Origin of the sequence: Embleya sp. NPDC059237 (assembly GCF_042754105.1) — a bacterium.
Lineage (GTDB): Bacteria > Actinomycetota > Actinomycetes > Streptomycetales > Streptomycetaceae > Embleya.
Genome location: NZ_JBHZAE010000002.1, coordinates 492,969 through 550,639 on the forward strand (window position 1 = coordinate 492,969; position 57,671 = coordinate 550,639).

Sequence of the window (57,671 nt, forward strand, 5' to 3'; positions counted from 1 at the left end):
CTGCGCTCCGCGCGCGAGTTGTTCGACCTGCATCGGGTGCTCGCCCGGGACGCCTCGGCGGCGGTGGCCCGGCGCGCGGCGGAGGTCGGCTCGGCGCCGGCGCGCGAGGGCGCCTGGGTGCGTACGCCGACCCCGGTGGCCGGGCCGGATGCCTGGCTGGAGCGGTACACCCGGCTGCACCTGGTGATCGCCGACCTGGCGGGCAACCGGCATCTGCGGCGCGCGCTGGCCGGCACGCTGTACGCCCACCACCGGCTGCTGCGGTTGTGCGTCACCGCCGACGGGCCGCACCTGCGGGTGATCGCGGGGGACGACGGTCCGCTCCTGGACGCGCTTGCGGACGGCGACGCGGAGGCGGCCGGGCGGGCCGCGCACACCCGGCTGACCGGCTGTCGGGAGCGGGTGCTCGACACGTTGCTGGCCAATGACGCGCTGCTCGACGTGAACATCACCGGGCCGTCGCCTCGGCGGTGATCACCCGGCCCGGCCGCACGGCGACGGCGTTGGCACCGTCGCCGTCGCCGTCGCCGTCGCCGTCGCGGAGCAGCGTGCCCAGGTTCAGGTCGAGCACCGCGTCGGGCGGCAGGCCCCCGGGCCCACCGTCCGCGGGCCGGTTCAGGTACGCGGCCACCACCGGCACCAGCGTCGCGAACAGCGCCGCGCCCAGGGCCCGGATCCCGTCCTCGACCACGGCCGCCGCGCCGTCCGGGTCGCCCGCGGCCAGTGCGACCGGCAGCGCGGAGCGGTCGGGCACGGGCCAGTGCGGGTCGCCGAGCGCGGTGGCCAGGTACAGGTGCCGCAGTTGGTGGCGCAGTACGTACCCCTCGACCCCGGCCGCCCGCGCGTTGCCGGCCCGTTCGGCCAGCGCGGCGGCGTAGGCAAGGCCCTGGACCGGCGTCGGCACCGCGTCCGTCCGCTCCCCGCTGGTCGCCTGCCACCACGCGAGCGCCGCCGCGTCCAGGCCGGCCGTGCCCTCGCCCCGCGCGGCCACCAGGCGGGCCGGCAACGTCTCGACCGTCACCCGCAGTTCGAGCAGTTCCCGGACGTCGCGCAGGGTGACCGGCATGACCAGATAGCCCGAGTGCGGCGCGACCGCCACCAGGCTCTCGTGGGTGAGCAGGTTCAGCGCCTCGCGCACCGGCGTCTTGCCCAGGTCCAGGGCGGCGGCCAGGTCGCCCTCGCTGAAGACCGTCCCGGGCGGCATCTCCAGGCGCAGGATGCGCCGCCGGATCACCTCGCGGGCAACGGCGGTCCGGCTCTTCGGGCGCGCCGGCGAGCTCGATGTCATGCCCGGATTCTCTCCGGATCCCGGCCCCGGTCGGCTCCGCACACACGAATCGGCGAAGACCGGCAAAGCCCGATCGCTGCCCGGATCGGCGCGGCCGGGCGCCGCCGGCTCGCGATCCCGAGGCGGCCGGCACCTTCCCGGACCGGTGCGCCTAATATCTCAGGCAGCAGGATCGGCGACATGGACGCGGGGGCGCGTCGCCCCCGGACATGGCCCGTCGTGGTGCCCGGCAGGTGGGGCCTTCGCCCTCCCCGGGGGCGGCTCCTGCGATGATCCTCGCGACGAGGAAGGTGGTTTCGGATGCTCGCCGGCGTGACCTGTGCGGCCCGTACGCCGCTCGGCGTCCGGCCGGGGGTACCTCCGCCCGCCGATCCCCCTCGTCCACGGCGCGACCGGGCCTACCATCGAAACCGTGTCGAAGGCTCCACCGACCGCATCCGCGAGCCGCAGCCGCACGCCACCCCCTCGGGACGAACGACCTTGGACATCGACATATGACCGCGTCGCAGCACACCCGATCCGCATCCCCCGTCACGCTCTTGCGCGAATGGCGCGAGCGCGCCGACGGGGCCGCCCTGCACGAGGCGCTGTTCCTCGGCCTCGGCGTCGACCTGCCCTTTTTGGAGCGGGTCGCCGTACCCCTCGCCCGGGACCTGTCCGCCCGCGTCGCCATCCTCGGCGACGCCGCCCAGGAGGCGTACGACCCGAGCCGGGTGCGCGGCGCCGGTCGGGACTACCTCTACGCACCCACCGTGTGTCCCGGCTCGCTGCGCGCCAAGCTGGTCGTACTGATCGGCGAGCACGCCTGCCGGATCGCGATCGGCGGCGGCATCCCCGCACTGCCCGGCTGGGCCGGCGACGACGGCCTGTGGACGGTGGTCGAGACCGAGGACGACGCCTCCAACGCGCTGCTCGCCGACGTCGCGGACTGGCTGGACAAGCTGCCGGACCTGGACGCGGTGGCGATGGCGCCGTGGGCCGCCGAGCACCTGCGGGAGATCGCCGGACTGCTGACCGAGCGGCACATCCTGGCGGACGAGACCCCGGGTCCCGAGGCCCGGCTCCTGGACAACCTCGACCGCCCGCTGCTCGACCGGCTCCCGAACGGTCCGGTGGACGAGCTGCACCTGTACGCCCCCGCCGTGGACCCGGCCGGTGAGACGCTGCGCGAGCTGATCGCGCGACTGGCTCCCGCGCGGGTGGTGCTGGGCGTACACGAGAACTGGTCGGGCTACTCCGGCGCGGTGCTGCGCTCGGCTCTCGCGGGGCGGCCCGCCGAGGTGCGGGTGCTGCCCGAACAGCGGCTGACGCACGGCCGGTTCGCGCAGTGGCGGATCGGCGAGCAGTGGTCCGCGCTGACCGGCAACGCGGACCTGAGCCGGGCCGGCCTCGGCACCACCGCGGCGGCCGGCGGCGGTCTCGACCTCGCGGTACACACCGTCGGCGACCCGGTCCTGCCGCTCGGCGAGGGCCGCACCGTCGCGCCCGCCGACCTGGACGCGCTGCGCGGCGTGGCGGCCACGCCCGAACTGGTCCTGCTCGGCGCCCGGGCGGACGGCGCGGGGCTGCACGTGGTACTCGCCGGGCCGGCCCGCGAGCCGGTCACGATCGCCACGTCCGTCGACGGATCGGCGGGCTCCTGGCGGGAGTTGGGCGTCGTCCCGGCCGGCGCGACGAGCGCGACCTTCCCGCCGGCGGCCGGTCAGGGCCCGGCGGTGCGGGGCAGTCTTCCGGGTGCCGACGGCGGCGTGACACACTCCGGCGTGGTCTTCGCGTACAGCCCGGCCACGGCCGCACGGCCGAGCGAGCAGCGGGTGACACCGCGAGCCGAGCCGACGCCAACGCCGGCCGCGCCGGCCCCGGCTCCCGTTCCCGCCGCGCCCAGGGCCCCCGAGCCGCCCCGGGCGCCGGCGACACCCGTGAGCCCGCCGCCGCGTCCGGTCGAGGTCGCCGCGCCCGCTCCGACGCCCCCTCCGCCGCTCTACGTCGCCTCCGGGACCGAGTTCGAGTCGGCCGGCACCACCACCTTCGCCCCCGCGCCGGAGGACAGCCCGTACGCCGAGGCCATCGAGGAATTCGCCGCGCACGGCTGGGTGGCCGGCATCGAGGACGGGATCTGGCGGATCACCGGCTCGTTCGGCAACCCGGTCCCGATCGCGGCGGTGGCCGCGACCCGGCTCGCGCAGTACGGCGAGCCGGTGCTGATCCAGGCCGGCAACGAGCGCCGCTGGGCGTTCATGGCCTGGGAGGCGCCCGACCTGACGCTGCTGAACTGGCCCGCCCGGAACTGGCGCAGCTACCAGATACGCCCGCCGGCCGACCCCGAGTCGCGCTTCCGTGGCGGCGACCTGGCTAGCGTCCCGGGCCGGGTCGGCCCGCTCAACCGGCAGATCGGCGACCCGCCGCCGGCGCTGCTCCGGGTGCTGGACGAGGTGGGCATCGGCTTCGCCGAACTGGTCAAGACCCTGCAGGAGATCGGCGGCTGACCCCGGCGCGACCCGGACCGCGGCCCGGGTCGCGCGGCCGGCGCACGGGTACGGGTACCGAGCGAGCGATCGTTAGAATGCCCGGCAACCAAGACGATGCGTCCCGGAACGGCCGGAGCAAGTCCGCGGAATCAGGAGGCGGACCCATGGCGGAGCCTTTGGCGGCGGATCTGCGCGCCGACGGTCACACCGACTGGCGCGGGTACCGACCGCTGCTGCTGCCGCCGATCCTGGCCGCGTCGCTCGCCGCGTTCGACGAGCACGGCTATCACGGCACGACGGTGCGCGACATCGCCCGCCGGGTGGGCGTGACGGTGCCGGCGCTGTACTACCACTACCGGAACAAGCAGGCCCTGCTGGTCGAGTTGCTGATCGGCTCGATGAATGCCGCCCTGGGCCGCTGCCGGGCCGCGCTCGAAGCGGCCGACGACGCGCCGGCCGCACGATTCGCCGCGCTGGTCGAGTGCATCGTCCTGTACATGGCCAACCGCGCGCCGCTGGCGTTCCTGGACACCGAGATGCGCAGCCTGGAACCGGCCAACCGGGCCCGCTACGTGGCGATGCGCGACGAACTCGAATCCCTGATGCACGCCGCCGTCCGCGACGGCGTGGCCCTGGGCGAGTTCACCACCCCATACCCGATCGACGCCGGCCGAGCAGTCATCACGTGCTGCCAGGCAGTAGCCAACTGGTACCGCCCCACGGGCCCCCTGACCCCCCAACAAATCGCCGACCGCTACGTACAAATCTCCCTGTCCACAGTCGGCTACACAGGCACCTTCAACCCGACAACACCCACCCCCACCAACACTTGAGGCCACCCAAGCAACCAACGCAAAACGCCGGCCGAACCCCCAGCCGAGTAACATCCAGCCCGGCAACCCCCAGCCCGGCCGGCGCTTGAGGCCACCTCACAAAACCAATGCAAAACGCCGGCCGAACCTCCCAGCCCAACAACATCCAGCCCGGCCGGCGTTTGAGGCCAAAAACCTAGGCCGAAGGCCAGGTCCCCTGCGGCCCAGCGCCGAGTGTCACCGAGGGGCCATTCGGATCGCCCCATCCAGCCGGATGACCTCCCCGTTCAGCATCTGGTTCTCCACGATGTGCGCGACCAGCGCCGCATACTCCGCCGGCCGCCCCAACCGACTCGGGTGCGGCACCTGCGCACCCAGCGACTCCCGCGCGGCCTCCGGCAACGACCCGAGCAGCGGCGTCTCGAACAACCCCGGCGCGATCGTCATCACCCGCACCGCCAACCCCGACAGATCCCGCGCGACCGGCAGCGTCATCGCCGCGATCCCGCCCTTGGACGCGCTGTAGGCGGCCTGCCCGATCTGCCCGTCGAACGCGGCGACCGACGCCGTGTTGACCACCACGCCGCGCTCGCCGTCCACCGGCTCGTGGGTGCTCATCCGCTCCGCGGCCAACCGCAGCACGTTGAACGTGCCGATCAGGTTGACGTTGACCACGCGCGCGAACACGTCCAGCGGGAAGGCGCCCTTCTTGCCCACCGTGCGAGCCGCGTTCGCGATGCCCGCGCAGTTGACCGTGATCGCCAGCGTGCCGTCCGCGTCGGCCGCCTCCACCGCGGCCCGTACCTCGTCCTCGCGGGTGACGTCGCCGGGTACGAACAGAGCCCGCTCGCCCAGCCGTTCGGCCACCTCCTTGCCCTGCGAGGAGGGCAGGTCGACGAGCACGACCGACGCGCCCTTCGCGACGAGCAGTTCGGCGGTGGCCAGGCCGAGCCCCGAGGCGCCGCCGGTGATCAGGGCGGTGGTGCCTTCGATGCGCATACGTGTGTCTCCGTAACTCGCTGTTCACTGACAAAAACGCGGCCGACGAACCCGACCGAAAAACCCGACCGACCAACCAACCAAACGACCGAACGACCGAACGACCGAACGACCTCAGAGCCGTTCGATGATCATCGCGTTGGCCATCCCGCCGCCCTCGCACATCGTCTGCAACCCGTACCGCCCGCCCGTGGCCTCCAGCACCCCGAGCAGCGTGCTCAGCAGCCGCCCGCCGGAGGCACCGAGGGGGTGCCCGATCGCGATCGCGCCGCCGCGCCGGTTCACCTTCTCCAGGTCGGCGCCCACCTCCGCCGCCCACGCCAACGGCACCGGCGCGAACGCCTCGTTGACCTCGAACGCGTCGATGTCGTCGATCCCCAGGCCGGCCCGCTCCAGCACCTTGCGGGTGGCCGGGACGACGCCCATCAGCATCAGCAGCGGATCGTCGCCGGTGACCGCGAACGCGTGGAAGCGGGCGCGCGGGGTCAGGCCGAGCGCGTTCGCCCGTTCCTCGCTCATGATCAGCGCGGCGGACGCGCCGTCCGTCAGCGGCGAGGAGTTGCCCGGGGTGATCCGCCAGTCGATCTCCGGGAAGCGCGCGGCCATACCTTCGTCCACGAACGCGGGCTTGAGACCGGCCAGTCCCTCCTCCGAGGTGCTCGGACGTACCGTCTCGTCCACCCGGTGTGCGCCGCCGGCCACGGTGATCGGCACGATCTCGCGGTCGAACGCGCCCTCGGCCGCGGCCTGCGCGGCGAAGCGGTGCGAGCGGGCGGAGAACCGGTCCAGCGTCTCCCGGTCCAGGTTCCACCGGGCCGAGATCAGTTCGGCCGAGTAGCCCTGCGGGATCAGGCCCTCGGGGTAGCGCGCGGCGAGCAGTTCGCCGCCGAACGGGTTGCCGCCGTGCGAAGCCAGGCCCATCGCCACCCGGCTCATCGACTCGACACCGGCCGCGATCACGATGTCGTACGCGCCGGCGATCACGCCCTGCGCGGCGAAGTGCGCGGCCTGCTGGCTGGATCCGCACTGCCGATCCACCGTGGTGGCGGGCACGCCCTCGGGGAATCCGGCGGCGAGCACCGCGTTGCGGGCGATGTTCAGCGACTGGTCGCCGCCCTGGGTGACGCAGCCCGCGATCACGTCCTCGACCAGGGCCGGGTCCAGACCGTTGCGCTCGACCAGGGCCCGCAGCGTGTGCGCGAGCAGGTCGACGGGGTGGGTACCGGACAGGGCGCCGCCGGGCTTGCCCTTGCCGGAGGCGGTGCGTACGGCGTCGACGACGACGGCTGTGGTCATGGCGTTGCGTCTCCTTCACGACGGTGGAACCGGCGCACCGCGACGGCCGGACCCGGTCGTGGCATCCGGTGCGCGGTCCGCGCGATCGTGCCGCGATCCCGCTGTGGGCCGGCCGCTCCCGGATTCCCGCAGGGTCCTGCCGGCAAGGTTACTGAACGTTCGCTAAGACATTCGACCCGCCGGCGCAAATGCTGTCAAGCATCGACCCGGGCGGCGACATCCTCGTGCGCGCGTCGGCGATCCCGTGCACGTCAACCGACAAAACCGGCATCGAGCCCCGTTTCGGGGGTTAGGCTGACCTACGTGACCAGCGCACCAGTACGCGAACCACGTCAACACCGCAGTCGTGTCACCCGCGCCCGACTCCTGGACACCGCCGTCGACGTGCTGGCCGAGCTGGGCTGGCTCGGCGGCACCGTGACCGTGGTCGCCGAGCGCGCGGGCGTCTCACGAGGCGCCGTGCAGCACCACTTCCCCACCCGCGAGGACCTGTTCACCGCCGCGATCGACCACATCGCCGGTGACCTGGTCGCCCGTACCCGCCTGGACGGCGCCCGGATCCCGCCCGGCCCCGCGCACACCGAGGCGGTGGTCGAGGCACTGGCGTCGATGTTCCGGGGCAGGCTGTACCGGGCCGCGCTCAGCCTGTGGACGGCCGCGGTCAACGATCCCGTGCTGCGCGCGCGGGTGATCCCGCTGGATCTGCGACTGACCGCGGCGATATACGACATGGCCGTCGAGCTGCTCGACGCCGACGTCTCCCTGCCCGGGGTGTCCGCCGCCGTGGAGGCCACCCTCGACGTGGCCCGCGGTCTGGGCATCAGCGCCCTGGTCATCGATTACGACGAGCGTCGGCGGGCGGTCGTACGGCAGTGGGCGGCAAGTCTGGACCATGTTCTCGCCGGGAACGGGGCGCCCTGATCCGGAGCGTACGACCTCATTTCACGCTTCGATGACCAATCCTTGGTACGAACCCGGTCGAATCGTGAACGTGGCCGGTCCGGAAGACCGTAACTTCACCGCGTGGACTGGAATCGACGGGCCTGCGCACGGCGCGGCCATGAGACGTACGCTCCCGACGAACCCGCGCTGCGCGACCGGCTGCACGCGACCACGCCGGTCGGCGAGGCGTGGCGTTGCCTGCGCTGCGGCGACTACGTGCTCGGCGAGGTCAAGGGCCGCGGGCCCGCCGGCGACGCGCCGGTGGTGATGCGCGGTCGGGCGCTGCGCGACGTGTTGATCCTGCGCTTCCTGTCCATCGAGCGGGCCGCGCGCGGCGTACTGATCCTGCTCGCGGCCTACGCGGTCTGGCGGTTCAGCAACTCGCAGGACTCGGTACGCCGGTTGTTCGAGGACGACCTGACCGCGTTCCGGCCGGTGGCCGAGCACTTCCACTACGACCTGGACCACTCGCCGATCGTCGACTCGATCCGCAAGACGTTCGACTACAAACGCTCGACCCTGATCTGGGTGGCGATCGGGATGGTCGTCTACGCGGTCATCGAGATCGTCGAGGCGGTCGGGTTGTGGTACCTCAAGCGCTGGGCGGAATACCTCACGGTGGTCGCCACCGCGGCGTTCCTGCCGCTGGAGGGCTACGAGATGCGCGAGCACGTGAGCTGGTTCAAGGTCTGCACGCTGGTGCTGAACATCCTCGCGGTGGTCTACATCATCGTCGCCAAACGGCTGTTCGGGGTGCGCGGCGGGGCCGAGGCGTTCGAGCGCGAGCGGCACAGCGAGTCGCTCCTGGAGATCGACGAGGCGATCCACCCCGGGCCGCCCCGACAGCCGTGGGAGGAGCACGTACACGCGACCAAGCCGCCGCCGGCCCGCACCTCGTAAACCCGCGGGCCCCGACCCGCGCCCCGGGCGCCCCGACCGAAAGCCGCTCGGGGCGCCCGCTTCCTTCCACCCGGCACCCCGCCTCACCCCACCCGGACCCACCACCTCGCCGAAAGCCGACGCCCCCACCGAGGCCGGCGCCTCACCGAACCCCGCACCTCACCCGAGACCGGCGCCCGCCCGAAGCCCGGCACCTCGCCCGAAGCCCGGCACCTCGCCCGAGGCCCGGCACCTCGCCCGGGGCCGGTGTCTGCCTTGGGGCGCATCACGCGGGTTCGGCGTCTTGGCCGGGCGCGGTCCGGCGTTGCTTCCGGGGTGAGCTCGGTGGTCGGGCCTCGCGCCGCCTCGGTCTACGGCACCAGGACCACCCGGCCTCGGAGGCCGCCCTCTGCCACCGCGGCGAAGGCGCGGGGGGCGTCTGTGAAGGGGAAGGTTCGGGCCACGCGTAGTGTCAACTCGCCCTTGCCGGCCGCCGTCGCGAGTTCGGCCAACCGGGTGGCGTCGGCGCGGACCCACACCTGGTGCACCCGGATCCCGCGCAGCCCGGGCGGCGCCGCGCCCGCGTTGACCGCCACGAACGCCCCGCCGCCGCGCACCGCGTCCAGCGCGTCCGGGCCGAGCATGGCCGCATCCAGCGCGGCGTCCACCCCGCCGGGTACCAGCGCCCGGATCCGGTCCGCCAGGTCGACGCCGCGCGGGACGAACCACCGCGCGCCGAGGTCGCGCACCGACGCCTCGTCGGCGGCTCCCGCGACCGCGACCACTCGTACCCCGCGCGCCGCCGCCAGTTCGACCGCGAACGCGCCGACCCCGCCCGCCGCCCCGGTGACCAGCAGGGTGTCCCCCACCGCCGCGCCGAGCAGGTCGAGCCCCTGCCACGCCGTCGAGCCGTTCAGCGGGATCGTCGCCGCCGCCACCGGATCCAGCTCGACCGGCCGCGGCGCCACCGCGTCGGCGTCCAGCACCACGAACTCGGCCAGCGCACCGGTCCGTACGTCCAACCGGTCGCGCAACCCGAGCACCGCGTCGCCGACCGCGAACCCGGTCACGCCCGCCCCGACCGCGTCCACCTCGCCCGCGACATCCCACCCGAGCCCGAACACCGCACGCTCGCGCACCAGTCCGTACCGCACCGGCGCGCCCTCCACCACCATCAGGTCCACCGGATTCACCGTCGCCGCCGCGACCCGGATCCGCACTCGACCGGGCCCCGGCTCGCACACGGGTCCGTCCACGACCTCGACCACCGACGCACCGGACCGAGCGATCACCGCACGCATGACCCACCACTCCCACACTCTCCGCAGCCACGGGCCGAACTCCCGACCCCCTCGACCGCCAACCTAGGAAGAGTTACTCTCCGAGAGGAAGTACCCACCCGGAAGTGCGTATCCCACCCGAAGGAGAGCCATGGCCACCCGCACCGCCGCCGAACGCCGCGCCCAGGCCCGTACGGAGTTCGACGCGTACATGGCGAGTTGCCCGGCCCGCCGGCTCCTGGACGGGATCAGCGACAAGTGGGTCAGCCTGCTCGTCAACGCGCTCGCCGACGGCCCGCGGCGCTACAGCGACCTGTCCCGACGAGTGGCCGGGGTCAGCCAGAAGATGCTCACCCAGACCCTGCGCAACCTGGAGCGCGACGGACTGGTCGAACGCACCGTCACCCCGTCCGTCCCGGTCCGCGTCGACTACGCGCTGACTCCGCTCGGCGCGAGCCTGCTGCCGCTCATGCAGGCGGTCAAGACCTGGGCGGAGGAGCACATCCCCGAGGTGGACCGGGCCCGCGAGCGCTACGACGCCGCGCACATGGACCCGAACCGCCCGTGATTCGGGTAGCACCGACCCGGGACACCGAGGGGCCGCCAGAAGATCGCCCGCTGTTCATTTTCCGGTCCGCCTGGGGTGTTTCCCGCTCCATATCGTGATCTTGACCGGCGGAACGGACGCCGGCCGAGCCTCCGAGGAGCCCAGTTTCGTGTCGCCTGGCCGGGAGACCTACGAGCGCGAGCGGCGGATCGACCTGCTGATGGCGGAGAGCACGCCGTTGCGCAGATATGTGAGCGGGATCCTGGGGGCGGATCTGCACACGGTCGAAGACGTGGTCCAGGAAACGCTGTTACGGGCCTGGGAGGCCGCGGACCGCCTGGACTGGGACGGTCGCCCGATCCGCATGTGGCTGTTCCGGGTGGCCCGCAACCTGGCCGTCGACGCCCGACGGCGCAATCGTTCGTTGCCGGTGGGCATCGACCCGAGCGAGTTCACCGGGCTGCCCACGGTGCCCGATCCGGCGGCTTCGGTGGTCGATCGGTGCGTGCTGGTGGGGGCGTTGCGCCAACTGGCGCCGTCGCACCGCGAGGCCGTCGCGCACGTGCACCTGCTCGACCGCAGCGGCGCCGATGTCGCGCGCGCCCTGGGGATACCGCACGGGACGGTCAAGTCCCGTACCTACCACGGGATCGCGGCGATCCGGCGCGAGCCGGCCGCGATCGAGGAGAGCGGATGACCGGCTCCGAGGACCTCGCCATGCGGGTCGCCGGACACGATGTGATGACCCTGCTCGGCTGGACCGGGATCCTGGTCCTCGTGTTCGCCCTGGCCCACTGGGCCGCGATGCGGCGCGGCGGCTGGCGCTTCGTCCGGCGTCGGCTGCGCCGCGAAATCGCGCTCACCGTGGCCGCGTTCGCCGAACCGATCGCCGCCCTCGTGCGGTTCCGCCGGCGCCGCCGACTCCTGGTCCGCACGCTGCGCGCGCCCGGCACCTGGAGGGACGCGGAGCACGCGGCGATGCTGGCGGCCGAGGTGAGCGCGAGCGCGCGCCCGTACGCCGTGCTGGTCGAGCGCGACGTGGTGGGGGTGTTGGTGGGCTGCGGCCCGGACCTGCCCGTGCCCGCCGAGCCGTGGGCGGTGGACGAACTCGACCCCCGTCTGTGGTGGATCGCCCGCGCCGACCTGGAGCCCGGATCCGGTCCCGCGCCGCTGCTGGTCGCGATCGGCACCCGGCACGAGGCGGTGGTCTTCCTGGACCTGCTGACCGGACCGCGCGTGCTGGCGGTCTCCGGCGAGCGGCGCGGCGCGCGGGCCACCGTACAGTCGCTGGCCGCCCAACTCGACGCCAGGTTGCCGGCCGGCGCGGTCACCGTCGCCGCCGGGGTGCATCCGCGCTACGCGGGCCCGAGCGCCGCCGACGCGTTCGCGCATGCCACGACGGTCGCCGCGACCCGCCGCTACCCGCAGGTGGTGGCCTGCGCCGACACCCCCGAACTGCCCGCCGCCTCGCCCGTGTCGGTGCTGACCACGGGTCAGCCCCGCGGCCATGCCCGGCTGTTGGCGATCGCGCCGAACGGCGCGCTGCTCGTACACGGCACGCCGCTGCGGGTGGACGCGCGCCCGCTGCCGCGCGCGGTGGCCGCGACGGTGTGGCGCCTGCCGCCCTGGTCCACGGAGGACGCGGTACACCCGGCCCCGGCCGGGATCGACCCGGACCTGGACCTCGACCCCGAGCCGACTCCGGCCGCGCCGCCCCCCACGACGCGGGCGCGGGTCCCGGCGCAGGTCCCGCCCGCCGCGCACGACGACCTCACCGAGCCCGCCGACACCGACAAGCCGAGCGGCGTCTCGATCGACGTGTGACCCGCGTCCCCGCACGCCGGACGGGCGGCCCAAGGGCGTGTCCTCGATCCCCGCCGAACATCACCACGCGGGACCCGGGACACGTCGGCGGGCACCCGTCCGGCGTGCGCCGACATCCCGGCACGTCCCCCCCGGCCCCGCCCCGGCCGCCCCAAGCCGACCCCTCCCCGCCGACACCCCCGGTCGGCCGGACCCGACCCCGTCCCCCATCCCCCATCCCCCAGGAGCACGACGAACGTGAGACTCACCGTCACCACCGTGGACGCCGCGGACGGCCTGCGCCGCGACCATCTCCTGGACCTCCCGCCCGGGAGCATCGTGGCGGATCTCGCAACCGCCGTGCACCGCCCGGCCGCACCCGCCGACGACGCCCCCGAGTCCGGCGCCGCCGACCTGGGCGCGTTCCTGGACGGCGAGGCGCCGGCGACCGGACAGTCGCTCTACCTCGGCGACACCGTGCTCGACCCGCAGGCCCCGCTGACCGTCTCCGGGATCCGCGAGGCCACGGTCCTGGGTCTGGGCGCCCCGCCCGCCGAGCCCGACCGGGTGCATGCCCCCCGGCATCCCTTCGATCCGCAGACCCTGGTCCAGGTGCACGCGGTGTCCGGCCCGTACACCGGCCGGGTCTGGCCGCTGGGCCCGGGCAGCCACGAGATCGGCGCCGACGAGGGCTGCGCGATCCGGCTGCCGGTGTCCGGCGTACCGGCCCGGGGCCTGTGGGTGACCGTGTGCCCGGACGGTTCGGCGTACTGGCATCGCACCGGGCCCGACGACGGCGCGGTGCACGGCCGCGAGGTGGCGCCGCCGCCCACCGACGCGATCACCGCCGCCGCGGCGCTGCCCCGCAAGCACGAGGAACGCATCCTGGAGGACGAGCGCGAGGCGGACCGCAAGGTCGAGCGGGAGAGCGCCCGGATCGCCCCGCCGAAGGAGCCGGTGCTCCGCCCCGAGGCGCCGCCCGGCACCCCCTGGCCGCACGCGTCCGACCTGGTCGTCGGCCCGTCGCTGCTGCGCCTGCGCGGACCGGTCGAGGCGGACGCCGACGTGACGCCCTCCGACGACGGCATCGGCCTGGACTACAACCGGCCGCCCCGGATCGCCCCGCACCTGGACGCGGAGAAGATCCGGCTGCCTTCGCCGCCGCTGGAGCCGAACCGGGTGCCGTTCCCGCTGCTCGTGATGATCGCCCCGCTGGTGATGGGCCTGGCGATGGTCGGGTTCTTCCACTCGTACTTCTATCTGATCTTCTGCATCATGAGCCCGTTCATGGCGATCGCGAACTGGGTCTCCGGCCGCCGCAGCAATCGGGTCAAGCACCAGCTCGACGGGGTGCAGTACCGGCGCCGGTTGCGCGTGTTGCACGACGACATCCGCACGGCCGTGCGCCGCGAGCGCATCGTCCGCGCCGAGGTCGGCCCCGACCCGGCCGCCGTCGCGCTGATCGCGACCGGACCGGGCAGCCGGTTGTGGGAGCGGCGGCGCCGTGACGCCGACCACCTGGTGCTGCGGATCGGTACGGTCGACCAGCCGTCGGTCAAGGAGGTCGAGGACCCGGCCCGGGACGAGCATCACCGCACCGCGAGTTGGACGTTGCCCGACACGCCCATCGGCGTCGAGATCCCCGACCACGGGGTGCTCGGCGTGGCCGGCCCGACCGAGCCGATCCAGGCGCTGGCCCGCTGGCTGGTGATCCAGTCCGCCGTCCTGCACAGCCCGCGCGACCTGCGCGTGGTGGTGCTGACCGATCCCGAGCGGGCCGGCGACTGGGCCTGGGTACGGTGGTTGCCGCACCTGCGCCCGCAGTCCCGCTCCGCCGCGCCGGTCGCCCTGCTCGGCACCGACCCGGAGTCCACCGCCAACCGCATCTCCGAACTGGTCGCGCAGATCCAGAGCCGACAGCGCAGCATGGGCTCGTCGATGGGCCAGGCCATGTTCAGCGGCCCCGACATCCTGGTGATCGCCGACGGCGCCCGGCAGTTGCGCGAGGTGCCCGGCATGGTCCAGGTGCTCACCGAGGGCCCGGCGGCCCGGGTGTTCAGCGTCTGTCTGGACGAACGCGAGCGGCTGCTGCCGGAGGAGTGCACCGCCGTCGTGCTGGCCGCCGGCCGACACCTCACCGTGCGCCAGACCGGACTGCCCGATGTGACGGACGTGCGCGCCGACCATGTGGACGCGGCGTGGTGCGAGCAACTGGCCCGCGCTTTGGCGCCGTTGCGCGATGTCAGTCCCGAACACGACAGCGGCCTGCCGCAGACCGTCAAGCTGCTCGACCTGGTCGACGCCGAACCGCCGAAGGCGGCCGACTTCGTGGCCCGTTGGGCCCGCCGCCCGGCCTCGACCACCTTCACCCTGGGCGCCGGCTACGACGGGCCGCTGCGCATCGACCTGGTGCGCGACGGTCCGCACGGTCTGATCGCCGGCACCACCGGCTCCGGCAAGTCCGAGTTGTTGCAGAGCTTCGTCTCCGCGCTCGCGGTGGCCAACCGCCCGGACGAGCTGACCTTCGTACTCGTCGACTACAAGGGCGGCAGCGCGTTCAGCGAGTGCGCCGAACTCCCGCACACCCTCGGCATGGTCACCGACCTCGACGAGCACCTGGCCACCCGGGCACTGGAGTCGCTGGCGGCGGAACTGCGGCGCCGCGAGCAGCTGTTGGCCGACGTCGGCGCCAAGGACCACCCCGAATACCGGGGCAAGCGCGCCGGCGACCCCACCCTGGCGCCGCTGCCCCGACTGATCCTGGTGATCGACGAGTTCGCCACCCTCGTCCGCGAGGTGCCCGACTTCGTCGCCGGGCTGATCAACATCGCCCAGCGCGGCCGTTCACTCGGGATCCACCTGGTGCTGGCCACCCAGCGCCCCGCCGGCGTGGTCACCGGCGACATCCGCGCCAACACCAACCTGCGGATCGCCCTGCGGGTGACCGACGCGGGCGAGAGCCAGGACATCATCGACACCATGGAGGCCGTGCACATCTCGGCCGGCACGCCCGGCCGGGCGCTGATCCGCACCGGGCCGGGCGCCGCCGTGCCGTTCCAGGCCGCGTGGGTGGGCGCCGAGCGGCCCCTCCCCGGCGGCGCCGCCGAGAAGACCGGCCCGACCCGCGCGGTGCGCGCCACCGAACTGACCCTGGCCGGCCTGGGCCGGCCCGCATCGCTGCCGACGGTCGACGAGGGCCCGGACACCGCGGACACGCCCAACCCGACCGACCTCAACGCCCTGGTCCTGGCGCTGCGCGAGGCGGCCGAGACGCTGCCCGACTACCGTCCGCTGCCCAGCCCGTGGTTGCCGCCCCTGGCGGAGCGGGTGCTGGTGGACGACCTGCCGCCGGTGGAGCGGGCCGACATCGACCCGTCCGACCCCTGCCCGCCACCGATCCCCTACGCCCTGGAGGACGTTCCGCAACTCCAGGAGCAGCGGGTGACCACGATGGACCTGGCCACGTTCGGCCACCTGTACGTGATCGGCTCGCCGCGCTCGGGCCGCACCCAGGTGTTGCGCACCCTCGCGGGTTCGGCGGCGGCCACGGCGAGTTGCGCCGACGTACATCTGTACGGGATCGACGCGGGCGGCGGCGGTCTGGCCGCGCTGGAGACCCTGCCGCACTGCGGCGCGGTGGTCTCGCGGCACGACATGGAGCGCATGGGGCGGCTGTTGGGCTACCTGGTCCGCGAGTTGACCGAGCGTCAGGAACGGTGCAGTGCGCACAACGCCGCCGGATTGGTGGAGTTGCGCCGGATCCTGCCGGCGGCCGAGCGGCCCGCGCACATCGTGATCCTGCTCGACGGCTGGGACTCCCTGGTCGCGCTGCTCGACGACCACGACGGCGGCCGGCTCGTGGACGACACGATGCGGCTGCTGCGCGAGGGCGCGGCGGCCGGCATCCACATCGTGGCGACGTCCGAACGGGCGCTGCTGAGCGGGCGGTTGTCCGCGCACAACGACCACAAGTTGTTGCTGCGCCAGGCGGATCGCAGCGACTACCAGATGGCCGGCATGCCGATCCGCAAGGTGCCGGCGGTGATCTCGCCCGGTCGCGGCTGGCACGTGTTGTCCCAGACGGAGAGTCAGGTCGCGCTGCTCGCGCCCGATCCGAGCGGACAGGAACAGGCCGAGGCGCTGCGCCGGATCGGCACGGCGGCGGCGCTGCGCGACACCTCGGTGCCGCGCGAGCGGATGCCGGTGCTGATCCCGACGCTGCCGCGTGTGGTCGAGTTCGCCGCCGCGTACGAGCGGGTGCCGGCCGAGGTGCGCCGCCCGATGTGGGGGCTGCTCGGCATCGGCGGCGACAGCGCGGAGCCGATCGGGGCGGACTTCGCCGCCAGGTCGGTGTTCTGCGTGATCGGCCCCGCCGGGACCGGGCGCAGCACCACGCTCGCATCGTTGTCGGTGTCGTTGCTCGCCGGCGGCACGTCGCTGGTGGTGCTCACTCCGCGCGAGTCGCCGCTGCGCGGGCTGGCGCAACATCCCCAGGTGCGGTTGCTGACCGAGGAGGATCCCGCCGCCGAGGCGGTCGAGCGGGCCCTGGAGGAGTTGTCCGGTCCGCGCGTGGTGGTCGTGGACGACGCCGAACTGCTCGGGATGCCCGCCGCCGACCGGGTCCTGCGCGACCTGGCGGTCGCGGGCCGCGACCGGGGGCAGGGGCTGTTGTACGCGGGGTCCTACGACGCTCTCCAGGTGGCGATGGGCAGTTGGCTCACCGCGGCCCGACGCGGCAGCCGCAGCGGCGTCCTGCTCGCGCCGAAGAACATGCAGGAGGGCGACATGATCGGCGTACGGCTGCCGACGAACGTGGTGCGCTCGGCGCCGCCCGTGCCCGGGCGGGCGTGGACCGCGGGGCCGGGCGGCGCGCCGATGGCGGTGCAGGTGCCGCTGACGGTGTTGCGGTCGGCCGAATAACCGGGCGAACCTCCGCATCGGGTATACGAGTTCGGGCCGCTTCCCCGCGAGGGAAGCGGCCCGAATCGGTGTGGCGAGGGTTCAGCTCTTCTTCAGGTTCTTCGCCATCTCCACGTCCATTTCGTGCATCTGGGTGCGGATCTTGGCGAACATCTCGGAGAAGATCAGGATGCCGTCGACGGCGGCGGTCAGGCTGGTGTTGAACTTCGAGTAGGCCTCACGCATGGCCGGGCTCGACTCCTTGAAGACCATGCCGTTGTCCAGCAGCCCGTTCACGTCGGAGAGCAGCGTGTTGATCATCGGCGTGATGGTCTCCTTCGCCTTGGTCAGCTTGCCGGCGACCTCGTCGATGCGGCCGAAGTCGAGTGCGATATCGGGCATGGTTCCTCCAGGGAAGATCGGCTCGTCGTGGGGGTACGACGAACGGGGACTACGGGGAGCTACAGGGGACTGTCGGGCGATGGGGTGTACGGCGGCGGCTCAGTCGCGGCGCGGGATGTGCCCACCACCGCCGCCACCGCCCGGCGGGACGGGCTTCTCCGGCGGCTTGGGTGTGGTGTCCACCCATTCGTGCTTGCCGTCGGCGCGCGCGTAGGTGTGCGTCTTTCCTTCGGAGTCGACCACCTTCTGCGTGCCGCCCCCGTTGGCGTTCAGGTGCGTCTCGGTGGTGGTCACGCCGCCGTCCGGCGCGGTGGACACGGTGGTGTAGTTCAGCCGGCTCGAGTCGTAGGTGGTGACCGAGGTGTATGTCTGGCCGTTGCTGACGACCTTGGTCTCCTCCTTGATCACGTTGCCGTCCGCGTCCAGGGTCAGGTGGGTCTCGATCCGACCGCCGTTGGGCGTGGTGATCACCTTGTCCAGCGGCGGTTTGTCGCCGGGGTCGGTGGCCTTGCAGAACTCCGGGTAGGTGCCGTCGGGTCCGGGCTTGGCGCACTCGTCCAGGTGCTCCTGCTTGTACTTCCAGGCGGCGACCTTGTTGCGCCACTCCGCCAGGCCCATCGTGGCGCCCATCACGCCCAGGCCCTCGGTGATCTGCGCGTCGGCGTTGAAGTAGGCGTCACCGACCTTGCCGAAGCAGTCGCCGAGCTTCTTCAGCAGGTCCTCGGCGCGGGTCATCGGCCCCGCGGACAGCCGGTACAGGCTGCGGAACGCGGCGGTCAGCGTGGGGTCGCCGAACACCGCCTGGGCGTCGGTGTACCCGCCCTTGCCCAGGGTCGCGAAGTCGCTCGACTTGAGCGTGGGCGAGATGCGGTCGGCCAGGTCGTACATGTCCTTCTTGGCCTCGGCCAGCGTGCTGTAGTCCAGCGCGAAGTCGACCACGTCCGCTCCCGTCGGGCATCGCGGATCCCTCGGCCGGATCCGTCGCCGTGACCACGCCCGAGCCCACCACCCGGTTCATCGCGGCCCGACACGTCATCCGATGAACCGTCCGGTGGGCCCGGGCGTGGTCACGGCGAGGTCCGGCGAGCACGGCGAGGAGACGACGGGTCATGGGCAATCGCCCCACCGACTGGAACGCGATCGGCCTGAGCACCGATCCCACCCCGGGCGACCCCGTTCGGCTGCGCACGCTGATCACCTCGATGGAGAGCCTGGGCAAGGTCGCCCGCGAGATCGACGAGGCGTTGAACTCGGTCCTGGACAAGACGGGCAACGGCGCGTTCGTCGGGCAGACCGCCGACGCGCTGCGGGAGAAGATCAGCGGCCCGCTCCGCGAGTTCGTGACCAGCATCGCGGACGCGTTCGAGCACTCGGCCAAGGCGCTGCACACCTACGTCGACGTGATGGAGACCCAGCAGCGGGTCGCCGACACGGCGTTGGCGAACGGCCGGGACCTGCCCCTGGAGGATCCGCAGCGCGCCACGTACGGCACGACCGCGCGCAACGCGGGCACCGCCCAGCGCACCCAGGCCGAGACCGCCGCGAAGGTGCTCAACACCGCGGCGACCGGGATCAAGCAGCCGGTGTCGAACTGCGACCTGTTCTGGGAGGCGTTCAACTGGCTGGCGATCATCCTGATCCTGCCCGCGCTGCTCCTCGGCGGCCCGCTCGCGCTGCTCGCCATCGGGATCAACCTGGTTCTGTTCGTCAAGACCGCGGTGGACGTCGCCAACGGCAAGGCCGGGTTGCTCGACCTGTTCCTGGCGGGTCTGGGCATGATCGCGCCGACCACCAAGGGCCTGAACCTGTTCAAGCTGTTCAAGGACGGCGCGAAGTTCCTGTGGACCAAGGGCATCAAGCCCTTCGCGCAGGGCGCGTGGGGCGCGCTCAAGGGCGCCTTCAACGCGGGCGCGTTCCGCTCGTTCGCGTTCATCCCCGGCCTGAAGGACTTCGCCCGGCTCGCGGGTGGCTGGATCAAGACGGGCGCCTTGTGGGTGGGCGCGGCGGCACTGAAAATGCCGTCCTGGGTCGGCGGCATGGTCGTCAAGGGCGGCTTGGCGGTGGTCACCGGTCTCAAGGCGATACCGGCGCTGTTCCGCGCCGTCCCCGGGGCGATCAAGGGGGCCGCGGGCAGCACCTGGAAGTTCCTCAAGTCCGAACTCGGCGGCACCAAGTGGCTGCGGCTGATCCTGCCGGTGGACGCGGCCGAGATCAGCCGGTTCGGGCTCAAGCGCGCGTTGCAGATCGGCTTCTACGAGCGTGGTGTGCTCGGCAAGTTCCGCTACGCCTCGCCGCTGCTCGGCGCGGGCGGGCGCGGCCTGAGCCAGCTCCCGACCACACCGCCCCTGGGCGCGCTGCCCGAGATGCCGGTGAACGACCTGGCCCGGATCCGGGCCGGCGACTGGTCCGGGTTCGGCGCGAACGAGCTGCGGATGAAGGCGCTGGACCTGCCGACGACGAACCTGACCGTCACCTCCCCCGCCGGCCTGCACATCCCCACCACCCTCGGCGAGGTGATGCAGTTCGCGCCGGACGCGGTGCGCCGCATGGACGCGCTCCTGGACATCGGCGCGCGCGACATGAAGATGGTGCAGATCGGCGACTGGGCCAAACTGCCGACGCCGGCGAACAGCGGCCGGATGGAGTTGAACGCGCTCCACTCGATCGGGCAGCTGTCCCCGACCACCGGCGCGGCCGGCGCGGTACACGCTCTGCCCACCCCGTCCACGCTGCCGGGCGTCACGCACACCCCGTCCCTGTCCACGCTGACCGCGCTCGACCTGGTCCAGACCGGGGCCGGGCACCGGCCGAGCGTGCCGTCGCTGATCACCGGGAACACCCCGAGCGCCGGCGCCGGTATCGCTCACCTGCCCGCCCCGACCGGCCATGTGACCGCGCCGAGCCTGCCCGCGGCCGGGCTGAACCACGGCCTGCCGGCGCCGAACCTGCCCGCGCCGAACCTGGCCGGCCACGGCCTGTCGGGCCCGGGTCTGCCCGGCCACGGCGCCCCCGCTCCGCATGTGGAGTTGCAGTCGACCGGGTTCGGCTCGACGGCGACCCTGTCCGCGCCGAGCCCGACGGCGCTCGCGGGCGGCCCGCCGCCGACGGCCCTGGTCCCGGACCACGCCGGGAACGCGCTCAACCTGCTCGACCACGGCCCGAAGCCGATGCCGCGCCCGGACGGGCCCGCCCACGCCGGCGCGCTGCCGAGCGCCCCGCCGCCGCACGGCCCGGGCGGCGGCGGCGAGTTGCGACCCGGCACGCCGACCGCGAACCAGGTCGCCGTCGCGCCGACCCCGCCGCCCGGCGGCCACTTGGCCGGGCCGCCCAACCGGCTCACCGGCGCCCGGTTGGAACAGCTGTGGCAGCGCGACGCGGACCGGATCGGCGCGCTGTTCGGCAAAGCCGACGACCCGTTGCGGGCCGAGCGGATCGAGGCCTGGCGCGACCTCACCTCGGCGCGCAACGAACTGGGCCGGGCCCAGCAGGTGTTGCACGACCTGGAGGTCCGCCCCGGTGGCTCGTCCAAGCCGTCCGTGTACGAACGCGACGCCGGGATCGCGGTGCAGACCGCCTCGGCGAAGGTGGAGACCGCGATCACCCGGCTGGACGCACTGGGCGTGGACCCGGCCCGGATCGACAAGGGCATGGCCCAGATCCAGGCGCAGAGCCTGCTGGAGCGTCCGCGGCTGGTCGGCGGCACCCACCACGACCTCGGCGGCGGCAACACGCTGCCGACGACGTCGGCCGCGGGAGCCGTGCCGCCGCCGAACACGACCGTCACCTCGCACGTCGGCGCCGGTTCCACCGGCCTCGACGGTGCGACCGTGCGCACGCCGGTGCACGGCGGCTATCGGATCACCGATCCCGCCACCGGCCACTCCGTTCGCTACGCCCACGACGGTCGCCTCGTCGACGAGGCGCTGGCGCTGCACTCGCCGGGTGAGCCCCGGTTCGTCGTCGACGACGGCGGCGGCCGGCCGTTCCTCACCAACGCGAACGGGGACCCGGTCCTCGGCTTCGACGTCACCGTCGTGCGCGGCGGCTACCGGGTCACCGACGCCACCGGCGGGCAGACCGTCCGCTACCGCACCAACGGCGCCGTCGCCGAGCAGGGCATCGCCCTCGGCGGGGCCGGCGCGCCCCGCTTCGTGGTGCACGGCAACGACGCCCGGCCGCCGATACTGACCAACGCACACGGCAAGCCGATCACCGACCGCGTCTTCACCCCGTTCGAGAACGGCTACCGGGTGACCGATCCGGCCACCGGCGGCTCGATCCGATACGGCGCGGACGGCGGCGTCGTCGAACACGGCCTCGCCCTCCGCGGTCTGGACGAGCCACACTTCGTCGTCCCCGGCGAGCGGGGTCCGGTGCTGACCGACCTGCACGGCACCCGCATCGACGACGTGCACGTCACCGCGACCGACGGCGGCGGCTACCGCGTCACCGAACCCACCAGCGGACAGAGCACCCGCTACCACGGCAACGGCACCGCGGCCGACGAAGGCATCGCACTCCAGGGCGCCGGCGACGCGCACTTCCTCGTGCCCGGCGAACACGGCCCGGTGCTCACCGACATCCACGGCAACCCGACCACCGGCGTCGACGTCACCCCGGTGAACGGCGGCGGCTACCGCATCACCGAACCCACCAGCGGACAAAGCACCCGCTACCACGGCAACGGCACCATCGCCGAGGACGGCCTCGCCCTCCAAGGCCTCGCCGGCGACGCGCACTTCGTCGTCCCCGGCGAACACGGCCCGGTGCTCACCGACATCCACGGCAACCCGATCACCGGCGTCGACGTCACCCCCGTGAACGGCGGCGGCTACCGCATCACCGAACCCCTGAGCGGACAGACCACCCGCTACCGAGGCGACGGCAGCATCGCCGAACACGGCGTCGTGCTCACCGGATTCTCGGGCGATCCGCACTTCGTCGTGTTCCGCGAGGGCCGACCCTCGGTTCTCACCGACGTACACGGCAAGCCGATCACCGACCGCAGACTGACCGAGTTCGACAACGGCTACCACATCACCGACCCGGCCACCGGTCACTCCGTGCGCTACGACGGCACCGGCACCGCGATCGAGCGGGAACTCGGCCTGACCGAACTGGGCGAGCCGCACTTCATCGTCGACCGCGGTGCCGGCCCCGTGCTCACCGACGTACACGGCACCCCCGTCGTCGGCGTCGGTGTCACCCCGCTCAGCGGCGGCGGCTACCGGATCACCGAGACGGCCGGCGGCCACAGCACCCGCTACTCCGCCAACGGCTGGGCCGCCGAACACGGCATCGCCCTCGGCGGCGGCGTCGAACCCCGCTTCGTGGTCGGCGAGGGCCCGAACCGCCACCTCACCGACATGCTCGGCACCCCGGTGCCGCACCACACCGCCACACTCACCGCCGACCAGGGCTTCCGGATCGTCGACACCCGCACGAACGTGTCCACACTGCACGGTGCCGACGGCGCGTTCATCGAGCGCGGCATCGCCGTCGGCGGCCCCGGCGAGGCCCGCTTCGTGGTCACCGAGGGCGCCGGCCGGGTACTCACCGACGCGAACGGCGTCCGCGTCACCGACCGCGCCATCACCGTGGTCGACAACGGCTACCGCGTCACCGACCCGGTCACCGGCCACTCGTTCCGCCACGACACCGTCAACGGCACGTTCGAGCACGGCACCAAGCTGGGTCGCGCCGGCCAGGGCCCGTTCGCGGTCGGCGACACCCTCACCGACCTGCACGGCAACCCGCTCCCGGCGGAGCAGCGGCTCACCCGCCTCACCGCCGCCGACGGCACGCACTCCGGCTACCGGGTCGACATCGTCCACCCCAACACCCCGCGCCACGGCGAGTTCCACGAGTTCGGCACGAACGGCGCGGTCACCCGCGAGGGCTTCAACGTGCTGGACGACGGCCGGATGACCCCACACCAGTACGTCGTCGACCACAGCACCCCGACGCCGACCTGGCGCCAGGAGTTCCACCCCGATACCCCCGGAAACCCGTTCACCCACAACGAGTTCCAGCACGGCACGGTGGATATGAGCGGCGCGGCCAACGGCGGACTGCGGCTGAAGTCGAATTCGCCGGACCGGGTGGTGATCTTCGAGCGCCGGATGTTGCCCGGCGGCACCACGCTCGACGCGTTCCGGCGTACCGACCTCAGCGGCTTCGGCACCTTCAGCCACCGCACCAAGTGGATCGAGTGGGGCGCCGACGGCACACCCCTCGCCCAGGGTTCGCGCAAGTTCGACACGTCCGGCTTCGGCTACACCGACGTCGACCGGCACTTCGTCACGGTCCGCGAATTCCGGGACACCATCCAGAAGTTCGACGGCCGGGCCGGACACACCCTCGGCGTCAAGGGCACCGACGGCTGGACCTGGCACCGCTACGACGGCGCCGGCAAGGAGTTGGCGAGCGGTCCGCGTACCACGCACTGGGACGGCGGCTGGAGCGACCGACACGGCCCGGGGACCGGCAACCACGCGGGCGAACTGGTCCAGAAGCAGTGGGGAGAAGTGCACCGGACCGACCACGCCCGGCACTACCTCGAACACCCGCTGGGCGCCGACGGTTTCCGCAAGGCGTCCTGGGACGAGTTGTCGCCGCAGGGCAAGGAGGCCGGGAAGCACGTGGTGGAGACGAACGGTTCGACGTTCACCACTACCCGGGTCTCCGAGCAGCGCCCGCCGAGTTGGGCCCGCAAGTGGCTGACCCACAACTGGACGAACCCGGCCGGCAACCACGCCTTCCTCGCCTCCGACACCCGCTACCAGGTGTTCACCTGGGAGAAGTCGGTCGCCGGCGCGGACGGCACCGTGGTCCACAGCAACGGCACCCGCTTCGTCGGCGACGACGGCAGTTCCTTCGACATCCACGCCGACGGCACCTTCGCCCGTTCGCAGATCAAGGTGGCCGACGGTTCGACCCTCAAGGCCGGCGACACGGTACGGCCGCACGCGAACGCTCCCGCCGGAACGATCCCGTGGAGCAAGGGCGACGTCATCGGCTATCGCCTGGATGCCGGCGGGCGGAACTGGCAGGACTTCCGACCGGTGACGAACGCCGACGACGTCGTCACGCATTGGGAGATGGTTCGCGAGGGCTTCGAGAACGGCAACATCCGGCACTACACCACGCCGGAATCGCCCGTGCGCGGCACCCCGGACGCACCGGTCCCGGCCCCCGAGATCCCGGTGGCCCCCAACCCGCGCAGCAACTGGGTCGAGTACGACGCCCACGGCTACGTGGCCGGCCGTCGGGACACCTGGACACTCGCCGCCGGCAATGAGATCACGATCGTCGCGCACGGCTCGTCGACCGCGAAGACCTGGCGGTGGGAACGCCTCGATGCCGCCGGTCAGGTGCAGGAGTCCGGCAAGCGGGTGTTGTTCCGCAGCTCGGACGACCCCAAGCTGCCGTTCGACGATTCGTTCCGGGACTTCGACGCGCACAACAACCTGGTCCGCGAACGACGCATGCTCGACGACGGCCGCTACGTCGACGCGTGGCAGGCACCGGGCACCCAGACCTGGACCTGGCAGAAGTTCGACCGGTCGGGCGCCATAACGCCCCAGCCGGGCACGGGCACCCACGAGCGGGTGTGGTGGAACCCGAAGGCGGCCGAGGGCGCCGGCGGCTGGCAGGCGACCCCGCTCGACGGCAAAAACCTGCTCTTCCGCGACCGGTTCGCGCCCACCACGGGCGAGACGCTGGTGATCCGCGAGACCCCGCCGCACATCACCGACGCGCCGGCGCGGGTGCGCGAGTACGGGCCGGGCGGCGCCACGTCGCCGAACACCGCCACCTGGAAGGAGTTCGACCACGGCACGGCGGTGCGCACCCGATCGCTCACCCCCGAGGGGAACTACCTGGAACGGGACGCGTGGCGCGGCCAGTGGCGGCGCTACGACGAGCACGGCAACCTGCTGGCCCGGCGCACCGACGGCGGCGCGGTGATCACCACCGACTCGCTGGGCCGGTGGCGCGTGGTCGGCAGCGAGTACGACTTCCGCGGCCAGGTGACCGAGGTGCGCGGCTGGGTGCGGCGCGTCCGCGAGGGGCAACGCATGCCGTGGAAGGGCGACATGGGCCGCATCGACGCCACGCAATTCCGCAGCGCGCTCGCCGGCATCCCGGACATCCCGACCACCGGTTCGATCCACCTGGCCGAAGCCGCCTACCAGAGCGCGGGGACGGTCCTGGGCAAGAAGCTCGCGCTGGAGTTCGCCCAGGAGTTCGCCATCGAGTTCGCCGCGAACATCATCGTCGCCGACATCAACGCCAGGGCGCAGGGCAAGAGCCTGACCGAGACCGACTGGCAAAAGGCCGCGCTGAACGCGGCGGTCGGCGGCGTGGTCAAGGGCGGTGTGGGCGCCTTCGTGCACGAGAACAAGTGGGACGGCTTCCGCAAGCTCGGCGACCTCAAGAGCGGCTACGGCAACATCGACGGCGGCAAGCACTGGAACCGCCGGCCGGGCAACCACGACAAGACGTGGGCCAACGAGTGGGCGGGCAACGAGACCGCGGTGCGCTGGCGCAGCGGCACCTACGACTTCGGCTACAGCGCCGGCGTCGGCATGCTGGCCGGGTTGATCAACGGCAGCATCAACGCGAGCGTGTTCGGCATCAAGGGCGCCGACGGCCTCACCCACAAGCTCTCCGGCTGGGAGGCGCTGGGCGACGGCGGGATCGCCTCGTTGTCCGGCGTGGTCAGCACCGGCAGTGCCTCGCTCGCCCGGATCGGCTTCCTCAACGCCGCGGGCGGTCGGTTCTTCCACCGCCAGGGCGTCAGCGAGTTCCTGCTCAACATCGGATTCAAGATCGGCGAGAAGATGTTCAACGGGTGGTTGCTGCCCAAGGTGCGCGCGGGGATCGACCCGGCCTGGTATCAGCAGAAGGATGCGTAGCGAAGGTGCGTAGCGCACAGATGTCGAGCGTCGAGCGGCACACCGGCGGCGCCGGGCCGGCGCCCGTGCGGGTGGCTGCCAAGGGCCGGGGCGCGCACCGCCGGATCGCGGACGCGGTACGGGCCGCCTCGCCGGGGGCGACCGTCCTGATCGAGGCCGGCCACTACACCGAGTCCCTGGTACTGGCCCGGTCGGTGACGCTGTGTCCGGAACCGGGCGGGGGCGAGGTGGTGCTGACCGCGAGTGCCGAGGGGCCGGCGATCACGGTCGACGCGGCGGACTGCGCGGTGCGCGGGCTGACCGTGCAGGGCGCGGGCGGCGACGCGCCGGCGGTCAGCGTGGGTCCGGGCGCGGGCCTGATCGTGGCCGATTGCGCGGTCCGGGGCGGTCGGATCGAGGTGCGCGGCGGGCCCGATCGGGACGAACCCGAGGGCGCCGACCCGGACTTGGACGCGCCGCCGACGGCCGGCGGCACCACCTCGGCGCTGCTGCTCACCGGCACGCGCGTGACCGGCGCGCGGCTCGCGGGACTGCACGTGTCCGGCGATGCGCGGGCCCGGGTGGAGGACGTCGAGGTGGGCACGATCGAGGGCACCGGGATCGTGGTCTCCGGCAGCGCCCGGGTCGGCATCGCCCGGCTGCGCCTGGACGCCACCTCAGGCTCCGGGATCCGGCTGCGCGGCCGGGCCGTACTGCGCCTGTCCGACTCGGTGTTGCACGGCTGCGGGCGGGTGGGCCTGCTCCTGGAGGACGCCTCCTCTGCCGCCGCCAGCGAGAGCCGGGTCAGCGCGCCCGGCGCGGCCGGGATTCGGCTCGGCGGCAGCGCGCGGGCCGAACTGACCGACTGTCGGATCCTGGACGCCGCCGCGGCGGGCATCGTGCTCGACGGCAGCGCGCGGGTGCTCGCGCAGGGCTGCGCGGTGCGCCGCTCGGCGACCAACGGGGTGCTGCTCACCGAGGACGCGGCGGCCGAGTTGACCGACTGCCGCATCCTCGACTCCGGTTTCGGCTCGATCCACGCGGCCGGGACAGCCGTTCTCAAACTGGCCGACTGCCGGGTGGTGGGCACTCCCGAACACGGCGTGCACACCGCGGACACCGCCCGGGTCGAGCTGACCGACTGCACGGTCTCCGCCGCCGCGATGAGCGGGATCGCGATCACCGGCCGCTCCACGGCCGCGCTCTCCGGCTGCCTGGTCGCGGACACCACGACCGGGATCGGCATCGCATCGCCCACCGGGTCGCGGGTGTCGGGATGTACGGTGCGCGCCGCCGGGCGCACCGGGATCGAGGTGACCGGCGAGGGTGTCGCCGAGTTGACCGGCAACCGGGTCACCGGCGCCGGTGCGGCGGGCATCGTGTTCGACGCGGGTTCGCGGGCCGAGTTGGCGGGCGGCTCGATCGAGGACTGCACCGGGTCGGGGCTGGTGGTGTGGACCGGCGCCCGGCCGACGGTGCACGGGGTGCGGATCGAACGCCCGGGCAAGAACGGGCTGTTCGTGGCCGAGCAGGCCGGCGGCACCTACACCGGCTGCGATGTGGTCGGCGCGGGCTACGCCGCGCTGCACGTGGGCGGCGGCGCGGATCCGCTGTTCCGGCGTTGTCGGCTGCGCGACTGTACGGACGACCTGAGCACCGACCCGGAGGCCGCGCCGGTGTTCGACGACTGCGATCCGGCGCTCGGCGGCGTGGTGTCCGGCACGCAACCGGCCCCCGCGGCGATCGCGGGCGTCGGGCCGGGCCCGGCCGCCGCACCGCCGGAGCCGGATCGGCCCGAGGTGGTCGAGGAGAAGCTGACCGACCTGCTGGCCGAACTCGGCGAACTGGTCGGCCTGGACGGCGTCAAGCGCGATGTCGCGTCGATGGCCAAGCTGATGCAGACGGTTCGGTTGCGGGTCGAGGCCGGGCTGCCCGCGCCGCCGCTGAGCCGGCACCTGGTCTTCGCGGGCAACCCGGGCACCGGCAAGACCACGGTGGCCCGGCTGTACGGCCGTCTGCTCAAGGCGCTCGGGTTGCTCGGCCACGGGCATCTGGTCGAGGTCGACCGCAGTGCGCTGGTCGGCGAATACGTGGGCCACACCGGGCCCAAGACCGCCGCCGCGTTCAATCGGGCGATCGGCGGCGTGTTGTTCATCGACGAGGCGTACTCGCTCTCCCCGCTCGCGGGCGGCAACGACTTCGGCTCCGAGGCGATCGCCACGTTGGTGAAGCTGATGGAGGATCACCGGGACGACGTGGTGGTGATCGCGGCGGGATATCCCGACGACATGGACCGCTTCGTGTCGTCCAACCCGGGCCTGGCGTCGCGGTTCACCCGCACGCTGCTCTTCGAGGACTACGACGCCGAGCAGTTGGTGGCCATCGTCGAGCACCAGGCCGAACGGCACCGCTACGAGCTCACCCCCGCCGCACGCACCGAATTGCTCGCGCTGTTCGCCGGCATGTCCCGGGGTGGTGGCTTCGGCAACGGGCGTTCGGCCCGCCAGGCGTTCCAGGAGATGACGGAGCGCCAGGCCGGCCGGGTCGCCGAACTCGAACACCCGGACGCGGCCCAGCTGATCGCGTTGGAGGTCGCGGATCTGCCGACGTCGTTGGCCTCATAGCACGGGCGGGGTTCAGCGCGGGTACATCTTGAGCACCTTGCCGTCCAGGTCGGCCCGCAGATAGCCGGAACCGTAGTCGTCGGAGACGTACACCTTCAACGTCGCCACCCGGTCGATCAGCCCGAGGTCCACATTGACGTGGCGGTTCTTCGGCGTGGTGATGCCGAGTTCCTTCTCGGCCTTGGCCATCAGCGCCGGCAACGCGTCCCAGTTGACCTTCGTGAGGTCGATGGTCTTGTCGTCACGATCGGTGCGACCGGAACCGGTGTCCTTCGTGGTCTCCCCCTTGCGGTAGGAATAGCGGTCCTGGAGACGGGCGTTGCCGGGCACCGGTGCCTCGATCGACGCGTAGTCGTCGTAGAGATTGATGGACTTGACCCGGGTCCCGCCGATGACCGGCTTCATCGAGTCGATGACGCGGCGCACGCCGGCCGGCGTCATCAGGTTCACCGGGTCCGCGGCGGGCTTGGTGGCGGAAGCGCTCGGCGACGCGCGCTCGTCCGGTTCGGTCCGCTCGTCCGACGAACTCCCGGACGTCTGCGGCGACATGTTCGGTCCCGTCGCCGCTGGTTTGGCCCCGCCCCCGGCCGCGTCCGACCCCGAGTCGCGGAGCTGGGACACCAGGAGCACCGCGACCAGCGTGCCGACCAGGGCCGTGGCGACCACCGATCCACCGACGATCCGGTTGCGCCGGGCCCGCTGCCGGGCGGCCGACTCGGGCGTCGCCGGGGTAAACGCCGAACCGTACGGCGAGCCTCCTCCGGGCGACCCGGCCGGCGCCGCCGACCCGACCGGCACCTCGCCCGAGGAGTCCGCCGAAGCCCCCTGAAACGAACCGGAGTTCGGTCCTGCGCCGACCCGATCCGCCCCCGCCCATGCGGGCCCGACCCGATCCGCTCCCGCCCACACGGGCCCGGACCGCGAACCGGTATCGGTCCCGAACGCGGCATCGAAGCCGGAACCGGAGTCCGACCCCGAGTCGACCGCCCGACCACCGCCGAGGTCGCCCGGCTGCCAGGCCAGGGCGTCGGCCACCGGCAGCGCCGAGGTCGTGTGCTGCGACGAGGGCCGCGCCCCCGGCGCACCCGCGGCCGCCGCGAGCAGCGCGTCCAGTTGCGCGGCGTCCGGCCGGGCCGCCGGATCCCGCACGAGCAGCGCTTCCAGCACCGGCCGCAAGGCCCCCGCGCGAACCGGCGCCGGCACCGTCTCGGTGAGCACCGCGGCGAGCGTGGCCAGGCTGGTCGCGCGGCGCAGCGGGTGCTCCCCCTCCACCGCCACGTACAACATCATCCCGAGCGACCACAGGTCGGACGCGGCGTTGTCCTCCTCGCCGCGAATGCGCTCCGGCGCGATGTATTCGGGCGAGCCGATCAGGTCCCCGGTCGCGGTCAGGCTGGTCGACTCGCGCAGCGCGGCGATGCCGAAGTCGGTCAGGACCGGGCTGCCGTCGGCGCGCAGCAGTACGTTGCCCGGCTTCACGTCGCGGTGGTGGATCCCGGCCGCGTGCGCGGCGCTCAGCGCGGACAGTACGCCCCGACCGATCGCGGCGGCCTCGGCCGGGGCGATCGGTCCGTTGGCCAGCCGGTCGTGCAGGGATCCGCCGGGGACCAGTTCCATCACCAGCCACGGGTGCGGGACCTCGGCGGCGTCCACGATGTGATGGATCGTCACCACGTGCGGGTGGTTCAGCCGGGCCAGCGACCTGGCCTCGCGCAACACCCGCTCGCGCAACATCCGGGCGGCAGTGGGATCGTCCTCCAGGAGTGCCGGGTCGGGCGGCCGGACCTCCTTGAGCGCGACGTCGCGCTCGAGCGCCAGGTCGCGCGCCCGCCAGACCAAGCCCATGCCGCCACCACCGAGCCGCTCCAGCAACTCGAAGCGGCCGTCGATCACGCGTCTGCCAGGTATACCCGGGGTCATGCGGCACACCCTACAAATCAGGACTCCCACCACAGCTACCGCCGGCCGCATCGTGGGCAGATCCCTCGCCGAGGCGGCCGGCGAACGCCCACGGGGCGGCGTACCCCGACGTGGTGTCGGTGGTGAACCGCCCCGGGACAGGACCGGCCGCGGCGGCGGCCCGCCCGGTCATCGCCGGTCGCTGTCGAACTTCGCCGCCGAGCAGGCCCGCGAGGTCCTCTACACCACCGCCGCGCCAACCCCCGCCCCACCGGCCCAACCGGGCGCGGATCGCGGTTGATCGGCCGCCCCGGGGCGATCACCCACACCCGAACCCTCGTCCGGCCGACGGCGGAGCCGGAGCCCCCGCCGTGCCGACCGCTCAGCCGCGCCGTGCCGCCACCACGTCGAGCAACCGGCCGATCCGGTTGCTGATGATCATGTCCACACCCATGTCCAACAGCCTGCGCATCACCCGGGGCGAGTCCACCGTCCAGGCACTCACGCCGTACCCGTCCGCGTGGCAGCGCGCCACCGACTCCGCGTCGTACGCCCGCCAGCGCAGGTTGATGTACTCCGGCCGGAGCGTGCGCAGCACGTCCTCGCCCGGCACTCGCGCGAACGAGTCGCCGCTGAGCCCGATGTGGGCCTCGGGCGCATGCTCGCGGACCATGCCCATCGCGACCGGTCCACCGACGTAGAGGATCTGCTCGTTCAGCCCGTGCCGGGCGACCGCCTCGGTCGCGGGACCGGCCAGTTCGATCTCGCCGAAGTCGACCATCAGCCCGCCGGGGCCGCCCTTGATCAGGTCCAACGCCTCGTCGAAGCTCGGCACCCGATACTTCCCGCGCCGGCCGATCTCCCGGACCTCGGCCAGGGTCAACTCGCGCACCCGCGCGTTGCGCCACCACAACCGGCGCAGCGTCGCGTCGTGCAGCAGTACGAGGTGTCCGTCCCGGGTCACCTCCAGGTCGATCTCGACCAGGTCGGCCCCGCGCTCCAGCGCGCTCGACAACGACGGCAGGGTGTTCTCCCGGTAGCGTCGGGGATCGCCTCGGTGGGCCACGGCCAGGGTCACGACAAACCTCTCGATCGGGGACCGGCGGGCACACCGTACACGCGCCGCGCCCACCCCGGGTTCATCGCGTCGAGGGCCCGCCGGAGGCGCCGAATCCGCGCAGCAGGGTGTCCACGATCCGGGTCGCGAGCACGTCCGCGTCCTCGCCCCGGTCGTCCTGCGCCGACTCGTGGATCAGCGCGTAGTAGACGCGTCGGGTCCAGTCGAGGTCCACCTCCGGACGCAACAGCCCGCTCTCGCGTGCCCGGCGAAAGAGCCGATCGCACCGATCGAGCACGTCGGTGTGCAGGTGCGCGACCTCGGGGTCGTCGGTGCGCAGCGCGTTCATCGCGAAGCCCCACGCGATCTTGACCCGCAACACGTTCGCGGTCACCTGGTACAGCGCCACCGCCGCCGGCGTGGCGTCCGGCCGCGCCGCCGTCACCGCGTCGTGGAACTGCTGTGTGGCCCACCGGGTCATCGCCACGATCAGCGCCTCGCGGGTGGCGAAGCGCCGGTGCACGGTGGTCCGCGCGACGCCGGCGGCCTCGGCGATCTGCTCCATCGTGGCCGAGGGGTTGGCGCTCAGGACCCGCTCGGCGGCCTCCAGGATCGCGCGCACGGTCCGCTCCGCGTCCGCGCGCAGCGGTCGCGCTCGGCCACCGGTTCCATCTGTTGGGGAAGTCACCTTCGAACTGTACGGCAACGACGCCGGTCGGCTCATACTTGCAACATCAGTGATGCATGTTCTAGGTTCAATGCATCACCGAAGCAGCATGTCGGTCGTCGATAACCATCGCCGCCGGCTGCCCACCAAGGAGTTCTCATGGACCTGCGCCTCACCGACAAGGTCGCCCTCGTGACCGGCGCGAGCCGCGGCATCGGGCTCGCCATCGTGTCCACGCTCGTCGCCGAAGGGGCCCGGGTCCTGGCCGCGTCGCGCACGATCACCCCGCAGTTGGCCGCCACCGGCGCCATGACCATGGCCGTCGACCTGGCCCGACCCGACGGCCCGAGCCGCCTGGTCGATCGGGCCCTCACCGAGTTCGGCCGGCTCGACGTCCTGGTCAACAACGTCGGCGGGGGCGACGCCGGCGGCGAGTCGCAGACCGGCGGCTTCCTGAGCTTCACCGACGAGCAGTGGCTCGCCTCGTTCGAGCTGAACTTCCTGGCCGGCGTACGCACCACCCGGGCCGCGCTGCCTGCGTTGGTCGACACGCGCGGCACGATCGTGAACATCTCCTCGCTCGGCGGCCGGGTGCCGCACAGCGGGCCGGTGCCGTACACGACCGCCAAGGCCGCGCTCACCGCGTTCGGCAAGGCCGTCGCGGAGGAGTTCGGCCCGCGCGGCGTCCGGGTCAACACGGTCTCCCCCGGTCCGGTGCGCACCGCGATGTGGGAGGCGCCGGACGGTTACGGCGCCCAACTGGCCGCGTCCATGGGCCTGTCCCACGAGCAGCTGCTCGACGCCCTGCCCGGCGCGTCGGGCATGGTCACCGGCCGCTTCGTCGACCCGGCCGAGGTGGCCACCGCGGTCGCCTACCTGGCCTCCCCGCTCGCCGGCAGCGTCACCGGCACGGACCACCTCGTCGACGGGGGCGCGCTCAAGGCGGCCTGAACCCCCGGGGGCGGGCCGGTGCGATCGGCCGCACCGGCCCGCACGATCGATGCCGCCGCTCACCCCACCCGGGGCCGCACCCCGAGCGCGGGCAACACCGTCTCGCCGATGCGATACGCCTCCTCGAGGAGCGGATTGCCGGAGAGGATGAAGGTATCCACGCCCAGCGCCTCGAACTCCTGCAACCGCTCGATCACCTGGGCCGTACTGCCGACCACGGCCGTGCCGGGCCCCGGCCGGAACAGGCCCATCCCGGGCCACAGGTTCGGCGACACCTCCAACTCCCGGGCCCGCGCCGGAACCCGGCCCCCGTGCTGGCGGAACTGCCGTTCCCAGCCCACCCCGTCGGCATCGGCTGCCTGACCCAGCTGCCGGGCGTACGTCGCATGACTGGTCACCTCCAGCAACCGGTCCGCCGCCGCCCAGGCCTCGTCCTCGCGCTCCCGGACGATCAGGTGCAGCCGCAGCCCGATCCGCAACGAACGCCCGTGTGCCGCCGCCCGCTCGCGCACCTTCGCCAGCTTCTCCGCAAGCTGGTGCGGCGGTTCGCCCCAGGTCAGATACACATCGACATGCTCGGCGGCCATCTCGATCCCGGCCGGGGACGAGCCACCGAACCACAGCGGTACGTGCCCGCCGACCCGATGCAACTCGCGCAGCCCGGCGCCGGCCTGCTTGAGGTCGTAGAACGTGCCCTTGTGGTCGAAGACCTCGCCCGCGGTGAGTCGCTTGACGATGTCCCAGTATTCGGCGCTGAGTTCGTACCGCTCGTCGTGTTCGAGATGCAGCCCGTACTCGCGCAGTGCCTCGGTCGAGCCGTTGACCACGTTGAACCGCAACCGCCCCGGGCCGAACAGCGCCTCGAAGCTCAGCGCCATCTTCGCCAGCAACGTCGGCGCGATCAATCCGGGGTGCACCGCGAGCAACGGCCGAAACGTCGGCGCCGCCGCGGCCAGCACACTGCCCAGCGACCACACGTCGTACAGATCCGTCGCGAGCAGCGCCCCGCTGAAGCCCAACCGATCGACCGCGCCGCCCAGTTGTTGGAGGTAGGCCAGGTCCACCGGCCGCCGCCCGGCGGGCTCCCACGGATACGGTCCCTCGCGCGGGATCACGTACCACAACACCTCGGGACTCATCGGCCCGCACCGTCCGCCGGCGCGAGCACCCGGGCCACCGGCGCGGACAACGCCGCCGCCTGGGCATCGGCCACCGTGATCGGGCGGTCGATGAACCCGTTGGTCGCGAAGATGTCGGCGGCCTCCTGCTGTTCGGCGATGAACGACTCCGGGATCGGCTCCAGCCGCCACGGCAGCGCCGCCAGCGCCTCGGCCCAATCGGCCCGGGTGCCCGGGAGTTCGGCCGCGTGCAGTTCGGCCGCCTCCTCCGGATGTGCCACCGCCCAGGCGTCGGCCTCGCGCAGCGCGGCCACCACCGTCGCGACGACCTCCGAGCGCTCCTCGGCGAACGCGCGGCGGGCGAAGAACACCGAGCGGTCGGTGATCACGTCGCCGACGCGGTGCAGCACCCGAAGGCCCGACTCGCGGCGCGCGGCGACCAGTTCGGGGCCCTGCGCGACCCACCCGGCGATCTCGCCGGCGCGCAGCCGCGCCGCCTGGTCCTGGCCCGCCGCCGGCCGCAACGGCGTGATGTCGTCCCGGTAGGACAGGCCGACGTCGTTCAACGCCTTGGCCACGAAGTGGGTCTGCCACGACCCGATGCTCAGCACGACCGTGCCGCCCTTGAGATCCGCGGTGGTGCGCACCGGGCCCTCGTCCGCGACCAACAGCGCGCCGTGGCCGGGCCGCGGCGCGGACACCGCGACATAGACGAGGTCGTGGCCCTGCGCCTGCCCGACGATCGGCGGCGTCGACCCCGTGCCACCGAAGTCGATCGTGCCGGCGCCGAGCAGTTCGCCCACCCGGGTGCCCTCCACGGGCAACCAGGTCACCGTCTCGCCGAGCGGTTCGAGGGCACGTTCGAGGATGCCCAGTCGGGCGAGCAGGTACAACGACGGATTGCTGCCGTGGACACCGATGGTGACGGTCATTCAGATCACTCCGGACGTGGACGGGACGGTGGCGGACGTCGTGGCGGAAGTCGTGGGGGAAGCGGTCGGGGCGGCCGTGACGGAGGCCGAGGGGACCGTGGGCGGCGTCGTGGCGACCGGGAGGGAAGCCGCAGGGACCGTCGGGGCGGCGGGCACCTTGGCCGGCCCGTCCGCGACCCGGACTCCCAGGTCCGCCAGGAGCCGCCGCCGCAGCGCGGCAAAGGCCGGATCCGTCGGGTCGCGCGGTCGGTCCACGGCGACGATCTCGTCGGTGACCAGATTGCCGTCGCGCAGCACCGCGACCCGGTCGGCGAGCCGGATCGCCTCCTCGACGTCGTGCGTGACCAACAGCACGGCGGGCCGGTGCACCCGGCACAGCTCGCCCACCAGGTCCTGCATGCGCATCCGGGTCAGCGCGTCCAGCGCCGCGAACGGCTCGTCGAGCAGCAGCAGTTCCGGCTCGCGCACCAACGCCCGGGCCAGCGCCACACGTTGTGCCTCGCCGCCGGACAACGTCGCGGGCCAGGCCGCGGCGTGCCCTTCCAGGCCCACCTCGGTCAGCGCGCGCAGGCCGATCTCCCGGGTGGCCCGCCCCCTCGGCAGCCCCACCACCACATTGGCCAACACCCGCTTGGAGGGCACCAGACGCGGCTCCTGGAAAACGATCGTGCGAGCCTCCGGAACCAGCACCGTGCCGCCGTCGTGCCGATCGAGTGCGCCCAGGATGCGCAGCAGCGTGGTCTTGCCGGTGCCGCTGGCGCCGAGCAGCGCGACGAACTCGCCCCGCGCGATGTCCAGATCGACGCCGTCGAGCACGGCCCGGGTTCCGAACACCCGCCGCAGGCCCGCGAGATGCACGGCGGTCTCGGCGCTCATCGGCCGGCCCCCTGACCCTGGCCGCGCCACGGCATCAGCACCCGTTCCAGGATCCGCACGATCACGTCGGCGAGCAGGCCCAGGATCGCGTAGACGAGGATGCAGACGGTGAGGATGTCGGTGCGGGAGAAGCTCTGCGCCTGGCTCATCAGATATCCGATCCCCGCCGTGGAGTTGATCTCCTCGGCCGCGATCAGCGCGATCACGCTCAGCGTCATGGACAGGCGCAGCCCCGAGAGCAGCGCGGGCAAGGCGCCCGGCAGGACCACCTCGCGGACCAGCGCGAGCCGACCGACACCGAAGCTGCGCATCGCCTCGACCAGTTTGCGATCCACGTTGCGCACCCCGCCGGACGCGGAGACGTACATCGGAAACGCCGTGGCCACCGCGATCAGGATCACCCGGGCCGACTCGCCGATCCCGAACCAGACCATGAACAGCGGGACCAGCGCGAGGAAGGGCACGGTGCGAAGCAACTGCACGGAGGAGTCGAGCAGTTCCTCACCGAGCCGGGAGAAGCCGGTGAGCACGCCCAGGGCCAGGCCGATGGTCAGCCCGAACACCAGGCCCAGGCCGGCGCGACCCAGTGACACCCGCAACGCGTCGGGGAGTTGCCCGTTGTCCCACATCTCGCGCGCGGCGTGCACCACGTCGGCGGGCGAGCCGAGCAGATCGGGGCTGAGCGCCCCGCTGTGCGAGGCCCAGGCCCAGCCGCCGATCAGCGCGAGCGGTCCGATCGCGCGCAGCGCGGGGCTGAGAAAGCGCGGCCGCGGTCGCGGAATGCGCGGACGCGGGGCGACCAGGCCGGGGTACTCACGCTCGGGGGATTCGGCCTCGATCACCCGGGGTTGCGCCTCGATCACCGTGGGCGCGCTCATCCGGTCGCCCCCGGGAGGGTCTCGACGTCGAGCAGGTGTGGCTTGACGTCGACGAGGGTCTGGGTGACCTTCTGGTCCTGGAAGAACCGGGCCACCTTGCCGAAGCGCTCCACGTCGGCGGGCCGGATCGGCTCCACCGTCGCCCCCTGCCGGGTGAAGTCGGTCTGGATGCGCTTGGGTTCGGCGCCGTAGGCGGTGGGTCCGGAGTCGGTGAAGACGTTGATGTACGCGGCGGGGTCGGCGATCTCCTTGGTGCCGGCGTCGTGCAGGTAGGTGTAGAACGCCTTGACCACGTCGGGATGCTTGTCCGCGAACGCGTTGCGCACCGCCCAGACCGAGTAGTTGTCCGAGCCCAGCGCGCGCCCGTCGGCCAGGAAGCGGGCATTGCCCGAGGCCAGGGCCGGTACCGAGTAGGTGGCCCAGGTCGCCCAGGCGTCCACCTGTCCGGCCGCGAACACCGGCGCGGTCTGGTCGGCCCGCAGATAGACCCGCTCCACCTTGTCGGCCGGGATCTTCGCCTGTTCGAGCGCGGCGAGCAGCAGGTATTCGCTGGTGCCGCCCTGTGAGCAGGCCACCTTCTTGCCGACCAGGTCCTGGATCGAGTGGATCTTCGAGTCGCTCTTCACCAGGATGCCCTCGCCCGCCAGGTCGGGGGCGGTGGCGCCGAACAGCTTGAAGCTCGGCTTCTGCCCGAGTGCGGCCACGGCGGAGGTGATCGAGCCGAGCGCCACGTCGAGTTGTCCCGCGTTGATCGCCTGGGCGGCCGGCGCGAACGGGCCCGCGCTGCCGGTCCAGGAGACCTTGGCGCCGACCTTGGCCAGAGCCGCGTCCAGCGAGCCGTCCTTCTTGCCCCGGGCCAGTACCCCGTTGTTGCCCGGGTCGGGAATCCGCAGCGTGATGTCGCTCTTGCCGCCGCCGCTCGCCGCCGACGCCTTGGTGTCCTTCGAGGAGGAGCCGCAGCCGGTCAGCGCGATCAGCGTCGCGGTCGCGAGCGCGACCGCGGACAACAGTCGGGTGCGGCGAGGGGGCCGGCTACTCATGGGGAACCTCCAGCGGTGATATGCGAGACGGTGCGGGGTCGTTCGGGTGCGTGGCGCGGGCGCGGGCACGAGCGCGGACATCGGCGAGTTCGCGGGCCAGCCGCAGTGGTTCGGGATCCGCCCAGGCCGGTACGTCCACCGGCCCGGCCAAAAAGCCCTGTTCGAACAGGAACCGCTCCTGCCGGGCGAGCAGGTCCAGGCGTTCGGCGGACAGGTCGATCCGGAGCGTGTCCGGGCCGAGTTCGCGGTACGCACCGGCCACCCCGAACGCGCCCGCGCCGGTCTCGGCGCCCAGGATCCGGGCCACCTCGGCGGGATGCTCCGGCGCCCAGTCGGCCGCCTCGACCAGGACCGCCAGGAACCGGGCGACCAACTCCGGATGATGGTCGAGCAGTTCGCGGTGCACGGTGATCGGTCGCGGCGTCCCGTTGTTGATCCGCACCGCCCGGTCCGGCACCGCGTCCAGGTCCACCGCGACCACCGCGCCGTACCGGACGGCCGCCTCCACGGCCAACGCGCCCTTGACGTAGACGGCGTCCACCACGCCCCGGCTCAGCGCGGCCAATTCGGCCTCCCACTGCCCGCTCCCACGCGCCGCCGGCACCTCGACCGGGCGCGCGTCGGCCAGGGTGGCGCCGGCCAGGGACAACGCGCCGGCGAAGCCGTGCAGGGCCATCGCCCGCCAGAAGTCGATCGCGATGTCGTGCCGGGGCACGGCCAGCCGCAGTCCGCGCAACTGTTCCGGCGAGGCGATCCCGCTCTCCGCCCGGACCAGGATCGCCTGGCGCTCCTCGATCCAGGTGAGCCCGACCAGCCGGGTCTCCTCACCGCGCGAACGCGCCCACAGCGCGGGTACGTTGCCGCCCTCGCGGAACAGTCCGGGCAGCGCGTGCGTGTAGTGGTGGTCGGCGGCGACATCGGCCGAGACGTCCTGAAGCGACCGCACGGTGATCCCCTCGGCCGCGAACTCGGCGTCGAGCAGGCCCAGATCGGCCGCGATGCCGGTGGCGGTGGGGACGGGACAACGGGTGAACCACAGCTCGTCGGGGCGTGCGCCGGTCAGGGCGGTCATGGGAATACTTCCGTTCGCGTTCGAGGCGTCGACGGGACCCGCGCCCGGTTCGACACGGCGCGGATCGACCCGGGACCGAACCGGTCCGGGCAAGGAAGAGGCAAGAAGAGGCAAGAAGGGGGTGGAACACAGGGATCGGCGAGACCTACCCGACGCGCGGGTCGAAACCGGGGCGGACCGAAGGCATCACCGGGTCGGGCAGGGACCCGTCAAGGAAGACGAGCCGGAAGCCCCGAGGAAACGCGGGTCGGGTCAGCGACAGCCGGCGCTGGAGACGCGCGCGAGGTCGATGTGCCGGCGGCTGGTGAGCAGCGCCCGGACGCCGGCGAGCGGCGCGGTGTACGACGCGACTGCGGACACGCGGGCCTCCTCACGGCATTCGTCCGGCACGGGTGCGCCGAATGGCGCATCGGGGTGGATCCTGGCACGATCCGCGCCACCCGATCAAACCTTCCCACGATGTGGGATGTCTCGTCGCTCTCCGACGCGCCCCGTGGCGCGGAGTGGTCCACGCCCTTGCCGTATGGTGAAAACCGCCTGTCGAACGGCGAGTTGGGGAAGCCAGTGAAGACTCCGAAGATCCCGGTGCACGAGCCCGCCGGCACACCCGGGCCTGCCGGCACGCACAAACCGGTCGCCACACCCGAGCCGGCCGCCGCCCCGGACGCTTCGCACACCGCCGACCCGCCCCGCCCGGCGACCGCCCCCTCCGGCGCCCAGGCCGTGCAGCGCGCCCTCGGCATCCTGCACTGCTTCCGGGCCGGCGGCACCGACCTGAGCGCGTCGGACATCGCCCGCCGCCTGGGCCTGTCGGTGTCCACCGCGCATCGGCTCGCCCGGACCCTGGTCGGCGCGGGCTTCCTGGACCAGGACGACCGCACCAGCCGCTACCGCCTCGGTCCCGTGGTCGCCGAGTTGGGTCTGCTGGCCTACCACCAGCGCGGCCTGCACCACGCCGCCCCGGAGTTGGAACAGCTGTCCCGACGCACGTCGGCGACGTCCGACCTGGCCATCCGCAGCGGCCGGCACGCCCTGGTCCTGGTCGGCAGCTCGGTCCAGCCCGGCACCGGCCTGGGCCTGCGCCGACCGCTGCACTCGACGGCGCTGGGCAAGGTCCTGCTCGCCTGGGCCGACCCGGCCGACGGCGGCCTGGCCCCCCTGCTCCCGCTCGCCCCGCAGACCGACCGCACGATCGTGGACCCGGTCGCGCTGCAGGCCCAGTTGGACGCGGCGCGAGCGATCGGTTACGCGCTCAACGACGGCGAGTCGGTACCGGGGGTACGCACCCTGGCCGTACCGATCCTGAACCGCGCCGGCCACGCGCACGCCGCACTCGCCGTGCGCTCCACCCCCGCGGTGATGACCGACGAGCGCATCCCGTGGTTCCGCGACCGGGCCCAGGCGTGCGCCGACGCCCTGGAGGTACTGCTGCTCCCGCCGCACCGACGCCGACTGCGCGAGTCCGGACTGCCCGCCGAGTAGGCGCACACCGAAGGGCCCGCCTCGCCCCCCGCGCAGCGGGAGTCGGGGCGGGCCCGAGAAGTATCGGTCAGGCGGCGGCGACGAGCGCGTCGCGACCCAGCACGCGGGTGCGGGTGGTGGAGGTGACGGTCGACGCGCCCCTCGGGCGGGCGAACACCGCGAGCCGCAGGAACACGAACCGGGCCAGACCCGCCACACCGGAGGCGGTGAGGTAGGTGGCCTGCTCGACCATGATGCTCGGCGCCGCCTGGACCGCATGCAGCCCGAGCATCGCGGCGGTGGTGAACAGGTAGGCCACCAGGGCCGAACCGCCCGCCTGGACGTGCGCCTTGAGGTTTGCCCGACCCGCGCGGAAGGAGAACCGGCTGTGCAGTTCGGTGGCGAGGACGGTGCCGGCCGCGGTGACCACGGCGTTGGTGACGACGAGCGGCAGGGTCCCGTTCAGCGCGACGAGCGCGGCGCTGGAGGCCAGTCCCGTACCCCCGCCGAAGACCACGAATCGAACGAAGGAGGCGACCGTGCCGGGGGCCGTCGAGTTGGCGGTGTCCTGTCCTGCGACCCGGCTGCGGTTGTTCACGTGACTCTCCTCGGCCCCCTGCGGACCCCCTCGGTCCGACAGATCCAACCTAGGGATTCGGCAACACATTCCCCATGGTGCTCACTTCCCTCTGTGGGTAGGGCTGGCCCCACCCCCCACAGGGAGGCCCGCCAGGGGTCGAAACCGTCGCCCGTGAGCCCGAAACAGGCCCGACAAACCCCCGTATAACCGAACAAAATCCCCCCCCGAACCCACCCTCGGACCGGGGAACCAACCCGGCCCGCAACTCGTTCCCCGCAAATGTCTCCCTCGTCACATCCCCCGGATCCGCGGCCGTCCCCACCCCCAACCCCCACGACCATCCACATGGATATCGTGACCCGGTAGCATTAGTTTCGTGAGCACACGAATCGCGGACCTCGACCCCGGCGGCGCCCCCCTGCTCGGCGAACCGCTGCCGGTGGAGCTGGCCAATACGCGCTACGCGGTACGGGGCACGCCGCACGAGGGGCTGGCCGAGCCCGCGCACCTGGCCGCCTGGCTGCGCGACATGGCACCGCGCCTGGGCAACCCGCCGTCCGAGGCCGCGCTGCTCGCCGTGGACGCGCACGACCTGGCCCGCGCCCTCGACCTGCGCGACTGCGTCGGCGCCCTGCTCACCGCCGCGATGACCGACACCGTGCCGGCCGCCGACACCGTCGAGCGGCTGAACACCTATACCCGCGCCGCCCCGCAGTGGCGCGAGCTCACCTGGCCGACCGCCGTCACCCGCACCGAGGCCGACCCGATCACCGCGGTCCTGGCCGAACTGGCCGGCGCCACCGTCGACCTGCTCACCGGCCCGGACCGCACCGAACTGCGGGCCTGTCACGGCCCGGGCTGCATCCTGCACTTCGTCCGGAACAACCCGCGCCGCGAATGGTGCTCGGCGGGATGCGGCAACCGCGCCCGCGTGGCCCGGCACTACCGGCGCAGCAAGAACCCACCCGTCGACGGCTGACCCCGTCCACAGGAGACACAGGAGACAAGGGACTCCCCTGAAGACCGGAATGCCGGCCTCCGAAAGACTCTGGGCGAATCCCCAGCGAGAGGCTCAGATCTTCCATGCGCGTTCCGTCCCTGCTCCACACGCGCTCCGCGGGCGCCGCGGCCGCCGTCCTGGTCGCCACCACGCTGCTGTCCGGCTGCCTCGGCAAGAGCGACGACAAGAAGGACCCCAAGAGCGCCCCGGCCGCGACCGCGTCCAAACCCCCGATCATCACGATGCCCCCGGCTCCGACGCTGCCCGCGAAGACCGACCCGTCGGCGAGCAGGCCGCCCGCCGGCACCGCGAACCCGATCAGCAGCCCGGGCCGGGTCAAGATGGTCAAGCTGCACAAGGGCGACTGCATCAACCAAAAGGGCGAGGACGTCCTGACCGTCGCGTGCACCACACCGCACGACGCCGAGGTGGTGGGCGAGTACACCATCCCCGACTCGCTGCCTCCGACGAGCATGAAGTTCAAGGACGAGATCACCGCGAAGTGCACGGAGCTGACCTCGGGCGCCGCCGGCCGCAACAGCACCATCGAGCTGTCGAAGCTGTCGTTTCGACCCACGTCCGGCAGCTGGCTCAATGAGCACGACCGGGACCTGACCTGCCTGCTCAAGCGCACCGACGGCACACCCCTGACCGCGCCGCTGAAGTAACGCGGCACGCCGCACCGTTCCCGACCGCAGCCGACCCCGCCCGTGTCCCCGGGCGGGGTCGGCTGCGGCATGTCGGGCGCCCCTCGCGCACGATCGCGAACCCACCTCTGCCGGCGGTCGCGAATCGGCCCGTGCCGGCGACCGCGAACCCACCCCCGCCGGCGGTCGCGAACCAGCTGCCACCCACCGTCGTGAACCGGCCGACGGACGACGGGAATCGGCCGCGATTCCTTATCGCGTCCGCGATGATCGATGGCCTCTTCGGACCGGATTCACCCGTTCGAGGGGCTTGTGAGCCACACAACCGATCCGCCCCGAGCATCCGCGTAGCCTGGCGCCCGCGACGGTGGCTCGGATCGCCCTTCGGGCACCGGCACCGGCCGCGAGCGCACCAGAACTTGCCATCGGCGGCCCGATCCGCCGAGCGGTCCGCAGGACACCCGCACGATTCGATTCCGACCTTTTTCGAGGATGCCGATGGTTCTCGCTGGATCGTCCCCCGGAGGCCGACGGCCGGCCCTCGTCTGGATCCTCCCCTTCCTCGTGACAGCCGTGTGCGCGGCCGCGGCCGTGGCCGCGGTCTCCGACCAGGCCCGCCCGGCGGTGGCCCTGTGCGGCGGACTCGCGACCGTCGCCGTCGCCGTGTGCGCCGCGGAGGCGGGCAGGCGCGGGCGCACGATCACACAACTGCACACCAGGCTCCAGCAGCAACAGATCGGCCTGCGCCGCCGACTCGCCGAGCAGGAGTCGGAGATGATCCGGCTCTCCGAGGAGATGTTGCCCGAGGCGATCGGCCGACTGCAGATGGGCGAACCGGTGCCCGAGGTGATGCGCAAGGTCGCGCCGCACCCCGAGGAGCCGACCGAGTTCGCCATCGCACACCGCAACGTGATCCGCTCGGTGATCGACACCGTCAGCGCCGAGGAGGACCTGCGCGAGTCCGCCCAGCGCGCGTTCGTCAACATCGCCCGCCGCGTCCAGGCCACCATCCACCAACAGGCCCAGGACATGCGGGACATGGAGGACCGGCACGGCGACGACCCGGTGGTCTTCCGCGACCTGCTCCACCTCGACCACGGCAACGCGCTGATCGGCCGCATGGCCGACAGCATCGCGGTGCTCGGCGGCGCCCGCCCGGGCCGCCAGTGGGAGACCGACATCGGCATGTACAGCGTGCTGCGCGGCGCGATGTCGCGCATCCTCGACTACCGCCGGGTCAAACTGTCGTCGGTCGTCGAGGTCGCGGTGATCGCCCAGCACGTCGAACCGCTGATCCACGCGATCTCCGAACTCCTCGACAACGCCACCCGATACTCGCCGCCCTCGACCACCGTGCACCTGAGCACGACCGAGGTGCAGAGCGGCATCGCGGTCGAGATCGAGGACGCCGGCGTCGGCCTGAGCGAGGAGGCCCGCCGCCGCGCCGAGCGCATCCTGTCCCTGGACGGCGACGCACTCAACCTCGGCGACCTGGGCGAGACCCCCCGGCTGGGCCTGACCGTGGTGGCCCGCCTCGCGCACACCTACAACTTCAAGGTGATGTTGCGTCCGTCGGCCTACGGCGGCGTGCGCGCCGTCGTGGTCATCCCGCAGAACCAGATCACCGCGAACGTGCCGCCGATGTACCCGATGCCCGAGCATCTGTCGCACCTGGACGAACTCCCGTCCCTGCACGACCTGATGACCGAGACGCCGGCGCACACCGAGTTCGGCGCGAACGGTCTGCCCCAGCGCCGCCGACGCGGCCTGGGTACGGTGCCCCGCGCCGGTGGCACGCGCGGACACCGCGCGGCCAAGCCGACGACTCCCGCCGCCGCCCCGAGCGTCGACGAGACCCCGCCGGGACTGGGCCTGGACGCCTTCCTCAGCGGCATCAACGGCGAACCGCCGCCCAAGGAACGACGATCCGAGACGGGCGAAAACTCGTGGGACGACGGGGGATACCGATGACGGCGTACCGACCCAACATGGACTGGATGCTCTCCGACCTCGCGAAGAGCGTGCCCTTCACGCGCTACATCGTGCTGCTGTCCGCCGACGGCCTGCGGATGGCCCAGCACAACACCGCCGCCGACACCGCCGACCGGCTCGCCGCCGCGTGCGCCGGCCTGCAGAGCCTGGCCGCCGCGGTGGCCGCCGAATTCCCCAAGGGGGACGGGCGGATGCGGCTGGTGGTGATCGAGGTCAACGGCGGCTACTTCTACATGATGGCCGCCGGCGCCGGCGCCTACCTCGCGGTGCTCGCCGACGGACAGGTGGACACCGGCCTGCTCGGCCACCGCATGCGCGACCTGGTGATCCGCATCGGCGAACACCTCACCAGTCCGCCACGCCACGACGGGGCCTTCCCGTGACCGTGCCGCGGCGCACACGGCGCGTTCCCTACCCCGAACGGCTGTACCTGGTCGGGGAGAACCCGGACGACCCCGGCCGGTTGGACCTCGTGACGCTGTTCGTCGCCAAGCACACACCCACCCGCGGGATGGGCCCCGAGCCCGCCGCGATCGTGCGGATGTGCGAACAACCGTTGTCGATGGCGGAGATCTCCGCCCACATGCGGTTACCCACCAGCGTCCTGACCCTGGTGCTCGCGGACATGGTGACCGCGGGCGAGTTGGAGGCCCGGGCCCCGATCCCGGCCGCGTCGTTGCCCGACATCGATCTCCTCAAGGCGGTGATGCATGGACTACAACGGCTCTGAGACCCTCGTCGGGCCGCGTCCCGAGGACATGCTGCCCGCGACGGCCGCCGCCGCGGTCAAAGTCGTGATCGTCGGCGGATTCGGGGTCGGCAAGACCACCCTCGTCGGCGCGGTCAGCGAGATCCGTCCCCTCACCACCGAGGAGACGATGACCCAGGCGGGCGTCGGCATCGACGACCTCGCGGGCGTCGAGGCCAAGACCACCACGACGGTGGCGATGGACTTCGGCCGGATCAGCCTCAACGAGCGCCTGGTGCTCTACCTGTTCGGCACCCCCGGGCAGGAACGCTTCTGGTTCCTGTGGAACGGCCTGTTCGACGGGGCGCTGGGCGCCGTGGTGCTGGTCGACACCCGGCGCCTGGAGGTGTGCTTCGACGTGATGGGCCGCCTGGAGGATCGCGGCGTGCCGTTCGTGGTCGCGATCAACACGTTCCCCGAGTCGCCGATCTACTCCATGGACGAACTGCGCGGCGCGCTCGACCTCGACGACACCGTACCGATGGTCGACTGCGACGCTCGCGACCGAGGTTCCAGCCGGGATGTGCTGATGGCGCTCATGCAATACCTCCACACGCTCACCACGAACCGGGAGACGCCATGACCGCTCCTCCCCCCGTTCCGCCGCCCGGTTGCCCCGCGCACGCGGGCGCGACGGCCACCGAGGGCATCACGCGGTTGTACGGTCCGGAGACCATCGCGGATCCGGGTGCCGCGTACGAACGACTGCGCGCCGAATACGGGGCGGTCGCCCCGATCCTGGTCGACGGCGATTTCCCCGGTTGGCTGGTGCTCGGCTACCGGGAGAATCTCGAGGTCATGCGCACGCCGAGCCGGTTCTCCCGGGACGCGCGCAACTGGCGCGACTGGCGCGAGGGCCGGATCCCGCCGGACGCGACGATCCTGCCGATCATGGAGTATCGCCCCGACTGCGTCTCCAGCGACGGCGCCGAACACCAGCGGTTGCGCTCGGTGGTCACGGAGAGTCTGGACCGGTTCGACCGGCGCGGCATCCGCAAACACGTGCAACGCCTGTCGCACGACCTGATCGACCGGATCGCCGCCGACGGCCACGCCGACCTGGTCGCCCAGTTCGCCCAGCAGTTGCCGATGCTCGTCATCGCGCAGCTGTACGGACTGCCCGACGAGATGGGTCCGCAACTGGTGCAGGCCAGCGCCGAGTTGATGATGCAGAGCGAACGCGCCCTGGAATCCAACGAGTTCATCCTGCAGACGCTGCGCGATCTGGCCGACCGCAAACGCCGCGAGCCGGCCGCCGACTTCCCGTCCTGGCTGATCGAGCACCCGAACCGGCTGTCCGAGGACGAGGTGCTGCACCACCTCAGGCTCGTGATGGTCGCCGCCAACGAACTGACCATCGCGCTGATCGCCAACACCCTGCGGGTGGTGCTCACCGACGACCGGTTCGCCGCCTCGCTGGCCGGCGCCCGGCTGAGCCTGCCCGACGCCGTCGAGCAGGTCCTGTGGGACGAACCACCGTTGTGGGTCATCCCGGGTCGCTGGGCGCTGGTCGACACCGAGCTGGGCGGGCGGCGGATCCGGGCCGGCGACCTGCTGGTGCTCGGCGTGATGGCCGGCAACGTCGACCCGCAGATCCGTACCGACCTCACCGTGCCCGTCCACCACAACCGGGCCCACTTGGCGTTCAGCGGCGGCGCGCACCTGTGCCCGGGACAGGACATCGGCCGGGCCATCACCGACACCGCGATCGACACCCTCAACAGCCGACTGCCCGACATCCGACTGGCCCACCCGGACCAGCCGCCCGCCTGGCACGCCGCCACCTGGGCCCGCTACCTGACCTCGCTGCCGGTCGATTTCACCCCGGTACCCCTGGTGGAACCCGCCGAGTGGGTCCGCCCCGCCCGCGCCGCCGACCACACGACCCGCCCGCCGGAGCCGCCGCTCCCGCCGCTGCCCTCCACATGGTGGTCGCGGCTGAGCACGTGGCTCTTCGGCTGACCCGGCGAGCGCCGGGCCGCCCCCCGGCGCTCGATCACCTCCCGAACCCCGGGCGGGCCCGACCCGCCGGGTTCACCGCTTCGCGGTGATCACCCGCAGCAGGGCCCCGACCGCGTCGACCATCGCCGCCCGCGACGCGGACAGCGCCGGTCGCGGGTCGGCCTTGCCGGGGGTGGCCGCCAGGTGCTCGCGCAGCGTGCCGGTGTAGGCGATGTTCAGCGCCGTACCGACGTTGATCTTGGTCATCCCGGCCGACACCGCCGCCCGCAGTTCCTCGTCCGGCACGCCCGACGAGCCGTGCAGCACCAGCGGGACGCCGACCGCCTCGCGCAGCCGGGCGATCAGGTCGTGGTCGAGCGTGGCGGTGCGATCGAGCATCGCGTGGCTGCTGCCGACCGCGACGGCCAACGCGTCCACCCCGGTCGCCTGTACATATGCCGCCGCCTCGGCCGGATCCGTGCGCGCCCCGGGCGCGTGTGCGTCCAGCGCGGGATGGCCCGGCTTGCCGCCCACCTCGCCGAGTTCGGCCTCCAGGGTGATGCCGCGAGCATGCGCCCAGGCCACCGCGTCGGCCGTCACCGCCACGTTGTCCGCGTAGCCGAGCCGCGAGGCGTCGAACATCACCGAGCCGATCCCGGTGCCCTCGGCCGCCGCCAGCAGCTCGACCGACTCGACGTGGTCCAGGTGCAGTGCCACCGGCACCTCGGCCTCCTCCGCCAGCACCCGGCACGCGGCCGCGAGCGGTCCCAGCCGCCCGCCCCGGAACTTCACCGCGTTCTCGCTGATCGCCACCACCACCGGCAGCCCCGCCCGCTCGGCGGCCGTCACCACCGCCTCGGCGTGTTCGAGGGTGATCACGTTGAACGCGGCCACCCCCACCCCGTCCGCCCGCGCCGCGTCGGTCAGTATCCCCGTCGAGGTCAAGCCCATCGCACAACTCCTCTGGAACGATCCCGCCCGGCACCACAACCGTCACCACCGCGCCGCCCGCGCCCTACGCCGGCGGCGCCACCGCGTCCACCCGCACCCGAGGCCGCCAGGCCCGGTACAGCTCGCCGTCCACGTCCCCGGCCAGCGGCGCGGCCACCGCCGCCGCCGACAGGGCCACCGCGTCGCGCAACCGCTCCGGCCACGGCACTCCCTCGGCCAGCCCTCGGGCCAGCGCCGCGACCGCCGCGTCCCCGGCGCCGGTGGCGTTGCCGTGCACCGACTCCGGCGGCACCGCCCGCCACCACCCGGCGTCGGAGGCGGCCAACATCCCGCCCGGACCGAACGACGCGACCACCGCGCCGCCGGCCCCCGTCCGCGCCGCCAACCGGGCCACCGCGCGCAGCGGATCACTCTCCCCGGTCGCCGCGCGCAACTCGTCCGCGTTCGGCTTGACCACATCCGGCCCGGCCGCCACCCCCGCGAGCAGCGCCGGCCCCGAGGCGTCCAACAACACCGGCACGCCCGCCGCCCGCGCCCGGGTGACCAGCTCCGCGTAACCGCCCTCCGGCACCCCCGGCGGCAGACTTCCGGAGAGCACCAACGCCGAGGCGGCGGGCAGCAGTTCGGCCGCCGCGGCGACCACCCGCGCCCACTCCTCGGCGGTCCGCGAGGGGCCGAGTTCGTTGAGCGACGTCGCGCCGCCCGAGGCGGTCTCCACGATCGTCGTGGTGCACCGCGTCTCGCCCACCACCGGCACCGAGGTCAACGCGATGTCCGCGGCGGCCAGGTCGGCCCGTATTCGCTCGCCCGTCGGCCCGCCCAGCGGCGCCACCGCCACGACCGCGACCCCGAGCGAGCGCAACACCCGCGTGACGTTGATCCCCTTGCCGCCGGCCCGCCCGCCGACCGACGCCGGCCGGTTCGCCCCGTGCCGGTCCAGTCGTTCCAGGTGGTAGGTGACATCCCAGGCCGGATTCGGCGTCACCGTGACGATCACGACGCCCGCCCCGCCGGCCCGCGCCCGACGTCCGTCACGACGCGCCCAACACCACGGACCGGGTGAGGTGCCTCGGCTCGTCCGGGTTCAGCCCCCGGCTCTCCGCGATCGCGACCGCGAGCTTTTGTACCCGGATCAGCTCGGCCATCGGGTCGAGGGAGCCGGCCACGAAGGTGCCGCCGGTGACCGCGACCTGCTCGGCCAGCCCCTCCGGCACCGGACCGAACACCCACGTGACCCGGTTCGGCGCAGCGATGCTGATCGGCCCGTGCCGGTACTCCATCACCGGGTAGCTCTCCGTCCACGCCCCCGCCGCCTCGCGCATCTTCAGCGCGGCCTCGGCGGCCAGCCCCGCCGACCACGACGAGCCGAGGAAGGTGAACTGCTCGGCGGCCACGAACGCCGCGTCCGGCTCCCAGGCGACGGCGGTCTCCGCGTCCCGCACCGCCGCGGCCAGGTCCTCGCCCAGATGCGCGCGGAACAACGCGAGCGCCGTGGTGGCGAACCGGGTCTGCACGACCGAACGCTCGTCGGCGAAGTCGAGCATCACGATCTCGTCCGCCGCGGTCGTGATCGGCGTGCCGGGCGGGCCGGTGATCGCGGTCGTGGCGACCTTGCCGCGCACCTCCGCGAGCAACCGCAACACCTCGGTCGTGGTGCCCGAGCGGCTCAGCGCGACCACCCGGTCGTAGTCCCGTACGCCGGGGAACTCCGAGGCCGCGAAGGCGTCGGTGACGCCCTGCCCGGCCCGCTCGCGCAACACCGCGTACGCCTGCGCGATGAACCACGACGTCCCGCAGCCGACGACCGCGACCCGCTCGCCGCTCTTCGGCAGCCCCGCGCACTGCCCCGCGAGCGCGGCGGCGCGGGCCCACAAAGCGGGCTGGGTGGCGATCTCGGCGGAGGTGTGACTGACGGTCGTCATGGCGCTCCCGGGGTGCTCGGACGATGCGCAGTGCTGCGCACTGCTGCACTCACATGCTTGAAACTATTCATTTGATAGCAGTTTCACGCACGAATGAGCAACGTCGCCCACCCCACCGAAGCCCGACTCATCCCGATTCACGGCAAATTTCGCCACGGTCGCCGCCCCGTCCCCCGCCCACCGGCGCCGGTCACCCACCCCGCCGGCTAGGCTCTTCCCATGGATGGATTGGCCGACCTGCTGCGCGGGATCAGGGCTGACGAGGCCCTGTTCGACCGGCGGATCGTGCCCCCGGCGGGGTCCGTCCGGCTCGACTGCCGCACGCCGCTGACCGTCTGCGCACTCGTGCGCGGCGGCGGCCGCATCGTGCCCGAGGGCGGCCCGTCGCGTCCGCTGCGCCCGGGCGACACCGCGGTGGTCCGCGGCCCGGCCCCGTTCACCTTCGTTGCCGACGCACCCACCGACCCGGCCACCGACGCGCCGACCGAGCTGATCTCGGGCGCCTACCGCGCGCACACCGACATCGGCCGCCGGCTGCCCACCGCGCTGCCCGACCTGCTGGTGGTGCCGGACCCCGACGGCGACCATCAACTCCTGGACTTCCTCTCCGCCGAGGTCGCCGCCGACCGGCCGGGCCAACAGGTCGTGCTCGACCGCCTGCTCGACTGGTTGCTCGCCTGCACGCTGCGTGCCTGGTTCGACCTCCCCGAGGCGCACGCCCCGCAGTGGTACCTGGCCCTGGCCGATCCGATCGTGGGCGCCGCCCTGCGCGCCGTACACGACGCCCCGGCCCGCCCCTGGACGATCGCCGCCCTGGCCGCCGAGGCCGGCGTGTCCCGCACCTCGCTCGCCGAACGCTTCACCGCCCGCGTCGGCCAACCCCCGCTCACGTACCTGACCGAGTGGCGGATGGCCCTGGCCGCCGAACTGCTCACCGAACCCGACGCCACGGTCGCCGCCGTGGCCCGCCGGGTCGGCTACGCGGACGCGTTCGCGTTCAGCACCGCCTTCAAACGGGTCCGCGGCCTGAGCCCGTCGGCCCACCGCACCGCCCACCACCGCGCCGCGTAGTACCGACCCGCCGCGAAACCGCGCGGCGGACGAGGTCCGGACGCACGCACATGCTTCCCGGCTTCTCACCCATGGTTGCCGGGCGGCGCGCGAAGCAGGCTGGACGCATGACAACCACGACCCGACCCGCATCGCAGCACCCGATCCTCGTCCTGGGCGGCACCGGCAAGACCGGCAGCCGCGTGGCCGCCGCCCTGCGCGCCCGGGGCGCCGACGTCCGGGTCGCCTCCCGATCCACCGAGGTGCCCTTCGACTGGTCCGACGAGAGCACCTGGGACCGGGTCCTGGACGGCGTCCGTGCCGTCTACCTGGTCCCGCTGGACGGCGCCGAGGCCGGTCCCGCCTTCGTGCGTCGGGCGGTCGCCGCCGGCGTCGAGCGCATCGTCCTGCTCTCCGCGCGGGGCGTCGACACCCCCGGCTACTTCGCCGCGGACGATCCGGCCACGCGGGCCCGACTCGACCTGGAGGCCGCCGTGCGCGGCGCCGGCCCGGCGTGGACGATCCTGCGCCCGGGGTGGTTCGCGCAGAACTTCAGCGAGGGCCTGTTCCGCGACGGCATCCGCGCGGGCGAGCTGGTCCTGCCGACCGGCACCGCGGCGGTGTCCTTCGTCGACACCGAGGACATCGGCGCCGTGGCCGCCGCCGCCCTGCTCGACCCCGGCCACGACGGCGAGACCTACGAACTGTCCGGCCCCCGGGCGCTGACCTTCGACGCCGCGCTGGCCGAGATCGCCGCCGCCGGCGGTCGGCGGGCCGACTACGTGGCCGCCGACCCCGACGAGTACGCCGCCGCCCTGATCGCCCAGGGTGTGCCCGAGGTCGAGGTGGCCATGTGGACCTCCGCCCTGGGCAGCATCCACCGCGGCCTGGAGGCCGCGATCTCCGACGGCGTCCCGCGCGCGCTGGGCCGCCCGGCCCGCGACTTCACCAAGTTCGTGCGCTCGGCCGCCCCCACCGGCGCCTGGACACCCTGACCCCCGACCACCCACCCGCCGGGCCCGTCCGACACACCGCGGACGGGCCCGCCCGCACGCCCGTGACCGAATTCCCGACGCCCCGCCGGATGTCCCGCCCGCGCCGCCGCAGAAGGCAAAAGAATCCGGCCCGCAATCACCCGACCGCATTCCCGGTGCCGCCCGCCGAATCACCGCGCTCACCCATCGCATCCGAAAGCGGCACGCTCGGTATCGACCGCCGAAACCATCCGCCCGAATTCACTCTTTCGCCGGCGCGGCGCATCGGATATCCATCCCGCTGCAAAACAATCGCGCGCAACCGTAACCACCCGAACAGCCGATGAATACCGATCCCGTCCGACACCCGATTCCCGGCGGCCCGCACCACCCCGCGCATTACCGCCGCAGCGCCGCGCAAAAATGTCCGGCCGCCGCATTCCGCCACGCCCAGGCCCCCGCCCAGGCCCCCACCGGCCCACCCGCCGGAGCCCGACGCCCGGCGGCGGCCCCCGACTTCGCGGGCGTAACGCGCCCGAGGGCGGGCATTCTCAAGACAGGTTCGGGATCGTCCGAGCGACCCCGACGCCGACGACCGGTCCCTGTCCTGTCCCTCCGACCCCACCCTCCTCGAACATCCGTCTCGTCCCACCGGCATCCGGTCGCCGCCGATCCCCGGCCCGGCAGGCGTGTGCGACCGCGCCCGAGCCCGGAAACCCGGGCCCATCGGCACGATCACGCAGATCACCGGACCGTCCCGCACACTGGGGGACCAACCGCTCGAAGCCGCTGCGGACCGACGTGACCCAGGTCACCCTCGTGGAGGCGTAACACTTGTACCGATCGGAGCGATGCCTTGAGTGGCGCCGGCAGCGCCGACGGGTCCGGTCCCGCGGATCCGTCATCGATTCGGTGTAGTTGCGGCGCCGCAGCATGCCCGCGTGAACCGAGAGGTTATTTGTGACCCCGAGCTCGTCCAGCACGCTTCCCAACAGAATCGCCGAATCGGAATCTCTGGTGGCGCTCATCGAGCGCGGCCGTGCCGAAGGATCGATTACCGGCGAGGACATACGCCGAGCCTTCGAAACGGATGCCATCCCTGCGACGCAGTGGAAGAGCATCCTCCGTAGCCTCAACGAGGTTCTTGACGAAGCGGGTGTGACGTTGACCGTCAACCCGGTCAAAGAGACCCAACGGAGAGACGTAGCCACAACTCGGCGATCTGTCAAGAAGACGCTATCCACGCGCTCAACCCGTGTCAAGAACACAGAGACCTTGCCCGCGCAAGTCACGCCCGCGGCAACGGAATCGGGAGAGTCCGTCGTGGAATCTGCTCCGAAGCCGAAGAAGGCCGCAGCCAAGAAGAAGACCGCGGCCAAGAAGACGACGTCCACCACCACCACCGAGACGACCCCCGTCGAGCCGAGTGTCCCCAAGGACGGCGACGAGGCGTTGGTCGAAGAGGATCTGTTCGACGAGCCCGGCGACGCCGTGGCCCCCGAGGTCGGGCCCAGCGGTTTCGTTCTCACCACCGACGAGGACGACGCCCCGCAGCAGCAGGTCACCACGCCGGGTGCCACCGCGGACCCGGTCAAGGACTACCTGCGGCTGATCGGCAAGGTCTCGCTGCTCAACGCCGAGCAGGAGGTGTCGATCGCCAAGCGCATCGAGGCCGGCCTGTTCGCGCTGGAGAAGCTGGACACCGAGCCCGGCCTGACCCCGCAGTTCCGGCACGAGCTGGAACTCGTCGCCGAGGACGGCAAGCGGGCCAAGAACCACCTCCTGGAGGCCAACCTCCGCCTGGTGGTCTCGCTGGCCAAGCGCTACACCGGCCGCGGCATGCTCTTCCTGGACCTGATCCAGGAGGGCAATGTCGGTCTCATTCGTGCGGTCGAGAAGTTCGACTACACGAAGGGCTTCAAGTTCTCCACCTACGCCACGTGGTGGATCCGGCAGGCGATCACCCGGGCCATGGCCGACCAGGCGCGGACGATCCGCATCCCGGTCCACATGGTCGAGGTGATCAACAAGCTCGCCCGCGTGCAGCGCCAGATGCTCCAGGACCTGGGCCGCGAGCCCACGCCGGAGGAGCTGGCCAAGGAACTCGACATGACGCCGGAGAAGGTTGTCGAGGTCCAGAAGTACGGGCGCGAGCCGATCTCGCTGCACACCCCCCTCGGCGAGGAGGGCGACAGCGAATTCGGTGACCTGATCGAGGACACCGAGGCGATCCGACCGGCCGACGCGGTCAGCTTCACCCTGCTCCAGGAGCAGCTGCACTCGGTCCTGGACACCCTCGCCGAGCGCGAGGCCGGGGTGATCTCGATGCGCTTCGGGCTCACCGACGGTCAGCCCAAGACGCTGGACGAGATCGGCAAGGTCTACGGGGTGACGCGCGAGCGCATCCGGCAGATCGAGTCGAAGACGATGTCCAAGCTGCGCCACCCGTCCCGCTCCCAGGTGCTGCGCGACTACCTGGACTAAGAGGCAGGACCCCGGGTACGGACGGACCGCCACGGCGGCGCCCTCCGTCCGTACCCGGCGCAATCCCCGCGCCGAAACACCACCTCGACACCCCGGCCGATCCCGCAAAGTGCGGACATCGGCCGACTCGTCCCCTCCGCCGATCGCGAACTCCCGCGTGCGGCAAGGGAGTCGACCGCGGGAGCCCGCCGGTCGCCGCCTACCATCGGCGGTGAGCCGTTCGGCCCCTCCGGCGACCACGAGGTGTTGAGATCATGACCGAGAACGCGGAATCCCGACTGTGGTCGACCCACCCGGAGGGCGCGCCCGCGCCGGCCGGCATCGACGTCACCGTGCCCAGCGTCGCCCGCATCTACGACTTCCTGATCGGCGGCAAGGACAACTACGCCGCCGACCGCGAGGTGGCCCGGAAGCTGATCGCGGTGGCGCCCGACCTCGCGCGCGACGCCGGTGCGCATCGGCGCATCCTGCACCGGGGCGTGCGCTTCCTGGTCGAGCAGGGTGTCCGGCAGTTCCTCGACATCGGGTCCGGGTTGCCGACCGCGCAGAACACCCACCAGGTCGCCCAGGCGGTGGCGGCGGACAGCACCGTGGTCTACGTCGACAACGACCCGATCGTGCTCGCGCACGGTCGTGCGCTGCTGGCCGAGAACGCGCGGACCACGGTGATCACGGCCGACCTGCGTGAGCCCGGGTCGATCCTGAAGAACCCCGAGGTCTTGCGCCTGATCGACTTCGACCGGCCGGTCGCGCTGATGTTGCTGGGCGTCATCCACCACATCAACGACGACGAGGACCCGGCCGGCCTGCTGCGCACCTACCTCGACGCGCTGCCGTCCGGGAGTTGGCTGTTCCTGACCCACTTCCTGCGCAGCGGTCCGGAGTCGGAGCAGATGGAGCGGGTCATGCAGGGCTCGCACAAGAGCGGCCGGTTCCGCGAGCGCGCGGAGATCACCGCCTACCTCGACGGCCTGGAGCCGGCCGACCCGGGGCTGGTGTACGTCGACCTGTGGCGCCCGGAGGAGCCCGTCGACGAGGCCGACCTCACGGTCAGCCAACGCCTGGTCCTCGGCGCGGTCGCCCGCAAGCCATAGCGGGCCCGGCGGGCCGGGCCACCCGTCGGCGGGTGGCGGTGGTGCGGGGGCGGTGTTCGTGGGATGCATACGATGAGGCCATGAGCACGCCGATCGCGGACGATCCGGCCCGGTGGATCGGGCGGGATCTGCATCTGGAGGTGTCCGGGGCGGGCGGGCGGCGGGCCGGGTTGATCCGGGCGATCCGGGAGGCGATCCGCAGCGGACGGCTGGGGCCGGACACACCGTTGCCGCCGTATCGTTCGCTCGCGGCGGATCTGGGCATCGCGCGCAACACCGTCGCCGACGCGTACGCGGAGTTGGTCGCCGAGGGCTGGTTGACCGCGCGGCAGGGGTCCGGGACGCGGGTGGCCCGGCGGGCCGAGCCGTTGGCCGAGCCGCGCCGGCGGGCCAGGGTGCGGCCGGTCGCCGGGAATCCGGCGGGGCCGACGTACAACCTGCGCCAGGGGCAGCCCGACGCGGCGTCCTTCCCGCGCGCGGCGTGGGTGGCGTCGGCGCGGCGGGCGTTGAACGCGGCGCCGAGCGAGGCGTTCGGGCCCGGGGATCCGCAGGGGCGCCCGGAGTTGCGGGCCGCGCTGGCGGACTACCTCGCGCGGGTGCGGGGCGTGCGTACCCATCCGGACCGGATCGTGGTCTGCTCCGGGTTCGCGCATGCGTTGCGGTTGTTGTTCGGCGGGGTGTTGCGGGGGCCGGCCGCGGTGGAGGCGTACGGGCTCGCCTTCCATCGCTCCATCCTGGCCGCGGCGTCGGTGCGCACGTTGCCGCTGGCGATCGACGAGCACGGCGCCGACACGGCCGGGTCGGCCGCCTTGGCGCGGGCGCGGGTGGCGGTACTCACTCCGGCCCACCAGTTCCCCACGGGCGGGCCGCTGCCGCCGGAGCGTCGGGTCGCCGCGCTCGACTGGGCGCGGGCGGCCGGCGGGATCGTGGTGGAGGACGACTACGACGGGGAGTTCCGCTACGACCGGCGGCCGGTGGGCGCGGTCCAGGGCATGGATCCGGACCGGGTGATCTACGTCGGTTCGGTGAGCAAGAGCCTGTCCCCCGCGATTCGGCTCGGCTGGATGGTGTTGCCCGGGCACCTGGTCGAGGACGTGCTCGCGGTGAAGGGGCAGCGCGAGGCGTGGGCCGGGGTCACCGATCAGCTCACGCTGGCCGACTTCATCGAGGGCGGCCACTACGACCGGCACATCCGCCGGAT

At 72.7% G+C, this 57,671-nt stretch carries 45 protein-coding genes (2 of these 45 cut by a window edge); 25 read left to right on the forward strand and 20 right to left on the reverse strand.

Going from position 1 to position 57,671, the window contains the following annotated elements:
* On the forward strand, positions 1-474 hold the 3' portion of the coding sequence (locus ACFXKZ_RS08985; protein WP_379998041.1) for a GntR family transcriptional regulator. Its footprint begins 258 nt before the window's first position; 474 of the gene's 732 nt are visible here — the last part of the coding sequence; the start codon falls outside the window, past its left edge; the stop codon is at positions 472-474.
* Here the strand turns inward: ACFXKZ_RS08985 and ACFXKZ_RS08990 are convergent.
* Entirely contained in the window at positions 449-1,288 is an 840-nt protein-coding gene (locus ACFXKZ_RS08990; RefSeq protein ID WP_379998043.1) for a GntR family transcriptional regulator, read from the reverse strand. The two genes, ACFXKZ_RS08985 and ACFXKZ_RS08990, sit on opposite strands and share 26 nt — an antisense overlap.
* A gap of 494 nt (positions 1,289-1,782) precedes the next feature.
* On the opposite strand from ACFXKZ_RS08990, the gene ACFXKZ_RS08995 reads away from it, so the two are divergent.
* Complete coding sequence (locus ACFXKZ_RS08995; RefSeq protein ID WP_379998045.1) at positions 1,783-3,774, forward strand: hypothetical protein; 1,992 nt, start codon at positions 1,783-1,785, stop codon at positions 3,772-3,774.
* Positions 3,775-3,920: 146 nt separating this feature from the next.
* Entirely contained in the window at positions 3,921-4,589 is a 669-nt protein-coding gene (locus ACFXKZ_RS09000; RefSeq protein WP_379998047.1) for a TetR/AcrR family transcriptional regulator, read from the forward strand.
* A 216-nt stretch (positions 4,590-4,805) separates the two neighbouring features.
* On the opposite strand, the gene ACFXKZ_RS09005 is transcribed toward ACFXKZ_RS09000, so the two are convergent.
* The gene (locus ACFXKZ_RS09005) at positions 4,806-5,567 is read right to left on the reverse strand and encodes a 3-hydroxyacyl-CoA dehydrogenase (RefSeq protein WP_379998049.1); all 762 of its coding nucleotides are present in this window, start codon (positions 5,565-5,567) and stop codon (positions 4,806-4,808) included.
* A gap of 114 nt (positions 5,568-5,681) precedes the next feature.
* Positions 5,682-6,863, reverse strand: a complete 1,182-nt coding sequence (locus ACFXKZ_RS09010; protein WP_379998051.1) for a thiolase family protein — start codon at positions 6,861-6,863, stop codon at positions 5,682-5,684.
* A gap of 303 nt (positions 6,864-7,166) precedes the next feature.
* On the opposite strand from ACFXKZ_RS09010, the gene ACFXKZ_RS09015 reads away from it, so the two are divergent.
* Together ACFXKZ_RS09015 and ACFXKZ_RS09020 are read left to right on the forward strand one after the other, a co-directional pair.
* Positions 7,167-7,784, forward strand: coding sequence for a TetR/AcrR family transcriptional regulator (locus tag ACFXKZ_RS09015; protein WP_379998053.1), 618 nt, complete (start codon positions 7,167-7,169; stop codon positions 7,782-7,784).
* 102 nt (positions 7,785-7,886) lie between these two features.
* Positions 7,887-8,705 (forward strand): DUF2127 domain-containing protein, encoded by an 819-nt coding sequence (locus tag ACFXKZ_RS09020; RefSeq protein ID WP_379998055.1) that lies wholly within the window; start codon positions 7,887-7,889, stop codon positions 8,703-8,705.
* 350 nt (positions 8,706-9,055) lie between these two features.
* Here ACFXKZ_RS09020 and ACFXKZ_RS09025 read toward each other — a convergent pair whose 3' ends face one another.
* On the reverse strand, positions 9,056-9,985 hold the full coding sequence (locus ACFXKZ_RS09025) for an NADP-dependent oxidoreductase (protein WP_379998057.1): 930 nt from the start codon (positions 9,983-9,985) through the stop codon (positions 9,056-9,058).
* A 130-nt stretch (positions 9,986-10,115) separates the two neighbouring features.
* On the opposite strand from ACFXKZ_RS09025, the gene ACFXKZ_RS09030 reads away from it, so the two are divergent.
* From ACFXKZ_RS09030 to ACFXKZ_RS09045, 4 genes are all read left to right on the forward strand, one after another.
* Positions 10,116-10,532, forward strand: coding sequence for a winged helix-turn-helix transcriptional regulator (locus ACFXKZ_RS09030; protein ID WP_379998059.1), 417 nt, complete (start codon positions 10,116-10,118; stop codon positions 10,530-10,532).
* A gap of 148 nt (positions 10,533-10,680) precedes the next feature.
* Complete coding sequence (locus tag ACFXKZ_RS09035; RefSeq protein WP_379998061.1) at positions 10,681-11,208, forward strand: sigma-70 family RNA polymerase sigma factor; 528 nt, start codon at positions 10,681-10,683, stop codon at positions 11,206-11,208.
* A complete protein-coding gene (locus ACFXKZ_RS09040) occupies positions 11,205-12,335 on the forward strand; it encodes a hypothetical protein (protein ID WP_379998063.1) in 1,131 nt (376 codons plus the stop codon). The genes ACFXKZ_RS09035 and ACFXKZ_RS09040 overlap by 4 nt, the downstream gene beginning before the upstream one ends.
* 237 nt (positions 12,336-12,572) lie before the next feature.
* A complete protein-coding gene (locus tag ACFXKZ_RS09045) occupies positions 12,573-17,234 on the forward strand; it encodes an FtsK/SpoIIIE domain-containing protein (RefSeq protein WP_379998065.1) in 4,662 nt (1,553 codons plus the stop codon).
* Between the two features lie 81 nt (positions 17,235-17,315).
* Here the strand turns inward: ACFXKZ_RS09045 and ACFXKZ_RS09050 are convergent, their stop codons facing one another.
* Together ACFXKZ_RS09050 and ACFXKZ_RS09055 are read right to left on the reverse strand one after the other, a co-directional pair.
* Positions 17,316-17,615: a hypothetical protein gene (locus ACFXKZ_RS09050; RefSeq protein ID WP_078978201.1), complete on the reverse strand. Its 300-nt coding sequence runs from the start codon at positions 17,613-17,615 to the stop codon at positions 17,316-17,318.
* A 99-nt stretch (positions 17,616-17,714) separates the two neighbouring features.
* Positions 17,715-18,554 (reverse strand): hypothetical protein, encoded by an 840-nt coding sequence (locus tag ACFXKZ_RS09055; protein ID WP_379998067.1) that lies wholly within the window; start codon positions 18,552-18,554, stop codon positions 17,715-17,717.
* Between the two features lie 170 nt (positions 18,555-18,724).
* Between ACFXKZ_RS09055 and ACFXKZ_RS09060 the strand changes: the two genes are divergently transcribed.
* Together ACFXKZ_RS09060 and ACFXKZ_RS09065 are read left to right on the forward strand one after the other, a co-directional pair.
* Positions 18,725-26,533 carry a hypothetical protein gene (locus tag ACFXKZ_RS09060; protein ID WP_379998069.1) on the forward strand — a complete coding sequence of 2,603 codons (7,809 nt, stop codon included), beginning with the start codon at positions 18,725-18,727 and terminating at the stop codon, positions 26,531-26,533.
* A 5-nt stretch (positions 26,534-26,538) separates the two neighbouring features.
* Complete coding sequence (locus ACFXKZ_RS09065) at positions 26,539-29,136, forward strand: right-handed parallel beta-helix repeat-containing protein (protein WP_379998071.1); 2,598 nt, start codon at positions 26,539-26,541, stop codon at positions 29,134-29,136.
* A 12-nt stretch (positions 29,137-29,148) separates the two neighbouring features.
* On the opposite strand, the gene ACFXKZ_RS09070 is transcribed toward ACFXKZ_RS09065, so the two are convergent.
* The 3 genes from ACFXKZ_RS09070 to ACFXKZ_RS09080 form a co-directional block, all read right to left on the reverse strand.
* Positions 29,149-31,056, reverse strand: coding sequence for a serine/threonine-protein kinase (locus tag ACFXKZ_RS09070; RefSeq protein WP_379998073.1), 1,908 nt, complete (start codon positions 31,054-31,056; stop codon positions 29,149-29,151).
* Positions 31,057-31,417: 361 nt separating this feature from the next.
* Positions 31,418-32,113 (reverse strand): glycerophosphodiester phosphodiesterase, encoded by a 696-nt coding sequence (locus ACFXKZ_RS09075; protein ID WP_379998075.1) that lies wholly within the window; start codon positions 32,111-32,113, stop codon positions 31,418-31,420.
* Positions 32,114-32,174: 61 nt separating this feature from the next.
* A complete protein-coding gene (locus ACFXKZ_RS09080) occupies positions 32,175-32,780 on the reverse strand; it encodes a TetR/AcrR family transcriptional regulator (protein ID WP_379998077.1) in 606 nt (201 codons plus the stop codon).
* Between the two features lie 138 nt (positions 32,781-32,918).
* On the opposite strand from ACFXKZ_RS09080, the gene ACFXKZ_RS09085 reads away from it, so the two are divergent.
* On the forward strand, positions 32,919-33,710 hold the full coding sequence (locus ACFXKZ_RS09085) for an SDR family NAD(P)-dependent oxidoreductase (RefSeq protein ID WP_379998079.1): 792 nt from the start codon (positions 32,919-32,921) through the stop codon (positions 33,708-33,710).
* A gap of 59 nt (positions 33,711-33,769) precedes the next feature.
* Here ACFXKZ_RS09085 and ACFXKZ_RS09090 read toward each other — a convergent pair whose 3' ends face one another.
* The 7 genes from ACFXKZ_RS09090 to ACFXKZ_RS09120 all read right to left on the reverse strand — a co-directional run bounded on the left by ACFXKZ_RS09090 (position 33,770) and on the right by ACFXKZ_RS09120 (position 39,986).
* Positions 33,770-34,849: an LLM class flavin-dependent oxidoreductase gene (locus tag ACFXKZ_RS09090; RefSeq protein ID WP_379998081.1), complete on the reverse strand. Its 1,080-nt coding sequence runs from the start codon at positions 34,847-34,849 to the stop codon at positions 33,770-33,772.
* A complete protein-coding gene (locus tag ACFXKZ_RS09095; protein WP_379998084.1) occupies positions 34,846-35,760 on the reverse strand; it encodes an ABC transporter substrate-binding protein in 915 nt (304 codons plus the stop codon). Before ACFXKZ_RS09095 ends, ACFXKZ_RS09090 begins: the two co-directional genes overlap by 4 nt.
* Complete coding sequence (locus ACFXKZ_RS09100) at positions 35,761-36,636, reverse strand: ABC transporter ATP-binding protein (protein ID WP_379998087.1); 876 nt, start codon at positions 36,634-36,636, stop codon at positions 35,761-35,763.
* Positions 36,633-37,514, reverse strand: coding sequence for an ABC transporter permease (locus tag ACFXKZ_RS09105; RefSeq protein WP_379998088.1), 882 nt, complete (start codon positions 37,512-37,514; stop codon positions 36,633-36,635). The genes ACFXKZ_RS09100 and ACFXKZ_RS09105 overlap by 4 nt, the downstream gene beginning before the upstream one ends.
* Complete coding sequence (locus tag ACFXKZ_RS09110) at positions 37,511-38,554, reverse strand: ABC transporter substrate-binding protein (protein WP_379998090.1); 1,044 nt, start codon at positions 38,552-38,554, stop codon at positions 37,511-37,513. Before ACFXKZ_RS09110 ends, ACFXKZ_RS09105 begins: the two co-directional genes overlap by 4 nt.
* Positions 38,547-39,626 carry an ABC transporter substrate-binding protein gene (locus tag ACFXKZ_RS09115; protein WP_379998091.1) on the reverse strand — a complete coding sequence of 360 codons (1,080 nt, stop codon included), beginning with the start codon at positions 39,624-39,626 and terminating at the stop codon, positions 38,547-38,549. Before ACFXKZ_RS09115 ends, ACFXKZ_RS09110 begins: the two co-directional genes overlap by 8 nt.
* A gap of 252 nt (positions 39,627-39,878) precedes the next feature.
* On the reverse strand, positions 39,879-39,986 hold the full coding sequence (locus ACFXKZ_RS09120) for a putative leader peptide (RefSeq protein WP_321170712.1): 108 nt from the start codon (positions 39,984-39,986) through the stop codon (positions 39,879-39,881).
* Between the two features lie 363 nt (positions 39,987-40,349).
* Between ACFXKZ_RS09120 and ACFXKZ_RS09125 the strand changes: the two genes are divergently transcribed.
* Entirely contained in the window at positions 40,350-41,108 is a 759-nt protein-coding gene (locus ACFXKZ_RS09125) for an IclR family transcriptional regulator (protein WP_379998682.1), read from the forward strand.
* 67 nt (positions 41,109-41,175) lie between these two features.
* Here ACFXKZ_RS09125 and ACFXKZ_RS09130 read toward each other — a convergent pair whose 3' ends face one another.
* On the reverse strand, positions 41,176-41,685 hold the full coding sequence (locus ACFXKZ_RS09130; RefSeq protein ID WP_379998092.1) for a hypothetical protein: 510 nt from the start codon (positions 41,683-41,685) through the stop codon (positions 41,176-41,178).
* Between the two features lie 358 nt (positions 41,686-42,043).
* Here ACFXKZ_RS09130 and ACFXKZ_RS09135 point away from each other — a divergent pair, with 358 nt between their 5' ends.
* The 7 genes from ACFXKZ_RS09135 (at position 42,044) to ACFXKZ_RS09165 (ending at position 48,016) form a co-directional block, all read left to right on the forward strand.
* Positions 42,044-42,646, forward strand: a complete 603-nt coding sequence (locus ACFXKZ_RS09135) for a CGNR zinc finger domain-containing protein (protein ID WP_379998094.1) — start codon at positions 42,044-42,046, stop codon at positions 42,644-42,646.
* A gap of 104 nt (positions 42,647-42,750) precedes the next feature.
* The gene (locus ACFXKZ_RS09140) at positions 42,751-43,335 is read left to right on the forward strand and encodes a septum formation family protein (RefSeq protein ID WP_379998096.1); all 585 of its coding nucleotides are present in this window, start codon (positions 42,751-42,753) and stop codon (positions 43,333-43,335) included.
* A gap of 543 nt (positions 43,336-43,878) precedes the next feature.
* Entirely contained in the window at positions 43,879-45,285 is a 1,407-nt protein-coding gene (locus ACFXKZ_RS09145; RefSeq protein WP_379998098.1) for a sensor histidine kinase, read from the forward strand.
* Positions 45,282-45,689 (forward strand): roadblock/LC7 domain-containing protein, encoded by a 408-nt coding sequence (locus ACFXKZ_RS09150; RefSeq protein WP_379998100.1) that lies wholly within the window; start codon positions 45,282-45,284, stop codon positions 45,687-45,689. The genes ACFXKZ_RS09145 and ACFXKZ_RS09150 overlap by 4 nt, the downstream gene beginning before the upstream one ends.
* Entirely contained in the window at positions 45,686-46,036 is a 351-nt protein-coding gene (locus ACFXKZ_RS09155) for a DUF742 domain-containing protein (protein WP_379998102.1), read from the forward strand. The genes ACFXKZ_RS09150 and ACFXKZ_RS09155 overlap by 4 nt, the downstream gene beginning before the upstream one ends.
* On the forward strand, positions 46,017-46,637 hold the full coding sequence (locus ACFXKZ_RS09160) for an ATP/GTP-binding protein (protein WP_379998104.1): 621 nt from the start codon (positions 46,017-46,019) through the stop codon (positions 46,635-46,637). Before ACFXKZ_RS09155 ends, ACFXKZ_RS09160 begins: the two co-directional genes overlap by 20 nt.
* Positions 46,634-48,016: a cytochrome P450 gene (locus ACFXKZ_RS09165; protein ID WP_379998106.1), complete on the forward strand. Its 1,383-nt coding sequence runs from the start codon at positions 46,634-46,636 to the stop codon at positions 48,014-48,016. The genes ACFXKZ_RS09160 and ACFXKZ_RS09165 overlap by 4 nt, the downstream gene beginning before the upstream one ends.
* A gap of 72 nt (positions 48,017-48,088) precedes the next feature.
* Here ACFXKZ_RS09165 and ACFXKZ_RS09170 read toward each other — a convergent pair whose 3' ends face one another.
* From ACFXKZ_RS09170 to ACFXKZ_RS09180, 3 genes are all read right to left on the reverse strand, one after another.
* Entirely contained in the window at positions 48,089-48,946 is an 858-nt protein-coding gene (locus ACFXKZ_RS09170; protein ID WP_379998108.1) for a ketose-bisphosphate aldolase, read from the reverse strand.
* Positions 48,947-49,010: 64 nt separating this feature from the next.
* Positions 49,011-49,943, reverse strand: a complete 933-nt coding sequence (locus tag ACFXKZ_RS09175; protein WP_379998110.1) for a 1-phosphofructokinase family hexose kinase — start codon at positions 49,941-49,943, stop codon at positions 49,011-49,013.
* A gap of 34 nt (positions 49,944-49,977) precedes the next feature.
* Entirely contained in the window at positions 49,978-50,868 is an 891-nt protein-coding gene (locus ACFXKZ_RS09180) for an SIS domain-containing protein (RefSeq protein ID WP_379998112.1), read from the reverse strand.
* Positions 50,869-51,087: 219 nt separating this feature from the next.
* Between ACFXKZ_RS09180 and ACFXKZ_RS09185 the strand changes: the two genes are divergently transcribed.
* The 5 genes from ACFXKZ_RS09185 to ACFXKZ_RS09205 form a co-directional block, all read left to right on the forward strand.
* On the forward strand, positions 51,088-51,939 hold the full coding sequence (locus ACFXKZ_RS09185; RefSeq protein WP_379998114.1) for an AraC family transcriptional regulator: 852 nt from the start codon (positions 51,088-51,090) through the stop codon (positions 51,937-51,939).
* Positions 51,940-52,046: 107 nt separating this feature from the next.
* Entirely contained in the window at positions 52,047-52,913 is an 867-nt protein-coding gene (locus ACFXKZ_RS09190; protein WP_379998116.1) for an NAD(P)H-binding protein, read from the forward strand.
* Between the two features lie 939 nt (positions 52,914-53,852).
* The gene (locus tag ACFXKZ_RS09195; RefSeq protein WP_126635819.1) at positions 53,853-55,376 is read left to right on the forward strand and encodes an RNA polymerase sigma factor; all 1,524 of its coding nucleotides are present in this window, start codon (positions 53,853-53,855) and stop codon (positions 55,374-55,376) included.
* 254 nt (positions 55,377-55,630) lie between these two features.
* On the forward strand, positions 55,631-56,470 hold the full coding sequence (locus ACFXKZ_RS09200; protein WP_379998119.1) for an SAM-dependent methyltransferase: 840 nt from the start codon (positions 55,631-55,633) through the stop codon (positions 56,468-56,470).
* A gap of 80 nt (positions 56,471-56,550) precedes the next feature.
* On the forward strand, positions 56,551-57,671 hold the 5' portion of the coding sequence (locus tag ACFXKZ_RS09205; protein WP_379998121.1) for a PLP-dependent aminotransferase family protein. The gene runs 313 nt beyond the window's last position; the window shows 1,121 of its 1,434 coding nt (coding positions 1-1,121); the start codon lies at positions 56,551-56,553; its stop codon lies off the right edge, out of view.

Coding starts and splice junctions, on each gene's coding strand:
- ACFXKZ_RS09190 (WP_379998116.1), top strand. CDS start 52,047: ATGACAACCACGACCCGACCCGCATCGCAGCACCCGATCCTCGTCCTG.
- ACFXKZ_RS09090 (WP_379998081.1), bottom strand. CDS start 34,849: ATGAGTCCCGAGGTGTTGTGGTACGTGATCCCGCGCGAGGGACCGTAT.
- ACFXKZ_RS09160 (WP_379998104.1), top strand. CDS start 46,017: ATGGACTACAACGGCTCTGAGACCCTCGTCGGGCCGCGTCCCGAGGAC.
- ACFXKZ_RS09085 (WP_379998079.1), top strand. CDS start 32,919: ATGGACCTGCGCCTCACCGACAAGGTCGCCCTCGTGACCGGCGCGAGC.
- ACFXKZ_RS09170 (WP_379998108.1), bottom strand. CDS start 48,946: ATGGGCTTGACCTCGACGGGGATACTGACCGACGCGGCGCGGGCGGAC.
- ACFXKZ_RS09025 (WP_379998057.1), bottom strand. CDS start 9,985: ATGCGTGCGGTGATCGCTCGGTCCGGTGCGTCGGTGGTCGAGGTCGTG.
- ACFXKZ_RS09115 (WP_379998091.1), bottom strand. CDS start 39,626: ATGACCGCCCTGACCGGCGCACGCCCCGACGAGCTGTGGTTCACCCGT.
- ACFXKZ_RS09030 (WP_379998059.1), top strand. CDS start 10,116: ATGGCCACCCGCACCGCCGCCGAACGCCGCGCCCAGGCCCGTACGGAG.
- ACFXKZ_RS09000 (WP_379998047.1), top strand. CDS start 3,921: ATGGCGGAGCCTTTGGCGGCGGATCTGCGCGCCGACGGTCACACCGAC.
- ACFXKZ_RS09100 (WP_379998087.1), bottom strand. CDS start 36,636: ATGAGCGCCGAGACCGCCGTGCATCTCGCGGGCCTGCGGCGGGTGTTC.
- ACFXKZ_RS09180 (WP_379998112.1), bottom strand. CDS start 50,868: ATGACGACCGTCAGTCACACCTCCGCCGAGATCGCCACCCAGCCCGCT.
- ACFXKZ_RS09060 (WP_379998069.1), top strand. CDS start 18,725: ATGGGCAATCGCCCCACCGACTGGAACGCGATCGGCCTGAGCACCGAT.
- ACFXKZ_RS09040 (WP_379998063.1), top strand. CDS start 11,205: ATGACCGGCTCCGAGGACCTCGCCATGCGGGTCGCCGGACACGATGTG.
- ACFXKZ_RS09165 (WP_379998106.1), top strand. CDS start 46,634: ATGACCGCTCCTCCCCCCGTTCCGCCGCCCGGTTGCCCCGCGCACGCG.
- ACFXKZ_RS09140 (WP_379998096.1), top strand. CDS start 42,751: ATGCGCGTTCCGTCCCTGCTCCACACGCGCTCCGCGGGCGCCGCGGCC.
- ACFXKZ_RS09050 (WP_078978201.1), bottom strand. CDS start 17,615: ATGCCCGATATCGCACTCGACTTCGGCCGCATCGACGAGGTCGCCGGC.
- ACFXKZ_RS09095 (WP_379998084.1), bottom strand. CDS start 35,760: ATGACCGTCACCATCGGTGTCCACGGCAGCAATCCGTCGTTGTACCTG.
- ACFXKZ_RS09200 (WP_379998119.1), top strand. CDS start 55,631: ATGACCGAGAACGCGGAATCCCGACTGTGGTCGACCCACCCGGAGGGC.
- ACFXKZ_RS09005 (WP_379998049.1), bottom strand. CDS start 5,567: ATGCGCATCGAAGGCACCACCGCCCTGATCACCGGCGGCGCCTCGGGG.
- ACFXKZ_RS09150 (WP_379998100.1), top strand. CDS start 45,282: ATGACGGCGTACCGACCCAACATGGACTGGATGCTCTCCGACCTCGCG.
- ACFXKZ_RS08995 (WP_379998045.1), top strand. CDS start 1,783: ATGACCGCGTCGCAGCACACCCGATCCGCATCCCCCGTCACGCTCTTG.
- ACFXKZ_RS09185 (WP_379998114.1), top strand. CDS start 51,088: ATGGATGGATTGGCCGACCTGCTGCGCGGGATCAGGGCTGACGAGGCC.
- ACFXKZ_RS09070 (WP_379998073.1), bottom strand. CDS start 31,056: ATGACCCCGGGTATACCTGGCAGACGCGTGATCGACGGCCGCTTCGAG.
- ACFXKZ_RS08990 (WP_379998043.1), bottom strand. CDS start 1,288: ATGACATCGAGCTCGCCGGCGCGCCCGAAGAGCCGGACCGCCGTTGCC.
- ACFXKZ_RS09105 (WP_379998088.1), bottom strand. CDS start 37,514: ATGAGCGCGCCCACGGTGATCGAGGCGCAACCCCGGGTGATCGAGGCC.
- ACFXKZ_RS09110 (WP_379998090.1), bottom strand. CDS start 38,554: ATGAGTAGCCGGCCCCCTCGCCGCACCCGACTGTTGTCCGCGGTCGCG.
- ACFXKZ_RS09010 (WP_379998051.1), bottom strand. CDS start 6,863: ATGACCACAGCCGTCGTCGTCGACGCCGTACGCACCGCCTCCGGCAAG.